This is a genomic window from Dolomitihabitans soli (assembly GCF_022213955.1).
GTDB classification, from domain to species: domain Bacteria; phylum Actinomycetota; class Actinomycetes; order Streptosporangiales; family Streptosporangiaceae; genus Streptosporangium_A; species Streptosporangium_A soli.
On the sequence record NZ_JAKNTW010000043.1, the window covers coordinates 1 to 56,585 of the forward strand.

The following is a 56,585-nucleotide window of genomic DNA, read 5'->3' on the forward strand; positions in this document are numbered from 1 at the left end:
GGCATGCGGGGGCGATCGTGTCGGGTTCGGCTGGTACGGCGCAGGCGAAGAAGGAGGCGTTGGAGAAGGTCGGGGTCCGGGTGGGGAAGACGCCCAGCGAGACCGCCCGCCTCATGCGCGAGGTCATCCGGGAGAGGCGATGAGATTCGACGTCAACCTCTCCATCCTGTTCACGGAGTCGCCCCTGCTCGAACGCCCCGCCGCGGCGGCCGCCGCCGGGTTCGACGCGGTGGAGCTGTGGTGGCCGTTCGCCGAGCCGTCGCCGCCCGACCGCGAGCTGGACGCCCTGCGACGGGCGATCGACGAGGCGGGCGTCCGCCTGGTGGGGCTCAACTTCGACGCGGGCGACATGGCGGCCGGCGACCGCGGCCTGCTGTCCCGACCCGACGGGGTCGCCAGATTCCGGGAGAACATCGACGTCGCCGTGGGTTTCGCCGGTTCCCTCGGCTGCCAGGTGCTCAACGCGCTCTACGGCAACGCCGTACCCGATCGGGAGGCGCAGCGGGACCTCGCGCTGGAGAGCCTCGCCCAGGCGGCGGAGGCGGCCGGGCGGATCGGCGCGACCGTGGTGGTGGAGGCGCTCAACGCCTACGAGAGCCCCGACTACCCGATCACCTCCTCGGCGACGGCGTTCGAGCTGATCGACCAGGTGGCGGCCCCCAACGTCGCCTTCCTCGCCGACTTCTACCACCTGTACCGCATGGGGGAGGACCTGCCCGCGCTCATCGAACGGCACAGCCACCGGTTCGGTCACGTGCAGATCGCCGACGTCCCGGGCCGCGGCCGGCCGGGCACCGGCGAGATCCCCTACGACGACGTGCTCGCCCGCCTGGCGTCCGCCGGATACCAGGGCCATGTCGGGCTGGAGTACAAACCCGCGGGCCCGAGCGCGGAGAGCTTCTTCGGCTGGTTGCCCGCCCTCAAGGACCGGCTCAAGGAGGACAGCGCGTGAACACCGTCGGATTCATCGGACTCGGCATCATGGGCGGCCCGATGGCCGCCAACCTCGTGCGGGCCGGCTACTCGGTCACCGGATACGACCTCGCGCCGGGCGGCGTGGAACGGCTCCGCGAAGCGGGCGGCAACGCGGGCGGAGGTGTCGCCGAGATCGTCCGCGAGGCCGATGTGCTGATCACCATGCTGCCCGACTCGCCGCAGGTCGAAGAGGTCGTCCTGACCCCCGGCGGGGTGCTGGAGCACGCCAAGCCGGGACTGCTCTACATCGACATGAGCACCATCAGGCCCGACACCTCCCGCCGCGTCGCGCAGGCCGGCGCCGCGCTCGGCGTCCGGGTGCTCGACGCCCCGGTCAGCGGCGGCGAGAAGGGCGCGATCGACGGCACGCTGTCCATCATGGTGGGCGGCGCGGCCGACGACTTCGCCGCCGCGCGCCAGGTCCTGGAGGTCCTCGGCACCACCATCGTGCACGTCGGGCCCTCGGGAGCCGGGCAGACCGTCAAGGCCGCCAACCAGCTCGTGGTGGGCGGGATCTACGCCCTGGTCGCCGAGGCGATCGTGTTGCTGGAAGCCTCCGAGGTCGATCCGCGCAAGGGGCTCGACGTGCTGGCGGGCGGTCTGGCGGGCAGCCGGATCCTCGATCTCAAACGGGAGACGATGATCAAACGGGAGTTCCGGCCGGGCTTCCGCGTCGACCTGCACCACAAGGACATGGGCATCGCCCTCGCCGCGGCCCGCGAGGCGGGGGTCGCCCTGCCGGTGACCGGCCTGATCGCCCAGCTCATCGCGGCGGCCAGGGCCCAGGGCCACGGCTCGCTCGACCATTCGGCGCTGCTCAAGGTGATCGAGAGGATCAACCGGTGAACCGAATCCCCTGCATGGAAGCCGTCGCCGAGGTCCTCGCCTCCGAAGGGGTCGACACGGTCTTCGGGATCCCCGGCGCGGCGATCCTGCCGCTCTACGCCGCCCTGCTGAAGAGCCCGATCAAGCACATCACCGTCCGCCACGAGGAGGGCGGCACCCACGCCGCCGACGGCTGGGCCAGAGCGACGGGCAACGTCGGGGTGTGCATCGGCACGTCGGGCCCGGCGGGCACCAACATGATCACCGGCCTCTACACCGCGATGGCCGACTCGATCCCGATGATCTGCATCACCGGGCAGGCCCCCCGGGACAAGCTCCACCAGGAGGCGTTCCAGGCGGTCGACATCGTGGAGATCGCCAAGCCGGTCACCAAGTGGGCGGTGCAGCTCAAGGAACCCGCGCAGGCGCCGTGGGTGTTCCGGGAGGCGTTCCGGATCGCCAGGTCGGGCAGGCCGGGGCCGGTGCTCATCGACCTCCCGCTCGACGTGCAGCGCGGGACCTGCCTCTACGACCCCGCGATCGACGGTCCGCTGCCCGTCGAGGTGCCGGAACCACGACTGCCGGCCGTACGCGCGGCGATGGACCTCCTGCTGGCCGCGTCGCGGCCGCTCATCCTCGCGGGCGGCGGCGTGATCATCGCCGATGCCGAGCGGCAGTTGCGCGAGCTGGCCGAGCACCTTCAGGTGCCGGTGCAGGTGACGCTGATGGGCAAGGGCGCCTTCCCCGAGGACCATCCCCTGTTCGCCGGGATGGCCGGGCTGCAGACGCAGACGCGCTGGGGCAACGCCGCGTTCCTGGAGAGCGACCTGGTCCTGGCGGTGGGCGCCCGGTTCGGCGACCGGCACACCGGAGACCTGGAGACCTACCGCCGGGGCCGTAAGTTCGTGCACGTCGACATCGAGCCCACCCAGATCGGCAAGGTCTTCGAGCCCGATCTCGGGGTGGTCGGCCACGCCCGGCCCGTCCTGGAGGCGCTCACCACCGAGGCCCGGGAGCGGACCAAGCCGCGGAAGACGGGCCAGTGGCCCCGGCGGGTCGGCGAGCTGCGCCGTACCCTGCTCAGGCGGGACGACTTCACCGAAGTGCCGATCAAGCCGCCCAGGGTCTACCGGGAGCTCAACGAGTTCTACGGTCCCGACACCACGTTCGTCACCGCGATCGGCCTCTACCAGATCTGGTCGGGACAGTTCCAGCGCACCTTCCTGCCCCGTCGGTACCTCGTGTGCGGCCAGGCCGGGCCGCTCGGCTGGGAGGTGCCGGCGGCGATGGGCGTCAAGTGCGCCTTCCCCGAACGGCAGGTCGTGGTGGTCGTCGGCGACTACTCCTTCCAGTTCCTGATGGAGGAGGTCGCCGTCGCGGCCCAGTACAACGTGCCGTTCGTGATCGTCATGGTCAACAACGAGTACCTCGGGCTGATCCGGCAGGCCGAGATCCCCTACGACATGAACTACGCCGTCGACCTCCACTACGGCGAGGGCGGGGTCGACCACGTGAAGGTCATGGAGGCCTTCGGCTGCCCGGCCCGCCGGGTCGAGAAGCCCGCCGACATCCACGACGCCCTGGCCTGGGCCACGGCGGAGTCGGAACGGCAGCGTCTGCCGGTCCTCGTGGAGGTCATGGTCGAGCGCGAGGCGAACGCCGCGATGGGTCCCTCGCTCGACGCCGTCAAGGAGTTCGAGCCCCTGCCCGAGCTGGTCTCGACCTTCGACTGGTCCGACTGAGGGAGACGCCCCATGTCCTTGATCCTCAAGCCTGGTACGGCATGGCACGACGCCTACGCGGCCTGCGTGTCCGCCGTTCCCGAGGCCTTCCACGACGACCGGGTGCTCAACCACTGGGGCGGCCTCTGGCAGCGTGACGGCCGCCCGGCGCCCGACGTCTCACCCGTGGACGGCACGGCCATCGCCGGTCCGCCCCGGCTCGACCGTTCGACGGCGGCGCGGGCCGTACGAGGGAGTGTGGACGAGCATCGTGAGTGGCGGCATCTGCCGCTCGCGACGCGCAAGGCCCGGGTGCGGGCCGTGCTCGACGCGCTCACGGAGCACCGCGACCTGCTGTCGCTGCTGCTCGTCTGGGAGATCGGCAAGCCGTGGCGGCTGGCCACCGCCGACGTCGACCGGTGCGTCGAGGGCGTGCGGTGGTACGTCGAGGAGATCGACCGGATGGTGGCCGGGCGGACCCCGCTGCCCGGACCGGTGAGCAACATCGCGAGCTGGAACTATCCGATGAGCGTGCTGATGCACGCGATGCTGGTGCAGACCCTCGCGGGCAACGCGGTGATCGCCAAGTCGCCCACCGACGGCGGGGTCGCCTGCCTCACTCTGGCCTGCGCGCTGGCCACCAGGGAAGGGCTGCCGATCACGCTGGTGAGCGGGGGCGGAGCGGAGTTGTCGCCGGCCCTGGTGCGCGGCAGCGAGCTGGGATGCGTGTCCTTCGTGGGCGGGCGGGACACCGGCGCGCAGATCGCGGTCTCCCTGGCCGACCTCGGGCGGGCGCACATCCTGGAGCAGGAGGGGCTCAACTGCTGGGGCGTGTGGGAGTACGACGACTGGGGGCTGCTCGAACGCCAGATCCGGGCGACCTTCGACTACGCCAAGCAGCGGTGCACGGCTTATCCGCGGTTCGTCGTGCAGCGGGAGCTCTTCCACGACTTCCTCGCGGCCTACCTGCCGGCGATCTCCTCGGTGCGGTTCGGTCATCCGCTCGCGGTCGAGGCGCCCGATGACCCGCTTCCCGAACTCGACTTCGGCCCGCTGATCAACGATGCCAAGGCCAAGGAACTGGCCGACCAGGTCGACGGTGCGATAGCGGCCGGCGGTGTGCCGCTCTACCGGGGCTCGCCGACCGACGGAAGGTTCCTCCCAGATCAGGATATTTCCGCTTATTTCGCTCCGGTCGCGATCCTCGCGCCACCCCGGGCGTCGCCGCTGTTCCACGCCGAGCCCTTCGGCCCCGTCGACACGATCGTCGTGGTCGACACCGAGGCGGAGCTGCTCGCGGCGATGAACGCCAGCAACGGGGCCCTCGTCGCCACGATCTCCTGTGGCGAGGAGGCGACCGCCCGCCGGCTGGCCGGCGAGGTCCGCGCGTTCAAGGTGGGGATCAACCGGCCGCGCTCCAGGGGAGACAAGGAGGAGTTGTTCGGCGGCCTCGGCTCGTCGTGGCACGGCGCGTTCGTGGGAGGCGAGCTGCTCGTCCGCGCCGTCACCCAGGGACCGGGCGACGAGAGACTGCCCGGAAACTTTCCGGGCTACATCCTGCAACCTTGACTCAACCTGGGTAGATACCTGGTGTGCGTGTCGTAACGATCTCCGCGACCTATGGCACGGCCGGGAACGTCATCGGCCCGGCCGTCGCCGAGATGCTCGGCGTGCCCTTCGTCGACCGGGCGATCCCCGGCACGGTGGCCGAGGAACTCGGCTGCACGCTCGAAGAGGCCCTGGTCCACGACGACCGCGCCGAGCACGGCATCGGGCGGCTGCTGTCGGGCGCGATGCGGCTGCCGACGGTCACCTTCGGCGGCGTGGACACCTATCTTCCGGGGGCGATGCCGACGCCCCCGGAGGAGTTCGTCGCGCACACCGAGCGTGTGATCAAGCTCACCGCACGGGCCCGCGGCGGCGTGATCCTCGGACGCGGCGGCGCGCTGGTCCTCGCCGACCACCCCGGCGCGCTGCACGTACGGCTGGACGCCCCCCTCGCGCGCCGGATCAGGCAGACGGCGGCCTTCTTCGACCTGTCGGAGCGCGAGGCCCGGCGGATCGTCGAGGACAACGACCGCGCCCGCACCGCCTACGTCCGGCACTTCTACCGGGTGGACCCCGCCGATTCGACGATGTATCACCTGGTCATCGACAGCACGCTGATCCCGGTGCCGGCCTGCGTGGAGCTGATCGCCTCGGCGGCGGAGTCGATCGCCTGAGCGATGTCGGGTCAAGGAGCCCCGAAGAAGTGGCACGATGGAGAGGCCCTACCCAGGTCAGGCGCAGAGGAGCGGATTGACGTGGCCACCGTGCCCAGTGTGTCTTACTCCATCACCGTGCGGCTGGAGGTCCCGGCAGGCGGCAAGGCCGTCAGCCAGCTGACCCACGCCGTCGAGTCGGCCGGCGGTGTGGTCACCGCGCTCGACGTCACCACCGGCGGCCATGAGACGCTGCGCATCGACGTCACCTGCGCCGCCCGTGACACCGACCATGCCCAGGCCATCGTCGACCAACTCGACGCCGTCGAGGGCGTCGTCATTCACAAGGTCAGCGACCGCACCTTCCTCATGCACCTCGGCGGCAAGATCGAGATGCAGTCGAAGGTCCCGCTGCGCAACCGCGACGAGCTGTCCATGGCCTACACGCCGGGCGTGGCGCGCGTCTCGATGGCGATCGCCCGCAACCCGGAAGACGCCCGCCGTCTGACGATCAAGCGGAACAGCGTGGCCGTGGTCACCGACGGCTCCGCGGTGCTGGGGCTGGGCAACATCGGCCCCGCGGCCGCGCTGCCGGTCATGGAGGGCAAGGCCGCCCTGTTCAAGCGGTTCGCCGGGATCGACGCCTGGCCCATCTGCCTCGACACCCAGGACGTCGACGAGATCGTGCGCACCGTCCAGGTGATCGCCCCCGGCTTCGGCGGCATCAACCTGGAGGACATCTCGGCCCCCCGTTGCTTCGAGGTGGAGCGCCGGCTCCGCGAGTTGCTCGACATCCCGGTCTTCCACGACGACCAGCACGGCACCGCGATCTGCGTGCTCGCCGCGCTCACCAACGCGCTGCGCGTGGTGGGCAAGGAGCTGCCGCGCGTCCGCATCGCGATGGCGGGCGCGGGCGCGGCCGGTACGGCGGTGCTGCGCCTGCTGCTCGCGGCCGGTGCGCGTGAGGTGGTGGTCTGCGACTACCTCGGCGCGGTGCACCGCGGCCGTGACGACCTCGACGACTCGCTGCGCTGGATCGCCGACCACACCAACACGGAGGGCTACTCGGGCGACCTGAGGGGCGCCGTCAAGGGAGCCGACGTCTTCATCGGCGTCTCGGCTCCCGGCATCCTGACCGGCGACGACGTGGCCACGATGGCCGAGGGCGCGGTCGTCTTCGCGCTGGCCAACCCAGAGCCCGAGGTCTCGCCCGACGACGCCCGCGAGCACGCCACGGTCGTGGCGACCGGCCGGTCCGACTATCCCAACCAGATCAACAACGTGCTGGCCTTCCCCGGTGTCTTCCGCGGTCTCCTCGACGCCCAGGCGGGCGGCGTGACCCAGGAGATGCTGCTGGCCGCCGCCGGCGCGCTGTCGTCCGTCGTCACCGACGAGGAACTCGGCCCCAACTACATCATCCCGAGCGTCTTCCACCCCGACGTGGCCGGCGCGGTCTCCGCGGCGGTCCGCGAGTCGGCGGGCGGGCGTCCGCGTGGCATGACCGAGGCGTAAGGCGCGGGTGCGCCGGGGTGCGGTCGAAGGGCGCGGCAAGGGCCCGGCTCGGTGGTCACCGGTGGTCACCGCACTAGTTCGGGTCGTCGGGGTAGCGCCGCTCGCCGTACCCGGTTCGGTTGATTTTGATCGGGCCGTCGGGTGAGCGGCGCGGCCAGACCGTGCCCAGCCACCACAGCACACCGCCGGTCACGATGAATCCGACCGCGGTGGCGAGCTGGGCGTGCCAGCCCTGGCCCGCGGGAGCGCACCCGGCAGTGCCCGGGGGGCATTCGGTGGTGGCCCAGGCGGCGGTGGGCAGGGTCAGCAACAGGGTGGCCATGGCCGGCAGCCAGATCATCCACCGCATTTCGACCTCCCCCGTCCGCTACTCAGCGTGTCCATCACATCATAGTGAGTAACATTCCACGGCGACGCAAAGGTCGAGGCGCGAGATTCCCCGTTCACCCCTCATCATGGAGGGTATGGCGGAGGCGATCTACGTCGGCGGGCTGTTGGTGGCGACGCCACGACTCGACGACCCCAACTTCCGGCGTAGCGTGGTGCTGATCCTTGAGCATGATCAGGGCGGCGGCACCCTCGGCGTCGTGCTGAACCGGCCGAGTGACATCTCCGTCACCCACGTGCTGCCCACCTGGGACGCTCTGGTCAGCGGTCCCTCCGTGCTGTTCCAGGGCGGGCCCGTGCAGACGGACAGCGCGCTGGCGCTCGCGGCGGTGCCGAGCGGTGAGGAGCCGCTCGGCTGGCGGCGGCTGCACGCGGCCATCCCGGCGGTGTCCCGGCTGGGGACCGTCGACCTGGACGCGCCACCCGAGATCCTGGCCGGCGAGATCGCGGCGATGCGGATCTTCGCGGGCTACGCCGGCTGGACGTCCGGGCAGTTGGAAGCGGAGATCGCCGAGGGCGCGTGGTACGTCGTGGACGCCGAGCAGGGCGACACCTTCTTCGACGATCCGGGCTCGCTCTGGCGGGCGGTGCTCCGCAGGCAGCGCGGCGAACTGGCGTTCGTCGCGACCTGTCCCGACGACCCGACGCTCAACTGACGTCCCAGCCGATCGTGCAGGTCGGGTGGCGCCATCGGTTGATACCGCACGGACGACACCCGGCGGGAGTCGTCCGTGTCGAGGGCTGCCGGGGGTGGGCATAAACTCGTGGGGTGAGCACGAAGATCCTTCCCGAGGGCGACGTTCGGCAGGAACTCTCGCAAGACGGGGACCACGAGCGCTTCTCCCACTACGCCGACCGCGACAAGATCACCGAGAGCATGGTGACCGGCACTCCGATCCGTGCCCTCTGCGGCAAGATCTGGGTTCCCAGCCGGGATCCCAAGAAGTATCCGGTCTGCCCTGAGTGCAAGGAGATCTACGAGGGTCTCCCCAAGGGTGGAGAACCCGACAAATCCGAATAGTCCCCCGCGGGGTCTCCTGGCGCGATGTCAGGGGATGTCGGTGGTCGCGAGTGTTGTTCGCGGGTGATCGGGTCCGTTAGGGCTACGGTCGTGATGTCGCCGCGGTGCGGCGTCCGTCCAGCACATGCGACAACTCGGGGGAGTGCATGGTCCGGCGCGCGATGGCCGTCATGGCGGCATGCCTGTTCACGCTCGGTACCGCCGCCCTGCAGGGGCCCGGCGCGGCGACGCGGCCGACGGCCGTGCGAAAGATCCCGCCCGACTGCGCCCAGGCAGACGCGCGCTCCGTCGTACACCGTCATCCTGGGAGCGTGCATCACCCCCACCGGGGGGCCGCGCGTGACGGGCGTCCGGTCGCGGACGCCGGTCCTGTGGTGGGCCGGGGCGTGGAGCCGTACGCGCCCGGTCCCGACGAGGTGGCCCGGATTCTGGCCGATCCACCGTCGCGCCCCGGGGCGGCAGGCGGGCACACGCTGCGGTACGGCGCGCGGACGGTCACGGTGGGCACCTGGGTGCACGTGATCGCGGACGGCGTGCGGCGGGTCACGCGCCAGGCCATCACCGACCAGATCGACACCCTGAACGCGGCATACGGCGGGCGGTACGGCGGGGCCGACACGAAGGTGCGGTTCAGGCTCGACGGGATCACGGTCACCGAGGAGCCGTTGTGGTTCCGTGACCCGCTGGGCCATGAGGCGCTGATGAAGCGCAAGCTGCGCAAGGGCGGGGCGACCACCCTCAACCTCTACCTCGCGCAGCTCAACGAGCTCGTGCTCGGCTACGCGACGTACCCCTTCTGGTACCGCGACAACCCGATACTCGACGGCGTGATCATCGACTGGCGCACCCTGCCCGGCGGCACGTTGCGCTACTTCGACCGGGGGTTCACCGGGGTCCACGAGATCGGTCACTGGCTGGGCCTGGTGCACACCTTCGAGAACGGCTGCGCGCTGCCCGGCGACGGGGTCGCCGACACGCCTCCCCAGGCCGAACCCACCGAGGGCTGCCCGGTGCGCAAGGACACCTGCCTGGGCGGCGGATCCGATCCCATCCACAACTTCATGGACTACGCGCACGACCGGTGCATGTCGGAGTTCACGCCCGGACAGGCAGCACGGATGCGGACGTCGTGGACGGCCTATCGAGAGGGCATTTCGGGCACTACCCTTGACAGGTGACAGCACCGACAGCAGTTGACGCTACATACAAACCCCCTCGGATCTTCGGCCCCGGCTATCGGACCGCAACGCTGGGAATCCTCCTCGTTGTCACGCTGATCGCGTTCGAGGGCATGTCCATCAGCACGGTGATGCCCGCCGTGTCCGCCGACCTGAACGCCATCGACCTGTACGGCTGGAGTTTCTCCGCGTTCCTGATGGCCGGTCTGTTCATGAACGTGGTCGCCGGATTATGGGCGGACCGTAAAGGGCATGCCGTTCCGTTCCTGCTCGGTGTGACGCTGTTCGTCATCGGCATGGCGCTGGCGGGGGCGGCGGGCGGCAAGGAGATGTTCATCGCGGCCAGGGCCGTGCAGGGCATCGGCGGCGGAGCCGTCATCGTCGCCATCTACGTGATGATCGCGCGGGTCTACCCACCCGATGTCCGGCCCAGGATCTTCGCCGTGCTGTCGGCCGCATGGGTGGTCCCCGCGCTGGTCGGCCCGGCGATCGCCGGGATCATCTCCGACACCGCCGGCTGGCGGTGGGTCTTCTACGGGATCATCCCCCTGGTGATCCCGGCACTCGTCATGCTGCTCCCCGCGCTGCGCGCCCCCGGGTCGAACGAGAAGGCGACCGCCGGGGACGCGGGCCGGCGGTCCCGGCCGGTGCTCATGACCCTCGCCGCCGCCGCCACCGCCTGCGGGGCCGGGGTGCTGCAGTACGGCGTGGACACCCTGCACACGGCCCTCGCCCTCGGCCTGGCCTGCTCCGTCGCGGGCCTGGTCGTGCTCGGCGTCGGGCTGCCGCTGCTGCTGCCCGCCGGCACGCTGCGCCTGGGCCGGGGGCTGCCCACCACGATCCTGATGCGCGGGGTGCTGTCCGGCGCGTTCTTCGGCGTGAACGCCTACATCCCGCTCGTGCTCAACGAGGTGCACGGGTACGACCTGACGACCGCGGGAGTGGCGCTCACCACCGGTGCGCTCGGCTGGTCGCTGGGCTCGTACCTGCAGAGCCGGGGCACCCTCGACCACACCCGCCTGATCCGGTGGGGTGTGTACGGGGTCGCGGCCGGTATCGCGCTCTCCGTGCTCATGGTGATCCCGCCGTTCCCCGGTTGGATCGCGATCCCCGCCTGGACGGTCGCCGGACTCGGCATGGGAGTCGGCATCACCAGCGTCAACGTCACCGCCATGCGGCAGTCGCCGAACGAGCAGCAGGGCGCCAACTCCGCCGCGTTGCAGGTCATGGACACCCTCGGCAGCTCCCTCATGATCGGATTCGGCGGCGCGCTGATCAACGTGATCGGCCACGACGACATCGCGACCGGCTTCACGCTGATCGTCGCGCTGATGGCCGTCATCAGCGTCTTCGGAGTGCTCATCGCCGGGAGGAGCAGAGACTGAATCGCGTCTCATCCGTCCCACCGGCACCATTGATCACGGATTGCCTGAGCCGCTCATCTGAGCGTGGTAGGAACAGGAAGGCCGCAGCCGGTGGGAGGAGGCGCCGTGGACGAACGACCGCACGAACCGCAGCCGTTCGGGGAGCGGGTCTGGCCGCCGGAGCGGGAGGAGGCGGCGGAGCCGCTGCCGCCGTCGGCTCGGTGGTACGGCGCGCCGGCGCCCCCGGTACGGCGGCGGATGCCCCGCTGGGCGGGCCGGGCGGTCATCGTCTGCGTGGCACTCGTCGCCGGCGCCGCCCTGATCGCGGGAACGGTCGTGGTCGTGCTGCGCACGGTGGCCCCCGAGTCGCCGGCGACGGTGATCGTCGACGCGCTGGCCGGGGTGCGCTACCCGCTGCCCCCGGGATGGCAGGAGGGCGCCCTGGCGCCGGTCACGGCCTTCACCTCGATCGCCTCGAAGGCGGCCGCCCCGGACGTCCCGAACGGCGGGCAGGCCCTGGTGATGGTCAGGCCGGGCCCGGCGATCGGCGCGCGCTCCCTGCGCGAGGTCACCCTCGAACTGACCGACCTCTACTCCCGGCTGCTGCTCCACGGCGACGCGGTGGACATCGTGGACGACCTCTCCGCCTCCGTCGGAGGCTTCCCCGCCCACCGTCGCTCGCTCCGCGCGGAGTACGAGGACGTCGTGAACCGGCCGGCCTACCTGCGGGTGGTCGTGCTCGACCGGGGCGAACGGACGGTCGTCGTGGTGGCCCTCGCCCAGCCGGACGACCCCGTGGCCCGGCGCGGCATCGACGCCATCGTGAGCGGGGTGCGCGCCTAGCACGAAGGGGCGGGCTTGGCCAGCATGTCCGCCTGACGGCACGTCCTGTCGGTGACGGCGATTACCCTGGTGTGATTGTGAGGGAGCGAACCAGAAGACACGGCAGCGACACGGGTGCACCGACGAGGCTTAAGACGAGGTGGGTTGCGTGAGCACCTTCGCCGCATCGAATCTTTCCCCCTCCTATCCCGACCGGGCGGCCTGGGGCACCGCCCCCAAGCTCCGCGCCTGGCAGCAGGACGCGCTGGAGCTCTACTTCCGGACCGAGCCGCGTGACTTCCTCACGGTGGCGACCCCGGGGGCGGGCAAGACCACCTACGCGTTGCGCATCGCCAGCGAACTGCTGTCGCGGGGTGTCATCAAGGCGGTGACGATCGTCACACCCACCGAGCACCTCAAACGGCAGTGGGCCGACGCGGCGAGCAAGGTCGGCATCGGCATCGACCCGGAGTTCAAGAACAGCCAGGGGGCCACCTCCCGCGACTACACCGGCGTGGCGATCACCTACGCGCAGGTGGCCATGCACCCGGCGCTGCACCGGGCGCGCACCGAGGGCCGGAAGACCCTGGTCATCTTCGACGAGGTGCACCACGCGGGCGACGCCAAGTCCTGGGGCGACGGCGTGAAAGAGGCGTTCGAACCCGCCGCCAGACGCCTCGCGCTGACCGGCACCCCGTTCCGGTCCGACGACAACCCCATCCCCTTCGTCGACTACGTCGAAGACGGCGACGGCGCCCTGCGCAGCGTCTCCGACTACTCCTACGGTTACGGCCCCGCGCTCGCCGACGGCGTCGTACGGCCGGTCATCTTCCTCGCCTACTCCGGCGAGATGAAGTGGCGCACCCGCGCGGGCGACGAGATCACCGCCGCGTTCGGCACGCCGCTGACCAAGGACCAGCTCTCCCAGGCCTGGCGAGCCGCGCTCGACCCGAAGGGCGACTGGATCCGCCAGGTCCTGCACGCCGCCGACCGCCGCCTGACCGAGGTACGGCGAGGCGTGCCCGACGCGGGCGGCCTGGTGATCGCGACCGATCACGAGACCGCGCGCGCCTACGCCAAGCACATCAGGGCCATCACCGGCGAGGGCGCGACGGTCGTGCTCTCCGACGACCCCGACGCCTCCAAGAAGATCAAGGCGTTCGGCCTCTCCGAGGACCGCTGGCTGATCGCGGTCCGGATGGTCTCGGAAGGAGTCGACATCCCGCGCCTCTGCGTGGGCGTCTACGCGACCTCCATCTCCACGCCGCTGTTCTTCGCCCAGGCCATCGGGCGCTTCGTCCGGGCCCGCAGACGCGGCGAGATGGCCTCGGTCTTCCTGCCCTCGGTGCCCACGCTGATGGGGCTGGCCGGGGAGATGGAGGCCGAGCGTGACCACGTGCTCGGCCGTAAGCAGGTCGAGGACGGGCTCGACGACTTCCTGCTCCAGGAGGCCAACCAGCGTAAGGACAACCCTGACGTCCTCGGCGACGAGTTGCCGTTCGAGACCGTCGAGGCGTCGGCGTCCTTCGACCGGGTGCTGTTCGACGGCGGCGAGTTCGGCACCGCCGCGGCCCTCGGCTCCCCCGAGGAGGAGGACTTCATCGGGCTGCCCGGTCTGCTGGAGCCCGACCAGGTCCGCACACTGCTGAGCAAGCGGCAGGCCGACCAGCAGGCCGCCAGGCGCAAGACGCCCGAGCCGGCCGCCGAACCCGCGCTCGCCCCGCACGAGCAGATCCCCGCGTTGCGCAAGGAGCTCAACGGTCTCGTCGGCGCCTGGAACCACCGCACCGGCCAGCCCCATGGCGTGATCCACGCCGAACTGCGCCGGGCCTGCGGCGGCCCGGCCATCGCCCAGGCGTCGGCCGAGCAGATCCGCGAGCGCATCGTGCAGATCCGCAAGTGGGCGACCCAGCGCACCCGCTGACCGTCCGCCGGTTCAACCGCTGCCGCCGTGTCCTGGCCCTCTCCCGCCTGGCGAACCGGGTGGAGTGAGAGGACCGGGCCCGCCGTCGCGTGAGCGTGACCGTGCGGCAGGCCGGGCCGGTGTTCGCGGTGCGGTGCGCCGGCGAGGCCGGTGCGGCGTCAGCGGCGTGGGATGCGGACGCGTGTCCTGCCGTCCAGTACCTGGTAGCGGCCGGGTGGGAGCGCCAGACGAAGGGTCACCGAGGCGACGCCCCGCTTGTCGACGCCGACCGGCAGGGTCACCGAGTTGGGCGGCTCGGTGACCAGGTCGCCTTCCTGCAGCCACAGGGTGAGCCGGTGGTCCTTACGCCGCCAGGTCACCGTGGCCGTGTCGCATTCTCCAGGCGTCGCCGGCCACCACACCGTCACGGCCCGCAGGCCGCGCCGCGCGTGTGCCAGCCGTACCCCCTCCGGGATCGGGCGGCTGCTCGCGCAACGGTGGGTGACGGGCTGGACCGCTCTGCCCGCCGCCGGTCCTGAGGCGGCCGAGTTGAGCTCGACGTGGCGCATCGAGTGGTTGAGACCCACCGTGGCGACTTCGAGCAACGCCAGCGTCAACACGCTGGTGATCCGCAGGAGGGGACGGCCGCGAAAGAGCAGCAGCAGGCAACAGGGTGCGATCAACAACCAGGCCACGCCAAGGACGAGTGCCTCCACGACGGATCACCACCATGCTGTATGAGTTCTGTGACTCTCCGTGTTAGTTCTCCCATCTCGGCCGCGTAGGCGCCTTGGGCATCTCCTGACTTCTTTGTGATCGACTGTGTACTCTCCGTTGTGCCTGCTGTTCGTGGGCGACCCTCAAAGGAGCGGCCAGCCAATGTTGTCTTCGGTGATCCGGGCCGAGGTCCAGGTGTACCTTGAGCCCGTGCTCTCGGAAATCCTCGTCGATCTCGACACCTTCCAGTCAGAGACCTTCAAGCGCTTCGACGCGACCGATCGTCGGTTCGACGCCTTCCAGACGGAGGTGTATGAGCGGTTCGATGCGATCGACAAGCGCTTCGACGCGAGCGATCGTCGGTTCGACGCCTTCCAGGCGGAGGTCTACGAGCGGTTCGATGCGATCGACAAGCGCTTCGACGCGAGCGATCGTCGGTTCGACGCCTTCCAGGCAGAGGTGTATGAGCGGTTTGATGCCAGCGATCGTCGGTTCGACGCCTTCCAGGCGGAGGTCTACGAGCGATTCGATGCGATCGACGAGCGGTTCGATGCGATCGACAAGCGGTTCGAGGCGGTGGAGGAGCGGATAGACCGGCTCGAAGTGCGGATGGATCGGCTCGAAGTGCGGATGGATCGGCTGGAGGTCCGGATGGAGCGGCTGGAGCAGCGGTTCGATTCGCTGGACGCCAAGCTGGATCTGGTGCTCAAGCACCTGGTGGTCAAGGGGAGCGGATGATCGGAGTGCCGCTCAGCTGAACCCCGGCGCCGTCGAGCTCGGCCAGGGCGGCTTCGGTGGTGATCCTGGCGACACCCGCCGTGAGGCCGAGCAGCACCCGTACGGCGAAGCCGTTCTCGGCCGCGTCGACGGCGGTCGCGCGGACACAGTGGTCGGTGGCGATCCCGACCACCTCGATGGCGCGCACGCCGTGCGCGGAGAGCCACTCGGCCATCGGGACGCCCGTGTCGGAGACCCCCTCGAACCCGCTGTAGGCGGCGGAGTGGGCGCCCTTGCTGAAGACCTCCTCGATCTTGGCGGTGTCGAGGGCGGGGTGGAAGTCGGCCCCGGGGGTGCCCGCGACGCAGTGGGGCGGCCAGGTGGAGACGTAGTCGGGGTCGGCGGAGAAGTGGCCGCCGGGGTCGATGTGATGGTCGCGGCTCGCCACCACGTGGTCGTAACCGTGGGTGGCCAGATGGCGCGAGATGGCGTCGGCCACGTCGGCGCCGCCGCCGACGCCGAGACTGCCGCCCTCGCAGAAGTCGTTCTGGACGTCCACGATGATCAAGGCCGTGCTCATGGTTCGATCCTAAGCGCCGCCGAAGACCGTGGGGATGGCGGCGTAGCCGCGAGAGAGATGGTGGGCGTCGGGCGGGAGCTCGGCGAGGCCCGCCACGCGGCGCTTCCTGGCGGTGTCCAGCGGTTCCCTGCCGACGACCTGTCCGTCCCTGATCAGTTCGGTGAGCAGCGGCCGGTGGGTGACTCCTGGTCCGCCTTCGCCGTTGGCGTGCAGACGGGTGGCGGCGCGCACGGCGTCGGGGCCGGCGGAGACGACGAGTTCGGCGACGGCGCGCCCGTCGGTGTCCAGGCGGCGGAAGGACTCCTTGCGGCCGCCGCGGCTCGGCTTGCCCACCGAACGCTTGGCCACCGGCTGAAGCACGCCGCCGGCGTCCTGCCTGGCCACGAGCTTGTAGACGAGGGCGGCCGTGGGCACCCCGGACCCGGTCACGAGGGAGGTGCCCACCCCGTAGCCGTCGACGGGAGCCGCCGCCAGGGCCGCGATCGAGTACTCGTCGAGGTCGCCGGTGACCAGGATCCGGGTGTCGTGCGCGCCGAGGGAGTCGAGGAGTGCGCGGACCTCCACGGCGGCGATCGCGAGGTCGCCCGAGTCGATCCTGACGGCTCCCAGCCCGGGCCCGGCCAGTTCCACGGCGGTGCGCACCGCCGTGGCCACGTCGTAGGTGTCGACGAGCAGGGTGGTGCCGCGGCCGAGCGAGTCGAGCTGGGCCGCGAACGCCTCGGGCTCGCCGTCGTGCACCAGGGTGAAGGCGTGGGCGCTGGTGCCCGCGGTCGGCACGCCGTACAGGTGTCTGGCCATGAGGTTGGAGCTGGCGGTGAAGCCGCCGAGGTAGGCGGCGCGGGCGGCGGCGACGGCGGCCATCTCGTGGGTGCGGCGCGAGCCCATCTCGATGATCGGGCGCGAGCCCGCGGCGTCGGTCATCCGGGTGGCGGTGGCGGCGATGGCGCAGTCATGGTTGAGGATGGAGAGCACCACGGTCTCCAGCAGCACGCCCTCGGCGAAGGGGGCCTCCACGACCATGATGGGGGAGCCGGGGAAGAAGCAGTCGCCCTCGCGGTAGCCGTACACGTCGCCGGAGAACCGGTAGCCGGCGAGGTAGTCGAGGGTCGCCTCGTCCACGATCCGCTGTTCGCGGAGGAAGTCGAGCTCCGGCGGGCGGAACCTGAACCGCTCGATGGCGTCGAGCACTCTGTCCACACCCGCGACCACGCCGTACCGCCGTCCGCCGGGCAGATGGCGGGCGAAGACCTCGAAGACGACACGCCGGGCGGCGGCCCCGCTGCGCAGGGCGGCCTGGAGCATCGTCAGCTCATAGTGATCAGTCAGCAACGCGCTGCTCATGGGCATCTCCACGAGTCGAAGACTACGGCCGAGGTAGGGCAGACTGGGGGATGTGCCTAGCACTGCTCCAATCCAGGTCGAGCGTCCGGCGACGGACGTTCGCCCCGATCTGCCATGGCTGACGATCGTCTGGAACGACCCGGTCAACCTCATGTCATACGTGACGTACGTCTTCCAGACGGTGTTCGGATATTCGAGGGAGAAGGCCGAGAAACTGATGATGGACGTGCACCACAAGGGGAAGGCGGTGGTGTCGAACGGCGCGCGTGAGGAGATGGAGCGCGATGTCCAGATCCTCCACTCCTATGGCCTGTGGGCGACCGTCCAGCGGGATTCGGCATGAGCACGGGGTTCGCCTCGGCGCGCGACGGTGGTGTGGTGGCCGAGTTCGACCCGGCCGAGGTGTCGATCCTGCGTTCGCTGGTGGAGATGCTGCTGGGCATCGTCGAGCCGGGCGAGACGGGCGACGACCCGCTGGAGCGCGCGCTGGGCATCGGCTCGGGCACCTCGCGGCTGCCCGCCGATCCGGTGCTGGCCCGGCTGTTCCCCTCGGCGTACGAGGACGAGGAGCAGGCCACGGAGTTCCGCCGCTACACCGAGGCCAGCCTGCGCGACGCCAAGCGGGCCGACGCGCAGACCATGCTGGACACCGCTGACTCGGGACGGGTCGAGCTGTCCCCCGAGCAGGCGCAGGCGTGGATGCGCTCGCTGAACGACGTACGGCTGGCGCTGGGCACCCGGCTGGAGGTCACCGAGGAGATCCACGATGAGATCGCCGAGATGTCGGAGGACGACCCCCGCTACCCGGCCTTCGTGACCTACGACTGGTTGACCTACCTCCAGGACACCCTCGTCAGGGCTCTTTGGTAGCTTCCAGGCATGCTGACGATCGCGCGTGACCTGGTAGACAAAATGGTCGCCCACGCCCGGGCCGATCACCCCGACGAGGCGTGCGGCGTGATCGCCGGGCCGGTGGGATCCGACCGCCCCGAGCGGTTCATCGCGATGGAGAACGCCGAGCGCTCCCCGACGTTCTACCGCTTCGACTCGATGGAGCAACTGCGGGTCTGGCGTGAGATGGACGACCGTGACGAGGAGCCGGTGGTGATCTACCACTCGCACACGGCGACCGAGGCGTATCCCTCGCGCACCGACATCGGCTACGCCGCCGAGCCGAACGCCCACTACGTGCTCGTCTCGACCAAGGAGGCGGATGACGTGGAGTTCCGTTCGTACCGCATTCTCGACGGGGTGGTCACAGAGGAAGAGGTCACGGTCATTCAGTAAGCTGACACTGTGCCGACTTTCGACCGGAATGCGGGTCCCGCGAGTGCCTTCGGCCAGCGTGGCCGCGACGGGTCGGTGGCTGCCCCCGTGCAGAGTTTCCTCTTCGCCCACACTCCCTGGGTCATCGTCTACGACTGTCCCGGCCACTGAGCCAGGAACACTCCCGCACCCGGCCGTGTTGCCACCGGACGGGTGCCCCGACGACGTACTGATCAAGGAGATCGATCGCGATGGCCATCGAAGTTCGTATTCCGACCATCCTGCGGACCTACACCGACGGAGCCAAGGCCGTGGAGGGTCAGGGTGGCACGCTTGCGCAGCTGATCGGCGATCTGGAGGCGCGTCACCCGGGCCTGAAGGAGCGCCTGGTCGACAAGGGAGCGCTGCGCAGGTTCGTCAACGTCTACCTCAACGACGAGGACGTCCGCTTCCTCGGCGGGCTGGAGACCCCGGTCGCCGACGGCGACACGGTGACCGTGCTGCCCGCCGTGGCCGGTGGCTGACCCTGCTCCCCGTCCCGGAGCGCCGATCACGCTCCGGGACCCGTCCCGTGACGAGGCGACATGCGTTTTGACTCTCTGATCGACTCCGTGGGGGGCACTCCGCTGGTCGGCCTGCCCCGCCTTTCCCCCGCGGACGACGTGCGGATCTGGGCCAAGCTGGAAGACCGCAACCCCACCGGTTCGATCAAGGACAGGCCCGCCCTGTGGATGGTCGAGCAGGCGGAGAAGGACGGCCTGCTCGCACCCGGCTGCACGATCCTGGAGCCGACCTCGGGCAACACCGGCATCTCGCTGGCGATGGCGGCCCGGCTCAAGGGCTACAAGCTGATCTGCGTGATGCCGGAGAACACCTCCGACGAACGCCGGCAACTGCTGCGCATGTGGGGCGCGGAGGTCATCTCCTCGCCGGCGGCGGGCGGCTCCAACGAGGCCGTCCGGGTGGCCAAGGGCCTGGCGGCCGAGCATCCCGACTGGGTGATGCTCTACCAGTACGGCAACCCGGCCAACTGGCGCTCCCACTACGAGTCCACCGGCCCGGAGATCCTTGCGGACCTGCCCACGATCACCCATTTCGTCGCGGGTCTCGGCACCACGGGCACCCTGATGGGAGTGGGGCGCTTCCTGCGCGAGCACGTCGCCGGGGTCCAGATCGTCGCGGCCGAGCCGCGTTACGGCGAGCTGGTGTACGGCCTGCGCAACGTGGACGAGGGTTTCATCCCCGAGTTGTACGACCCGACGGTGCTGACCACCAGGTTCTCCGTGGGCTCGGCCGACGCGCTGAAGCGGACCCGCGAACTGCTCGCCGCCGAGGGCATCTTCGCGGGCGTCTCCACGGGGGCGGCGCTGCACGCGGCGCTCGGGGTGGCGGCCAAGGCGGTCAAGGCGGGCAGCCGGGCGGACGTGGTCTTCGTGGTCGCGGACGGCGGCTGGAAGTATCTCTCCACCGGCGCCTACGAGGGCACGCTGGACGAGGCGGAGGAACGCCTCGAAGGCCAGCTCTGGGCCTAGCGGTCGCCGACCGAGGAGGCCCGGAAAAGCGGGAACCCCCGCCACCTGGCCGGTGGCGGGGGGTTCTCGTTCCGCTGATCAGTTGAACAGGACGCGCAGCGAGAAGCTGGCCTCGGCGCCCGCCTGCTTGCCGCTGAAACCGACGGCACGGAGCGCCTGAAGGTTCTGCCGGTTCTCGCCCTGCACACTCTGCAGGTAGAGCTTCTCCGCCTTGTCGAGGTCGACGAAGAGCGCGAAAGTGGACGAGTCGGCGTCGGGGACGGCGGTCTGGAAGGTCTCGCTCTCGCCGAGCGTGCCGGCCTCGGACAGCTGCTGGGCGTACTCCTGGCTGCTGGCGACCGCGAGGACGCCGTCGCCCGCGACCTTGCCGAGCTGCGGGGCGCCCGTGCCCTGCGAGGCGAGCAGCTTCTCGATCTTGCCCAGCACCTCCTGGCCCTTGGCGGGGTCGGTGACGATGCGGGCGCCGATCTTCGGCGTGGACCCGGTGAGGCCGTTCTCGTCCACGGCGACCGTGAGGTTCTCGCCGAGGAGGGTGACCACGTCCTGCGGGATGCTCAGCCCGGACTGCTGGGCGCCGGTGATGAACTGCTGGATCGTGGGGTCGCTGCCCGACATCTTGTTGATCTGGGCCCACTGCTTGGAGAACATCTCGCCGAGCCCCGAGATCGACAGGGCGCCGATGGTCGAGGCGGGCAGGTCGGCGATCCTGGCGGCCGCCGGGTCGCCCGCGTTCAGCGCCTGGGCGCCGCGTGCGAGGCCGGCCAGTTCGACGTAGCTGCCGTCGAAGCGGAGGGCGCCGGCGAAGCGCAGGCCGGCGAGCTGCTTGAGGGCCTCGGGGTCCTGTCCGGCGGTCATCGCCGGGGCAAGCTTGGTGATCTTGTCCAGGTCGCCCCAGAAGGAGAGCACACCCTGCTCGCCGACCGAGTCGATGTCACCGGTGAAGTCGGGGTTCTCGGCGAGCGTCGGCCCCTGGGCGTACTTGTCGGCCTCGGCCTGCGTCTGGGAGATCAGCGCGTAGTCGTCGCGGAAGGCGATGCCGAGCTTCTCCTGGCCCATGAGCTTGGCGAGACCGGCGCGGGCCTGCTCCTGGTCGGTCACCTGGACCGCGGCCACGAAGCCCGGCTCGTCGGCGCCCTGCGCCGGGGGAAGGGCGGCGAAGCCGAGACGCGAGCCGAGCCACGGCTCGACGTCCTTGGCGAAGTCGATCTCGCCCACCGCGCCCTGCTTCTTGAGCGAGTCGAACAGCGCCTTGCGCGGGTCGTCGCCGGCGAAGGCGTCCTTGGTGGCCTGGAACTTCCTGGCGATGGTGAACAGCGCGACCTTCTGGTTGGCCGCGGGGTCGAGGTCGACGCGCAGGTAACCGATGGCGGCGGCCGGCAGCACCTCGTGCGGCTGGGCGCCGGCGCCGCTCAGCAGGCTGGCCGCGTAGACGCCGCCGCCGCCGATCAGCGCGACGATGAGGGCGGCGATGCCGGCGATGATCCAGCTGCGCTTGCCCTTGCCGCCGCCGGACTGGGCGGGGGCGGAGCCCATCATCTCGGGGCCGGTCGACCAGGACGGCTGCTGCTGGCCGTAGGGCTGCTGGCCGTACTGCTGGCCGTGCTGGTCCTGGCCCTGGTCGTAGCTTCTGGTCTGCTCGTAGCCGCCGGGCTGCTGCTGGCCGTAGCCGGACTGGCCGGTGGGCTGCGCGCCGTAGGGCTGCTGCTGGCCGTACTGGGGCTGCTGGGGCTGCTGGCCGTACTGGGGCTGCTGACCGTAGCCCTGCTGGCCGTACTGCTGGCCGGTGGGCTGGGAGCCGTACGGCTGCTGCTGGGGCTGCTGGGGCTGCTGACCGTAGCCCTGCTGGCCGGTCTGTGGCGGGTAAGGCTGCTGGTGGGAAGGTCGATAGGCGATGGTCCGCTGTGGGTCCTGGTCACCAGGTGAAGGGGGACCTGGGGGATTGTTGGCAGACATACTCACTCACATTGTGGATTCTTTGGGTTGTACAGAAGTTAGTGCACGTTGGTAGCGGTTGACTTGCATCGAACTAACTACGGGATACACGCGTCTAACGTCGGATACGGCGCTTTCGGTGTTTGACGTGGGGTGCCGCCGCTCACCTGGGAGAGCGGCACGGTAAAGTACTCCCACTAGAATTTAGTTCGGTCAATGAGGGGCGCGGATGACCAAGTTCGACGAGGCGACGCAGGCCATCCGGGTGGACGAGACCACCTATGACGTGTGCCTGGACGACGGATACGGCATCGGCGGCCCGCTGAACGGCGGCTATCTCACGGCGGTGATCCTGCGCGCCGCCGTGGACGCCTCGCCGCACGAGCACCCCGTCTCCACCAGCACCCAGTTCCTGCGTTCCCCGGCCCCGGGACCGGCCAAAGTCCTCCTGGAACCCCTCAAGGCGGGCCGTACCACCGCCGTGACCAGGGCCACCCTCGTGCGTGACGACGTCGCCTACCTCGACACGCTGATCACCACCGCGACCCTCGGCGACGTCGCGCCCGACTGGACCGGGGAGCCGCCCGCGGCCATGCCCCCGCTCGACGACTGCCGGTCGCTCCCCGCGCCCAAGCCCGAGTCGAACATGACGCTCAACGCGCGGATGGATCTCCGCTTCGATCCCCCCACGATCGGCTGGCTGAACGGCGAACCGACCGGCCGCCCCGAGTCGCGCGCCTACTTCCGGCTCGCCGAGCCCCAGGATCCCGATCCGTACGTCCTCGCCCTGGCCGTCGACTGCCTCCCGCCGGTCGTCTTCTCCGCGGGCGCCCGCGGCTGGGCCCCGACCGTCGAGCTCACCTGGCACCTGCGCGCCCTGCCCGCCCCCGGCTGGCTCACCCTCTACGGCAGCGGACGGCTCATCGGCGACGGCTGGTTCGACGAGGACGTCGAGGTGTGGGACTCGACCGGCCGCCTCGTCGCCCAATGCCGCCAGCTCGCCCGGCTCGGCAGGGGCTGACCGGAGACGCGCCGCGCAGTGTGAGGATTATTACGCTGATCGGCCCGCGGACGTCGCCTAACCTTGGGAACCGTGTCCGGAGAGAGCATTGGGATCTTCGATAGCGGGGTCGGCGGGCTGACGGTCGCCCGGGCGATCATCGATCAGCTGCCACATGAGTCGATCTTCTACGTGGCCGACGACGCCCGCCAGCCGTACGGGCCGCGGCGGATCGCGGAGGTTCGCTCGTTCGCGCTGGAGGTGCTGGACCACCTCGTCGAGCACGATGTGAAGATGCTGGTCATCGCGTGCAACAGCGCCAGCGCCGCCGTATTGCGGGATGCCAGGGAACGCTACGACGTCCCCGTCGTCGAGGTGATCCAGCCCGCCGCCCGGCGTGCCGTACGGGCCACGCGCAACGGGCGGGTCGGGGTGATCGCGACGCACGCCACCATCGAGTCGATGGCGTACGACGACGCGTTCGCGGCCGCGCCGCACGTGCGGCTGACGGGCGTCGCGGCGCCCCGGCTGGTGGAGTTCGTCGAGCGCGGCGAGACGATGAGCGAGGAGCTCATCGACGTCGTCAGGGCCTATCTGCGGCCGGTGCTCGACGCCGGCTGCGACACGCTGATCCTCGGGTGCACCCACTATCCGCTGCTGACGGGCGCGATCTCCTACGTGGTGGGCGACGCGGTGACACTCGTGTCCAGCGCGGAGGAGACGGCGAAGGACGTCTACCGCATCCTGCACGACCGGGGGCTGGCCGGCGACGGCGTCGAGCCCAGGCACCGGTTCAGGGCGACCGGTGACGCCGCGCTGTTCGGCCGGCTGGGGCGCAGGTTCCTCGGTCCGGAGATCGGGGCGGTCGAGCTCGCCGAGCTCGTCGTCACGGGGGATGTTTCGGGAAACGGAGTGCGCCACGCTCCGGATAGGAGACCGCCGCCATGAAGCTGACCGTCATCGGATGCTCGGGAAGCTTTCCGGGTCCGGACAGCCCGTCGTCCTGTTATCTGCTGGAGGCCGAGGGATTCCGGTTGCTGCTCGATTTCGGCAGCGGCGCCCTCGGCGCCCTGCAACGCCACATCGGCCTCTACGACGTGGACGCGATCTGCCTGTCGCACCTGCACGCCGACCACTGCCTCGACATGTGCCCCTACCACGTGGTGCGCACCTACTCCCCGGACGGCCCGCTCCCCACCATCCCCGTGCACGCCCCGAAGGACGCCCCCGGGCGCCTCGCCGCCGCGTACGGCATGCCGCAGGAACGCGGTCTAGAGGGCTCCTTCGACTTCGTGCGGCTGACGTCCGGCGTGCGGGAGATCGGCCCGTTCGAGGTGACCGCCGCGCTGATGAACCATCCGGTGGAGACCTATGGCTTCCGGGTGTCGCACGCCGGTCGCTCGATCGCCTACTCGGCGGACACGGGCGAGTCGGCCGAACTGGTGAGGCTGGCCGAGGGCGCGGACGTGCTGCTGTGCGAGGCGTCCTTCCTCGACGGGCCCGACCTGCCCGCCGATCTGCACCTGACGGGCCGCCAGGCGGCCGAGCACGCCGCCGCGGCGGGCGTGGACACGCTGGTGCTCACCCACCTGGTCCCGTGGTTCGACCCGGCGCAGATCCTCCGCGACGCGCGGCGCGGCGGGTTCGGCGGCCGCATCGAGCTGGCACGTGCCGGAGCCGCATATCCCCTAGGCTGAACCGTATGGCTCGCGCAGACGGACGTACCCCGGACCAGCTTCGGCCGGTCACCATCACCCGCAACTGGCTGGCCCACGCCGAGGGTTCGGTGCTGGTCGAGTTCGGCGGCACCAAGGTCCTCTGCGCCGCCTCGGTGCAGGACAGCGTGCCCAGGTGGCGCCGGGGGAGCGGGCTCGGCTGGATCACGGCCGAATACTCCATGCTTCCCCGCGCGACCAACACCCGCTCCGACCGCGAGTCGATCAAGGGCAAGATCGGCGGCCGGACCCACGAGATCTCCCGCCTGATCGGCCGCTCCCTGCGCGCCTGCGTCGACTACAAGGCGCTCGGCGAGAATTCCGTGATCCTCGACTGCGACGTGCTCCAGGCCGACGGCGGCACCAGGACCGCGGCCATCACCGGCGCCTATGTCGCGCTCGCCGACGCGGTGGCGTGGATGCGCAAGCGCCGCATGTGCCCCGGCGACCCGCTGGTCGGCTCGGTGGCCGCGGTGTCGGTCGGGGTCGTCGGCGCCGCGCCGATGCTCGACCTCTGCTACACCGAGGACGTCGCCGCCGAGACCGACATGAACGTGGTCATGACCGGTGCGGGCGACTTCGTCGAGGTGCAGGGCACCGCCGAGGGCACGCCGTTCGACCGGGCGCTGCTCGACCGGCTGCTCGACCTCGCGGCCGGCGGCTGCGTCGACCTCACCGAGATCCAGCGGAAGGCACTGGCGTGACCAGGCTCGTCCTCGCCACCCGCAACCCGGGCAAGCTCGCCGAGCTGCGGCGCATCCTGGCCGAGGCCGCGCCGGCCGTCGAGCTGGTCAGCCTGCTGGAGTTCCCCGAGATCGGCGAGGTCGCCGAGACCGGTCTCACCTTCGAGGCGAACGCGCTGCTCAAGGCGCACGCGATCGCCCAGGCCACCGGGCTGCCCGCGGTCGCCGACGACTCCGGTCTCTGCGTCGACGCGCTGAACGGCATGCCGGGCGTCCTGTCCGCGCGCTGGGCGGGCACACACGGCGACGACCTGGCCAATCTCAATCTGCTGCTCGCCCAGATCTCCGACGTGCCTCCGCCGGCCAGGGGCGCGCACTTCGCCTGCGCCGCCGCGCTGGCCCTGCCCGCGGGCGAGGAGGTCGTCGTCCAGGGCACGCTGCCCGGTGCGGTCATCGACAAGCCGCGCGGCGTCAACGGGTTCGGCTACGATCCGATCTTCGTGCCCGAGGGCGAGACCCGCACGACCGCGGAGCTGTCCGCGCAGGAGAAGGACGCGATCAGCCACCGCGGCCGGGCCTTCCGCGCGCTGGCTCCGGCCGTCGCCGAACTTCTGTAACCATCGCGTAAGATCCACCTGGCTCGCGAGGGCGTAGCGTCTGTCTCGTGGAGAACTACGAGGGACGCCCTTCCGTCCCGTCCTGGGCCGTGGCACTGGCAGGCTTCGTCTCGGGCGCGGTAGCGCTGGGCGTCGCCCAGCTCGGCGCCGGAGTGATCAACGACGCGGCGTTCCCCGTGGTCGCGGTGGGGAACGCGATGGTCGACGTCTCGCCCCCGCCGCTGAAGGACTTCGCGATCCGCACCTTCGGTGAGAACGACAAGGTCGTGGTGATCGCGGGCCTGTTCGTCGTGCTGGCCCTCGTCTCCGCGGCCTTCGGGCTCCTCGCCCGCCGCAGACTCTGGTACGGCATGGCCGGGCTGGGCGCCTTCGGCGTGGTCGGCCTGCTGGCCGTGCTCACCCGGCCGGGGGCGAGCGCCCTCGACGTCCTCCCCACGCTGCTCGGCGTGGCGGCGGGCGCGTGGACCCTGTCCCTCCTGATGCGCAGGATGCTGGTCGTGGCGGCGCCGGTCGAGTCCGACTCCGCGGAGCCTGCTCCTGCGGAATCCGGCTCCCCTGATTCCCTGTCCACGGAGCCCGGGGACGCCTCCGTCGTGGAGCCCGTCGTGGAGCCCGAGCGGCCGGTCGTGATGCGGGCCGGGCGGGAGCCGCGGACGTTCGACCGGCGGGCGCTGCTCGTCGGCGCCACGGGCGGCCTGGTGGCCGCGGGCCTCGGCGGGGTGGCCGGCCGGGTGCTGGCGGGCCGCAAACAGGTCGACGCCGCCCGGATGAGCATGGCGCTCCCACGGCCCGCGGTGCCCGCCCAGCCGCTGCCCGCCGGGGCCGACCTGCGGATCAAGGGCCTGTCGCCGTTCGTGACGCCGAACGCCGACTTCTATCGGGTGGACACCGCGTTCATCCTGCCGCAGGTCGACCCGGAGACCTGGAAGCTGAAGATCCACGGGATGGTCGACAAGCCGCTCGAGATCTCCTTCGCCGAGCTGGTCAAACGCCCGATGCACGAAGCCGACATCACCCTGACCTGTGTCTCCAACGAGGTCGGCGGGCCGTATGCCGGGAACGCCCGCTGGCTCGGGGTGCGCATGGCCGACGTGCTGCGCGAGGCGGGCGTGCAGCCGGGCGCCGACATGCTGCTCAGCACCTCGGCGGACGGCTGGACCTGCGGTACCCCCCTCGACGTCGTGATGGACGGCCGCGAGGCGCTGTTCGCGATCGCGATGAACGGCGAGACGCTGTCGGTGGAGCACGGCTTCCCGGTGCGGCAGGTCGTGCCGGGACTGTACGGCTACGTCTCGGCGACCAAATGGGTGGTCGACATCAAGGTCACCAGGTTCGACAAGGACGTCGCCTACTGGACCCCCAAGGGCTGGTCCGCGAAGGGGCCGATCAAGACGCAGTCGCGCATCGACGTCCCCAGTGCGGGCGCCTCGGTCCCCGCCGGCCGGACGATCGTCGCCGGGGTTGCCTGGGCGCAGCACCGCGGGATCGACGCCGTGGAAGTACGCGTCGACCAGGGCGGGTGGACGGTGGCCCGGCTGGCCGCCGTGCCGAACATCGACACCTGGCGGCAGTGGTCCGCCGAGGTCGACCTGCCGGCGGGCGCGCACACGATCGAGGTCCGGGCCACGGACGCGGCCGGCGACACCCAGACCGCCTCGCTCGCCCCGCCCGCGCCCGACGGCGCCACCGGGTACCACTCGATCACGATTGACGCCGCCTGACCGCTATGCTGCGGCCTGTTCCTTGAGGGGAGGCCCGCAGTGATCGGTCGGGGACTGGCGGCGGTCCTGCTGGCGCTGATCGTCATGAGCGCCATGCCGGCGGCATGGGCGAGCGCGCCGGCGGCGGGGGCGAGCGCGCCGGTGTCAGGGGTGAGCGCGCCGGAGAAGTGCACGCCGCAGCGGGGGTCGACCACGGTCCGTGAGTCGTGGGCGCAGCGGCGGCTCGACTTCAGCCGGGTGTGGCCGCTGACCAAGGGCGCGGGCGTGTCCGTCGCGGTCATCGACAGCGGTGTGGACGCGCGGCATCCGCAGCTCAGGGTCGCCAAGGAGATCGACCTGACCAACACGGGGAAGCGTGACTGCGTCGGCCACGGGACCGCCGTGGCGGGGATCATCGCGGGCGGCCACTTCAAGGACATCCCGTTCCTCGGGGTCGCCCCGGAGGCACGGCTCATCTCGATCAAGCAGAGCAACGAGGAGCAGGGCGACGTGGGCGTGCTCGCCCGGGCGATCGTGGAGGCCACCAAGCAGGGCGCCAAAGTGATCAACGTCTCGGTGCAGGCGTCCAACCACTCCGATCTGAAGGCGGCCGTGGAGTACGCCCTGGCCAGCGACGTGGTGGTCGTCGCGGCGGCGGGGAACGTGCGCAAGGAGGACGGCACTCCCGCCCCCGCCTTTCCCGCCGCCTACCCGGGCGTGCTCTCCGTCGGCTCCGCCGCGCCCGACGGCAAGCGGGCCGACTCCTCCAACGCCACCACTCCCGTGTCCGTTCTCGCCCCCGGTCAAGGCATCACCAGCACCTGGACCGGCATGACCTATCGCGAGGACCTCGACGGCACCAGCTTCGCCGCGCCGTACGTGACGGGGGTGGTCGCGCTGGTGCGGGCCCGCTACCCCGAGCTGAACAACGTGCGCGTACGGCGGCGCATCGAGCTGACCAGCGACGGCGGCAGGGGAGCGGGCACCGGCGCCGGCATGATCAATCCGCTGCTCGCGGTGACCGCGCTGCTGCCCTCGGAGATCGTGGCGGTGGCGCCGCCGGTGCCCGAGCCGCTGCCCGCGGGGGCCGTCAGCAAGGCCGAGGCCGGCGACGAGCGGGTGGTCAACGCTTCGGCCATGATCGCGATTGGTGCGATCAGCGCCGCCGGTTTGGTGGCGGTGGGCGGGGTGGTGATCCCGATGGGACGGCGCAGAGGGTGGCGGCCGGGACGGCGAGTTGTCCAACGGCCAACGAACATTGACTAAACCACTGATGCGGAAGTGGCGTTTTTGGTTAGATGGTGATAGATCATGTTTTTTTGGGTGTAAGGCGTTGGAAGGGGTGCGATGGGGGACAATAGCCCGTTGCAGCCGGGTGACCCGGAGCAGGTCGAGGACTACGAGATCCTCGGGCGTGTCGGCGAGGGTTCACGAGGTGTCGTCTATCTGGGCCGGCGGTCCGCTGACGAGCCGATCCGGGCGATCAAGCTGCTGGAGTCCCGGCCGGGCGCGGGCACCGCGGCCGGGGAACGGCTCGTCCGCCGCATCAGCCTGGCGAAACGGGTCTCCACGTCCTACGCCGCCAGGCTGCTCTCGGCCGGCTGGACGGAGGATCGGCCCCATCTCATCCGCGAGTACGTGGAAGGCCGCTCACTGCACCAGGTCGTGGCGGAGGACGGCCCGCTGACCGGTGACGCGCTCGAACGGGTCGCCGTGGGCACGCTCACCGCGCTGACCTCCATCCGGCTGGCCGGGATCGCCCACCGCGGCTTCACCCCGCACAACGTGCTGCTCGGCGTCGACGGCCCCCGGGTCTGCGACATCGGCATCGACCCCGAGACGGGCGCGCCCGGCATCGAGCACGGTTACCGTTCGCCCGAGCAGGTCAGGGGCGAGCCCTCCGGCCCGTCCACCGACGTGTTCTCCTGGGCCGCCACGATGGTCTACGCGGCCACCGGCCTGAGCCCGTTCGGCGGCGACGCCGAGGAGATCCTGCAGGGCAGGCCGCAACTCGGCGAGACCCCGCAGCCGTTGCGCCGGATCGTCGTCGCCTGCCTGGCCAGGGAGATCGCCCAGCGCCCCACCGCGCAGATGGCGATGCTCCAGCTCCTCGCCGGCGGCACGGCGGACAAGCTCGTCGCCTCCTCCTCTCCCGCCCCCCACAAGACCACCGCCGGTCCCGTCCCGCCCGAGGGCGCGGAGCAGCCCTCCGCGGTCACCGTGGTCGGTCCCGTCTCGTCCGAGGGCGCGCAGCAGCCGTCCGCGGTCGGCGCCGTCGGGCCCGAGGCCGCTCGTCCCGGGCCCGAAACGGGTTCCGGTGAAGCCGCCGATCCCGCGCCCGGTGCCGGTTCTGTTCCCGCTGGTCCTGTTCCCGCCGGGGCCGTGCGCCCGGGAGCGGGTTCCGTCGAGGTTCCCGCTCAGGGACCTGTTCCCGCCGAGGCCGCGAACGCCGTGAACGCCGCGTCCGGGGTGGGTGCCGGCGAGGTTCCCGCTCCGGGACCTGGTCCTGTTCGTGCCGAGGCCGCTGACCCCGGTCCTGGGGTGGGTGCCGGCCCGGGACCCCGCGCCGAGGGCGTTCCGGGGGTGCCCGAGCTGGGCCCCGTGGGTCACGACCCGGTGACCATGCCGCTGAACACCCACCCCGGCATGCCGATGTACGGCCCGCCGCCGCCCCCGCTGGGCGGACCTCAGGGGCCGCCGCAGGGACCCCCGATGTACCAGGGGCCGCCCGGGCCGCCGCCGCAGGGATGGTCTCCGCAGCTGGGGCCGCCCCCGCCGCACGGGCTTCCGCAGGGCCCGCCCCCGGACGGATCGGCCTGGTCCGGGCCGGGAGAGCCCATCAAGCCGCAGGTGTGGACCGTACCGGCGATCCCCAGTCAGACGCCGCCCGCAGGACCCGCCCAGCAGAAGCCGCAGGGCCCGCAGCAGGGGCAGTTCCGGCAGCAGGGCTTCGCGCAGCCGCACGCCCCGTCCGCGCCCCGCAAGCAGGGCGGGAGCTTCCCCGTCGGGCTGGCCGCAGGCGTGGGCGTCGTCATCCTGCTCTCGGGCGTGGGGCTGTGGGCGGCCGGCAACTACGTCACGATGCAGCCCGTCTCCCAGGTCGCGGCCCAGAACCCCATCCCGGTGCCGTCCGCCACCGACCCCATCCCCGTTCCCGGTGTCACGGAGTCGCCGCAGCCGCAGGTCACCGTGCCGTGGGCGACGGCGTCGGGCCCCGAGGAGGCGGACGTCCGCCCGCTCGAACTGCCCACCGAGTCGCCCGATGGGCCGGTGATCCCGACGGTCACCGCCGTGCCCACCCCGCCGCCGCTGCCGCCCGTCCAGAACACGCAGCCCGCCCAGCCGACGCGTACGGCCCAGCCCACGCGTAAGCCGAGCACCCAGCCGACCCGTACCCAGCAGCCTCGTACCCAGCAGCCCAAGCCGACGCAGAAGGAGACGCAGGAGCCGAAGGAGACGCAGCCGCCGAAGGAGACGCAGCCGACCAAGGAGCCGGAGCCGACCAAGGAGCCGGCACCCGAGCCGACCCGGTCGCAGCCCAGGAGCGCCCCGACGACCAAGCCGCCCGCGCCCGCGTCGAACCCCTACACGCCGCAGCAGGTGTGCAACTCGGGCGGTCATGGTTCGGGCTTCTACATCCAGCGGTCGAGCCCCTTCAGCGGCGGGCAGACCTACCAGCTCTACAGCGCGAGCTCCGGCTACAACTGCGTGGTCACCATGAAGACCGGCGACCTCAGCAAGAAGACCAACCTGCATGCCAGCGTGGAGGCGCAGGGCGGTGGGCAGGACAGCGACAGCGGCTCCTACCAGTACTACGCCGGGCCGGCCATGGTCTCGGCCAAGGGCAAGTGCGTGAAGTACTCCGGTGGCGGCGCCGGTGGCAGCACCGGCGGCGACTGGGCCAACTGCGGCTGAGCCGGTCGCCGTTAGAGACGGGCTGACGCGGGAAGTAAGGTCGCCGGGAGAGAGGGCGGCGACGGAGGGGAGCGATCATGGCGGGGGCGCACGAGCGGGTCACGCCGACGGGAGACCCGGAGCTGGACAGGATGTTGTCGGCTCTGGGCGAGCAGACGGCGAGGTTCGAGAAGGTCGGCCGTGACCTCGCGGAGACGCGTGGCACCGGTGAGGCGGCGGGCGGGCAGGTGGTCGTCGAGGTCTGCGCCGACGGGTCGCTGAAGGACCTGCGCATCGACCCCCGCGCCATGCGCCTGGGTTCGGCGGCGCTGGCTGAGGCGATCCTGGGGGCGGCCAGAGCGGCTCAGCAGGACGTGGCGGGCCGGGCCAACCAGCTCATGGAACCGCTGGTCGGCGAGGCCCTGTGGGATGTGCCGCCCGAGCAGTGACAGCCGCCCCGCCGGCCGGGACGTACGTCGGCCCGTGCCGAAGGGGCGGCGGCGTCGTACCCGTACGCCGGGTTTGCTGAGGGCACGTGGTCGGGCCGCGGGCCGGAGGTTCCGGTGGCGGGGCGTGGTGGTCGGGCCGAGGAGCGGCCGGGCGGGGCGTGGTGGTCGGGCCGAGGGCCGAGGGCCGAGGAGTGGCCGGGCGGTGAGGTCCGCCGGTGGGACGGGTCAGATCGAGGGGCGGGTCGTGCGGGAGCCGTGCGCGATGAGTTTGCTGATCATCTGTTCCCAGGTCGGCAGCGGATCGCCCGCCATGCCCTGCTGGAGGTTGTCCACGACGGTGTAGGTGGTCGAGCCCGCCATCCTGGACAGGAAGTCGCCGAAGCGGTTGACGGGGAAGAGCCGGCCTGCCGGTCCCAGCTTGGTGAGGTCCCAGACCCCATCGAAGGCCATGTTGGCGGCGAAGCCCCGCAGGAACTGCACGGAGTTCTCGCCGGTGCCGGTGACGTCGTTGCCCGTCAGGTCCCTCCGCACCCCTGAGGCGGAGTAGACGCCCCACTGCAGGATCTGCTGGCCGCCCGCGTAGCCGATGCTGTCGAGCGTGTAGTAGAAGGACTTCTGCAGAATCTTCTCGACCTGCATCCGGAAGATCCTCTTCGCGACCCAGGCCCGCTGCTTGAAGAACCTGTCCATGATCTGCTTCTGTACGGCGGCGCTGATCCCCGCGGTGGCCCACCCCCACGCGATGGTGAACATGATGTTCACCCACGCCTGTATGGCCAGCACGATCAGCACGTGCCTGATCGTCTCGATGGTCTCCGCGTAGGTCCGGCACGCCTCGGCGACCCGGCGGCAGTGGGCGGACACCGTGCCCGGGTACGGGGCGAAGGTGCCGGTCCACATCTTCCTGAACGCCTCGACCCCCGGCCCTGCGTTCTTCGTCCAGACCCGGGAGGCGGCGCCGTCGGCGCCCACAAGACTCTGGTCGATCTTCTGGGCGAGCCCGTCCCAGATGTCGGCCGCCCGGCGAAGCTTGTCCGGATCACCCTCCGGCCACTGTACGGCGAGCATCGCGGTGACGAACGTCCCGGCCGCCGTACCGCCACCGACCATGGCCGACCGCACGGGGTGGGCCTTGATGAAGGAGGTGGCGCGGCTCATCCGACCTGGGCCTGGGTCTCCACGCCGGGCACGCCGCCCCGCACCGCGCCCACCATGCCGACGACCGTGGCCCAGTTGGCTCCCTGGAGGTTGGCTCCCATGATCGCGATGTTCTCGCCGATCTCAAGGTAGGCGCCGCCGATGGACTGGACGTGCTTCTCGGCCTCCGCCGTGGCCGCGCGGTAGCCGTTGGTGCCGTCGGCGCCCTGGTAGAAGGTCTGCCCGTCCTCGTCGGCGCCCCAGAAGGCGCCGAGCGCGGTCAGTTCCTCGATCGCGCCCGAGAGCGCCTCCATGAGGGTGGTGTGCTCCCCGTGGAACTCGCCCTCGCGCCGCACCATGCCCGCTGGGCTCACGTCGAGGGGCAGTCTCATCGGGGCGGGGTCGTGTGGCCTGGCCATGTTGGCCTCCTCTGCGAATCCGATGATCCGGAGAGTAGGCAGCCGCTGCTACCGCCGTGTTAACAGCCGGTTCAGATCAGTAACCCACGTAGCCCGTGCCGTTCTTGTAACCGACCACCCCCGGAATGTTGGAGACCGATCCGTAGCGGTCGATGGCGTAGCGCACCCCGGCGAGGATGTTGTCCACCGGGTTGTAGATGTCTCCGTGCCCGGGGAGCGCCCACCGGTTGAACGTCGGGTCGATGGTCTGCATCAGGCCCTTGGAGGGGATGCCGGCCTCGGCGTTGGAGTCCCAGTTGTTGATCGCGTTCGGGTTCCCGTTCGACTCGTGCCGGATGGCCAGCCAGATGTCGTCCGGGTCCATGTCGTCCGCCGAGTACCCCTTGGCCTCCAGGATCTTGATCGCCTCCGCGATCCAGGCGGCGACCTGGTCGTCGGGTGCGCGTACCCCGCCGGTCGGCGGCGGGCCGCTGGAGCCGTACCCCGCCCCGCCCCCGTTGGCCCCGCCCCCGTTGGTGGGGGGCGCCGCGGTGCCGCCCTCCGCGGGCGGGACCGGGATCCACTCGAAGGGCTTGCCGGAGCCGGGCAGGAAGGACTGGTCGCCGGCGATGGGGATGGCGCTGAAACGCTGGGGCATCTCGCCGACGCGCTTGGCGATGGCCGTCTGGGCGTTGCTCACGGCCAGTTCCACGGCCGGCAGGTGTTCCTTGGCCTGGCCGACCGCGTCCTTGACGAGGTTGGCGAGACCGGGCCGCAGCTCTTCCTCGGTGGCGCCGGGATTGGCGTTCCGGTGGCCGTCAGCCGCGGAGATCAGGGTGACGCAGATGCCGCGGATGGCCGTCTTCGCCGTCTCCAGCGCGCCCGCGGCGGTTTCGAGCGACGTCGCGCAGTCGGCCAGGGCGCCCGAGAGGGCGTCGCTCGCCTTGCCGTACTTGCCCATGTAGGTGACGAACGCGTCGGCGGAGGCGCCGTTCCACGCGGTGTCCACGCCGCGCACCGACGCGCCGACGTAGCCGAGGTGCTCGACGGCCGAGCCGGCGGTCGTGCGCCAGCGGGTGGCGATGCCGCGGATCGTCTCGGGTTCGCCGCTGACCTTCTCCAGCACGGCCAGCAGGTCGCTGCCGCCTGGTAACGCGCCGATCGTGACACTGTCGTCCGAGGCTTCGTCGGAGGCGCTCATATCCGCACGTCCTCGACCGAGCGGATGTTGCCGTACACCGTGTCCAGGGCGCGTTCGACGCCGCCCAGCTTGCTGCCGGCCGCCGTGAGCTCGTCGTCGATGGCGTCCTCGATGCCGTTGACGGCGGTGGCGAGCGTGGCGGAGCTGTCCAGCTTGCCGAAGAGGGAGGAGGCGACGTCCGCGTGCGGGTAGTCGTCGGCCAGCCCGCTGAGGTTTCCCCCACGGGTGCTGACGGAGCTGCGCAGCCGGTTGAGGGCTTCCAGGCTGAAGTCGAGGGTGCTCATCTCTCATCTCCGGTGGGTGTCTCGGATTCGGTCTGCGCCGGCAGATGCGCGGTCTGCACCAGGCGCGAGCCGTACCTCCTGTCGGTGAAATAGCCTCGTCCCGGCGGCAGCGGATGCGGCCGGACGCCGAACAGGACGCCCTCGTCCTTGTGGCCCGACAGGATGACCGCCGGGGACGCCATGTCCTTGAGCCGTTGCATCACCGGGTCGAACAGCGCGCGTCCCGCCCCGCCCATCGCCCGGGCGAGCACGACGTGCAGGCCGATGTCGCGGGCCTGCGGCAGCAGGTCGAGCAGCGGGGCGAGCGGGTTGGAGCCGGTGGAGACCAGGTCGTAGTCGTCGACGATGACGTAGATGTCGGAGCCCTTCCACCAGCTTCGCGACCTGAGCTGCTCGGGCGTGAGGTCGCCGGGCGGGAGCCGCTGGATGAGCGACTGGCACAACTCCTTGATGAAGTCACCGGCGGCGGTGCTGGACGCGGCGTAGCCGATGCGGTGCTCGGTGTAGGCCGCGTCCAGCAGGGCCCGCCGGTAGTCGATGACGACCAGCCGCGCCTCCTGCGGCGTGTGCCTGGCCACGACGGACTCCGCCACCAGCCGGAGCAGGTTGGACTTGCCGCTCTCGTTGTCGCCGATGACGACCAGGTGCGGGTCGGCGTCGAAGTCGGCGGTCACCGGGGAGAGCGTGGCCTCGTCGATCCCGATCGGGATGCGCGTGCCGGTCTGCTCGGGCCCCGGGAGGGTCTCCGCGGGCAGTACGGCCGGCAGCAGCCGTACGCGGGGGGCGAGCGGCCCCTGCCATGCCTCGGCGACTCCGTCGACCATGCTCCTGACCCCCACCGACAGGTCGTCGGCCTGGTGCAGGCCGTCGATGCGGGGCAGCGCGCCGAGGAAGTGCAGGCCGTCCCTGGTCAGGCCGCGGCCGGGGAACCCCTCGGGGACGGCGCTCGCGGCCTTCCTGTTGACCTCCGACTCGTAGGTGTCGCCGAGGCGCAGCTCCAGCCGGGAGCCGAACAGGTCGCGGATCGCCGCGCGGAACTCCGACCACTTGTTGGTGGCGGCGATGACGTGGATGCCGTAGCCGAGCCCGCGCGCCGCGAGATCGGTGATGGTGGGCTCCAACGTCTCGAAGTCCTGGCGGATGGTCAGCCACCCGTCGACGATCAGGAAGACGTCGCCGAAGTCGTCCCCGGCGATGGTCCCGTCGGCGACCTGGCGGCGGTAGGTGGCGATGGAGTCGATGCCGCGTTCGGCGAACTCCCGCTCGCGTTGCTGCAGCAGGCCCGACACCTCGGCGACGGTGCGGCGCACGCGGTCGCTGTCGAGCCGGTTGGCCACGCCGCCCACGTGCGGCATGCCCTCCAGCGAGACCAGCGAGCCGCCGCCGAAGTCCAGGCAGTAGAACTGAACCTCGCGGGGGGTGTGGGTCAGGGCGAGCCCGGAGATCAGCGTGCGCAGCAGGGTGCTCTTCCCGCTCTGCGGCGAGCCGACCAGGCCGAGGTGGCCCGCCGCGCCGGACAGGTCGACCCAGAGCGGGTCCCTGCGCTGGTCGAAAGGCCGGTCCACGATGCCGAGCACGGCGTGCAGCCGTCCTCTGCCGTCCCAGCTCGCGGTGGTCAGGCCGTGCTTCGGGCTGATGCTCAGCGGCGGGAGCAGGGCGTTCAGCGGCGGCGACTCGGCGAGGGGCGGCAGCCAGATCCGGTGCGCGGGGGGTCCCTGGCCGTCGAGCTGGCGGACCACGAGATCGAGCAGGTTGTCCCTGCTGGACTCGATGGGCGCGGGCTCCTCCTGCTCGGAGGGCGGGGTCAGGTCGGGCACCAGGGCGGGGCTGTACGCCACGATCTGCCGTTGTTCCGACGGGCCGCGGCGCTCGGGGCGTTGCTCGTGCGTGTAGGAGCCGGAGACGTAGGCCGCCTTGAACCTGGTCATTCCCGTGGTGTCGAACTTGAGGTAGCCGTTGCCGGGGGCGGAGGGCAGCTCGTAGGCGTCGGTGACGCCGAGCACGACCCGGCTCTCCATCGCCGAGAAGGTGCGCAGGCCGATCCGGTAGGACAGGTGGGTGTCGAGCCCGCGCAGCCGGCCCTCCTCCAGACGCTGGGAGGCCAGCAGCAGGTGCACGCCCAGCGAACGGCCCAGCCGCCCGATCATCACGAACAGTTCGATGAACTCGGGCTTGGCCGACAGCAGCTCGCTGAACTCGTCGAGGACCACGAACAGGGTGGGCATCGGGGCCAGCGACGCGCCCTGTTCCCTGGCCCGCTCGTAGTCGCGCAGCGAGGCGTAGTTGCCCGAGGACCGCAGGAGTTCCTGGCGCCGCACCATCTCGCCGTGCAGCGCGGCGTACATGCGGTCGACCAGCGGGAGCTCGTCCTCCAGGTTGGTGATCACCGCGGAGACGTGCGGGAGCGAGTCGAGGCCGAGGAAGGTCGCGCCGCCCTTGAAGTCGACGAGCACCAGGTTCAGGATCTCCGACGAGTGGGTGAGCGCCAGGCCGAGGACCAGGGTGCGCAGCAGTTCGCTCTTGCCCGATCCGGTGGCGCCGATGATCAGCCCGTGCGGTCCCATGCCGCCCTGCGCCGACTCCTTGATGTCCAGTTCCACCATGCGGCCGTCGGCGCCGAGCCCGATCGGCACCCGCAGCCGGTTGCGCGGCGCCCGTGAGCGCCACAGCGCCTGGGTGTCCAGTTTGCGGGGGTCGCCGACGCCGATCAGGTCGGTGAGGGTGGTGTTCGCGGCGAGCACGTCCTGGGTGTCGCCGCCCTTGGAGGTGGAGGCGCGCAGCGGCGCCAACTGCCTGGCCAGCCCTTCGGCCTTCGGGAAGGAGAGCCGGTCCGGACGGCCGAGCGTGGTCGCGAGCTCCTTGCCCGCGTGGTCCATCTTGATCCGGCTGAAGGACTCATCGCTCACCCGGAGCCGCAGCGTCACCTGCTCGTCGGCCGGGGTCGCCGTCCCGGTGAGGTCGATGACCGTGACCCCCTCGATCGCGTCGGCGCCGAGCTGCGAGTCCTGCGGCACGTGCCCGCCATCGATGATCACCACGTGGTACGGCATGGCCTCGGCCGACGCGCCCGGCTTGAAGCGCGCCCGGTCCTTCAGCTCGCCGCCGAGCAGTTTGTCCAGATCGCTTAGGTTGTCGGACATGAGCCTGACCGGCCCGGCCGCGTCGGTCTGCTCCGGGTGCAGGGCGTGCGGCAGCCACTTCACCCAGTCCCAGTGCGCCATCCACTCCTTGCTCGCGCACACGGCCACCCGCATGTCGTCGGGGGAGTGGAAGACGGTGAGCTGCCCGATCATCGCCCGGACCAGGTCGCGAACCGCGGCCGGGTCACCGGACGGCAGGATCCGCGCGAACGAGTGCAGGGCGATGGCGATCGGCAACTCGTCCACCGTGGAGTGGGCCCGGACGAAGCGCCGCAACGCCCCGGCCGCCATCGCGTCGAGGTCCTCCACGGGCTTGGAGTCGGGCGGAACCAGCTGTACGGCGAGCCGCTGGGTGCCGGTGCCGACCCTGACCGTGCCGAAGTCGTCGTCCCTGGCTCGCCGTTCCCACAGGCGCGGGCCGAGGGCGAGGCACCACAGGGAGTCGGGTTCCGGGCCGCTCCAGCGCAGCGCCTCCCGCTGGCCGCGGGCGGCTCGCCGTACCTTTTTCCTGATCTGGGAGAGGTAGCGGAAGTAGTCGCGCCGCAGGCCGTTCAGGCGTTGCTTGCGTTCGCCGGAGGTACGGCCGAGCTGGCCCAGCGTCATGCCGATCATGGAGAAGGCGAACATGCCGCTGGCGACGTACATGATCGGGTTGGCGTTGCCGCCGGCGGTGAACATCAGGCCCATGGCGGCGCCGCCCGCCACCATCGGCAGATAGGTGAGCACCTGCATGAAGCCGGCCGGGCTGGGTTCGGGCACTTCCGGGGGTGACTCCAGCAGGATTTCGCCACGCGGCGGCGCCGGAGGGGGGCGGCGCTCCGGACGCCGGACCACGACTATGCCCACTTCACTCCACATGTCCGCTAATCAGGGTTATGTCCCGTCCCGACACACCGTATCGAAACGCGCCGGCTCGACTGGTGAACACTACGGAAACGATCTAGACATTTCGGTTGGGATAGTGCGAGTCTTCCGCGCATGCATATTCTCGCTGCTCTCTCCCTCGGCGTGTCGTCACTCGCCGGAGCAGGTCTCGCCGGCACCGGTGAAGCCGCCGCCGCGGCGCCGGCCTTCCAGATGCCGTTCCCCTGCAACCAGACCTGGACCGGCACCACCTCGAGCTCCGCGCACCGGACCAACTGGGAGATCGACTTCAACCGGGGCGGCTCGCCCAACGGCGACCTGGGCGACACGGTCGTCGCCGCCGCCGCGGGCACGGTCGTGATGTCGGAGCACCGAGGCAGCAAGGACGGCTTCGGCAACGTCATCAAGATCAGGCACTCGGGCGGGCTCGACACCGTCTACGCGCACCTCAACAGCCGCAGCGTGGGCGCCGGCGCCACCGTACGGCAGGGGCAGACGATCGGCACGGTCGGCAGGACCACCAAGCCGTCGCGTAAGGGCATGATCGCGCACCTGCACTACGAGGTCCGGGCCTCCACCGGTTCCTGGCCGGGCAACGTCCGGCCCGCCACGTTCGCGGGCCGGCGGTTCGGCTACCCGTCCGGCTCCGCCACCTCCAAGAACTGCGGTGGCGGCACCCCCCCGGTCACGAACCCCACCCCCACCCCCAAGCCCAACCCCAACGTCAATCCGCACACTCCGGAGAAGGTCTGCGGCTCCGGCTACAAGCGGATCGACTCCGCCTCCCTCAGCGGGGCGGGCACCGTCTACCTCCTCTACAGCGCCGCGGCGGGCAAGAACTGCGTGGCCACCATGAAGGCCACCTCGATCGGCAAGGCGTCGCCCGTGAGCGCCTACCTGCAGGTGCAGGGGAAGGCCCAAGCCGGCGACTCGGGTAACTTCAGTTACTACGCCGGGCCGGTCCGCGCGTCCGCCGTCAAGGTCTGCGTCAAATGGGGCGGGTCGATCGGTTCCGCGAAGTACGACAGCCCGCTCGAACACTGCGACTGACCCCTGCGACTGAGGACATGACCTGATGACCCTGGTGCCCGCGACGACCTCGTTGCCTCCGGTGTCGCCGTTGGCGGGGATCGCCCCGTCACGCGTCACGATCGTGACACCGACCAAGAGGGTCGATCTGGCGCTGCCCTCCGACCTTCCGCTGGCCCACCTGCTGCCCAACCTGCTCGCCGCGGCGGGCGAGGCAGGCCGGGATCCCGGGGGCGCCTCCTCCGGATGGGTGCTGCAACGGGTCGGCGGGCCGGCGCTGGACGCGGGCGCCAGCCTGGCCGCGCTCGAGGTGCGCGACGGGGAGATCCTCTACCTGCTGCCACGCGCCTCCGAGTTGCCCGAGGCCGTCTTCGACGACGTCGCGGACACCATCGCGACCGGCATCAAGGAACGATCGGGGCGCTGGCAGCCGCGGCACACCCGCACGGCGGGACTGACGGCGGCGGTCGCGCTCCTGGTCGCGGGCGCGGTCGCGCTGGTCCTCGGCGGGCCGCCGTGGACCCTGCCGGGCGCGGCGGCCGGTGTGTTCGCGCTCCTGGCCGTGGCGGGCGGGGCCGCGCTGTCCCGGGCGGCCGGCGACTCGGGCGCGGGCGCCGCGATCGGGTACGCGGCCCTGCCGTACGCGTTCCTCGCGGGGTTGTTCACGCCGGCCAGGCCGGTCGGCGTGCTGGCGTTCGGCGCGCCCAACCTGCTGGCCGCGTGCGCGGTCACGGCCATGGTCGCCACGGTCGCCGGGTGGGCCGTCGCCGACGGGCTGCCCAACTTCTTCGGGGTCACGCTCGCCGCCATGGTGGGCGCCGCGGGGTCGGCCTCGGTGATGTTCCTCGACGCGTCCGCGGCCGGCGCCGCCGCGGTGGCCGTGGGCGTCGTGCTGGCGTGCACGCCGCTGATCCCCACGCTGTCCTTCCGGCTCGCCCGGTTGCCGCTGCCCTCGATGCCGGCCAACGCGGAGGAACTCAGGAGCGACAACCAGGAACTCGACGGGCCCGAGGTCAAACGACGCGCCGTGGTGGCCGAGCGGTTCGCCACCGGTCTCATCGCCGGGATCGCGCTGGTGGCGGTGGTGGCGGTGGTCCTGCTGATCGGCGCGCCCGGCTGGACGAGCGGCGCGTCGGTGCTGGTGGTGGCCGTCGCGCTGCTGCTGCGGGCGCGTGTCTTCAACGGGATCGGGCAGCGTGTCTTCCTGCTGGGCGCCGGGCTGATCGGGCTGATCGTGTTCGCGGTCTCGCTGGCGGCGACCGGCCAGATCGCGGCCCTGCTCACCGTGCTCGGCCTGCTGTGGGCGGTGGCGCTGGCGGCGGGCATGGGGTTGTACCTGCCCGAGCACAAGCCCACCCCGTTCTGGGGGAGGGCCGGCGACGTGCTCGACTTCGTGCTCATCATGGCTATGTTCCCGCTGGCCCTCGGCGTGCTCGACGTCTACGCCTGGGTACGCGGCCTGAGCGGCTGACGGCATGTGACGTCTGAGCGGATGACGCCTGGTTTACGCCTGGGCGGAGGCCGGTGTGTGACGTCTGAGCCGGGGCCGGTTCACATGCGGTGACGGCGGGTCAGGTCGTCGAGCGACTCGGTGAACGAGTCGTTGATCTCCGCGAACTGCTCGCGGATCCTGGCGGGGTCGAGCGACGGGGTCTCGCCGCCCATGACCGTGGCCAGCAACTCCTCGTTCCGCTTCGCCGCGTCCTCCTGGGCCGTCCGCACGGCCTCGGTCACGGCCTCGGCGATGCCGGCGCTGTCCATCCGCATGATGCGGGGCTCCAGCGAGATCTCCTTGATCCTCCCGGTGCCGTCGACGACCGCGCGGGCCAGACCGCCGGCGCCCTCACCCTCGCCGGTCACGGTGTCGAGTTCGGCAAAGACGCCGCTCAGGCGGTCGATGGCGGCCTCGCCCTCGCGGGCCATCCGCTCCAGGTCCTCGATCTGGAAGTTACCGGGATCGAAGTCGTGCAAGGTCACTCCCCGAGATCATGGTTTGTACGGCTCCGGCTTTTCCTGCTTGGGCGCCACCCACTCGAACCCCGTGTGCGGGGGCAGCGTGTTCGGCCGGCTCGGCTCCTGGTAGGTCGGCAGGTCCTTGGTGTCGATCCGCGCCTTGGTGAAGTCGACCGCCGCGTCGCCGGTGGGGGCGAGGTGGTACAGCTGGATCATCGCCTTGCCGCCGAGGAGCAGGGAGGTGCCCGCGACGATCCCCGTGACGGCCTTGGCGAGCATGCCGGTGGTCACGGCGATCAGCGTCGCGCCCCACTGGCCCAGCATCTGCAGCAGGAGGTATCCCTTGGGGGCGAACGGCGTGGCCAGCATCCCCAGCGCGATGGCGACTCCCGACAGCAGGACCGTCAGGATCTCCCCGACCGTCACCCAGTAGGTCCGGAAGGCGGAACCGATGTCGTCGACGATGCTCGCGATGGTCTTCACATAACCACGCAGACTCTCCACCGCCTGCTGGAAGCGCTCGACCGCGTCGCTGAAGGCGTCCCGGTCGTCGGCGATCCAGCCCTCCTTGTTCTTCGTGGCCAGGTTGTTCAGCAACGCCTTCACCGTGTTGTCCAGGCGGGAGTGGATCCCCTCCCAGTTGTTGTAGATGTCTGACATGCCGGGCACGTTGGCGACCGCCGTTGAGGCGACCGCGACGCCCGCGAGCAGCGGATGGGAGACGCCCGCCACCCGCTGCAGCCCGGCTAGGACCGTTCTGGCCTGGAGGGCGGCCTTCTGCCGGAAGAGGTTGGCGCTGAGCACGCCGGGATCGATGGCCATCACTTGTAGACGACCAGGGACGACTGGTCCTCGGCGGTGCGCCAGTTGGACCTGGCCGTGTCGAGCATCTTGATCCAGGAGTCCAGCACCGTGATGGCCTCCTCGAACTTGTCCTCCACGTCGTCCTGCACGGCGCTGTACCGGATTCCGATCGCCAGCTCGCCGAGGACGCCCCAGCCGGGGGTGCTCAGGACGGTGGTGTCGATCATATTGGCGACGGCCTGCACCGCGGGGATGACGTCGAGCTCGATCTCCTGCTGGATCCCGGCGATCGCCTTGGATGTGACGTACTTCTCCTGGGTCACGCCGCCTCCGTGCTCGCTACTGCCTTCGCGTTATCTCCTACCAGTCCAGACGGCCCGTGAGACGGCTCTCCCGGTGTTGTTCACCGACACCTTGATCAGTGTTCACCTCCGGTGCTCCTATGCTGTCGCGGGACGAGACGGAGGTGCCGTGCAAACTCGGCGTGATCTCTACCAGGCGCATCGGCTGATGATGCAGCGCCTCGGGATGGCCCTGGCCCAAGGCGAACCCGATGTTCCCGAGCCCCTCATGCGCCGGCACAACGTGGCGATGTTCTGCGGCCTTCTGGTCGCCGTCCTGGTCGCGGCCGTCTTCGGCATCATCGGCCTGCTCAATCCGGGCGGGTCGACCGGGCTGACCGAGCCGGGCACGCTGATCGTCGAGGAGGAGACCGGCGCGACCTACGTCTACAGCGCCGCCGAGGCCAAGCTGCTCCCGGTCGCCAACTACGCCTCCGCGCGTTTGCTCCTCGACAGCGCCGAGGTCAAGGTGCGCACGGTGTCGTCGGCTTCGCTGGCCGGCCTCAACCGGGGAGAGCTGGTCGGCATCCCCGGCGCCCCCACCTCTCTGCCCGCCCCCGACAAGCTCGTCCGCGCCCCCTGGTCCGCCTGTGTGGTCGAGGACAAGGCGGGCAAGCCGTACGTCTCCCTGATCGGCGGGAGCGACGTCGGCGGCAGCCGGGTCGGCGATGAGCGGGCGATGGTGCTCGACGACGGGCAGCAGACGTGGGTGATCTGGGCCGACCGGAGGATGCGGCTGCCCGCGGCGCGGGTGCGTGCCGTCACGGGCGCGCAGCAGCCGAGGAAGGTGCCGGCGACCTGGCTCAACGCGCTGCCGATCGGCTCCGACTTCGTCCCGCCGGCGATCTCCGACCGAGGGCGGAAGGTGCGCGGCCCCGACGGGCGGCAGCGTGGCGTCGGCCAGATCGTGACGGTGCCCGCGCTGGCCGGCGCCGAGGCCAGGTGGTACGTGCTGATGCAGGACGGGCTCGCCCCGATCTCGCACACCCAGGCCACCCTGCTGCTGCAGGACCCCGCGAGCAAGTCGGCGTACGGCAAGGCCGCGGTCCTCCCGGTGGAGATCGACGCGGCGACCGCGAACGCGGCGGCGCAGTCGCGTACCCGGCTGGGCAGCGGCGGTCTGCCCGGCACCATGCCGAAGATCGTCTCGCCCGCCCCCACCGAGCCGCTGTGCGCCGTCTACGCCGACACCCAGAAGGGTTCGACGCAGGCGAAGCTCACGGTCGGGTCCCGGCAGCCGATCCCGGCCCCCAAGCGGGCGGGCGGCGACCAGGACCACTTCGACCAGGTGCTGTTCCCGCCGGGCGGCGCGGCCCTGGTGGGCCTGCTGCCGGGAGACGGGCAGCTCGGCGCGGTCGGCCCCTACTCACTGATCACCGACCAGGGCAGGAAGTTCGCCGTCACGGCCCCCGAACTGCTGGGGAAACTGGGTTTCGGCGCCGAGCACGTCGCGCCGCTGCCGGCCCATCTGCTGCGCCTGGTCCCGGAGGGGCCCGCCCTCGATCCGGTGGCTGCTCGCACCCCCGTACAGGTGCGTCCTTGACAGAGTTATCGGCGATACCTCAGGTTGTTACTGACACGACATGTAACAGTTGTGCACAATAAGGTCAAAGATCCTAATGTGGCGGTATCTAACCCTTAGGGAGGGTGGCCTGAATGGTTCGGACCAATGCGGAGCACGCAAACCTGCGGGATGCCGGCGACAAGACCGACATCGCCGCGGGCACGATCACCAATATCAAGAACAAGCTCGAAGCGCACACCGCCGAGCTGCGCGCCGGCTGGGACGGTGACTCCGCCCGATCCTTCGAGAGCGTCTTCGGCATCTGGCGCACCGAGATGGGCAACATCATCAACGAGCTGGTGGTCCTGTCGAGCAAGCTCGGGCAGATCGAGAAGCGTTACGTGAACACGCACGCCGACCAAGCCGCCCAGACCAACCGCCTGACCGCGCAGATCAACCACTGAAGGGGAGGTCATCATGAGTGGTGGAGACATCGACCGCACACTGGTCGACTTCGGGCAGATGGACCGCTCGGCCGGAGACTTCGCCTTCCAGTGGAAGGCCCTGGAGAGCACACTCCAGACGCTGGAGGAGGAGCTCGACAAGCTTCTCGCCGGCTGGGAAGGCGACGCCCGCGACGCCTACCTCCAGGCCCGCGTCAAGTGGGACGCCTCGTCGGGCCGGATGGCCGCGGTGCTCCAGCAGCTCGGCGGAACCATCGAGATCGGCCGCGAGAACTTCACCAAGGCCGAGCAGGCCAACGTCAACATGTTCGACGGCAGATAACCATGGCGGAGCACAATCCAGGTGAGTACGGCCCGCCGTCGTGGCCGGTGGCCCAGGACGCCAACGGCTTCGACGTCAAACGGGGCAAGCTCAAGACCATCGCCACCTCCCTGGAAGAGGACCTGGTGCCGGTCAAAGGCGTCGGCAGCGGCTCCGTCATGCACATGGAGCAGTACTGCAACGTGAGCGCGGAGCACGTCGGGCAGTGGGATGCGGCGCAGGACCTCCACAAGGTCCTCGCAGACGGCTATACGGCGATCCACACCGGCTACGCCGAGTTCGTGACGCGCTGTGAGGGCGTCATCGCCGCCGTGCGGGCCGGGGCCGGAGGGTACGACCAAGGCGAGATCAGCAACGGCGGCAAAGAGCAGGCCTGAACATCGTTTGCGCCTGGTGACGGTAGGAGGTGGACGTGGGCGAGTTGGTGCCCAGCGACTTGTCGCTCAAGCGGATCAAGCGAGGGGTCGTCCCCCACGGGGACAGCGGCAGCTACAACAGCATCGACCAGATCAAGAAGTGGCTCTCCGAGACCAGCCCCGCCGAGCTCGACTCCGCCGCGGAGAGTTACCTGAGGGCGGGTCAGTTGCTCAGTGGCGAGGAAGGGCTGGCCCTGCGACTGCATTCCGTCGCCGTCGCGCTCTCCGAGAACTGGGCGGGTGACGCGGCCAAGCGCAACATCGAAGCCCTGCGGCAGTTGCACGGTACGGCGATGCAGATAGGCAGGCAGGCGGGCGTCATCGGCAACGTGCTCAAGGATTACGCCCAGCTCCTGCGGGAGAACAACGGCGGCTCCCTGGACAACGGGCTCGGCGGAGCCACCTGGGACAACGGCATGTGGGGCTGGGCCGGTGGCGGTGGCTGGACCTGGGACTCGGAGAACGAGCAGGCGGCCAAGTATCTGCAGAAGATCAACGGCCACATCGTCACCCTGTACCACAGACTGCCCGACGAACTGGTCACCGAGTTCCCCAAGGTCACCCCCGGCGGCAAACCCGATCTCACCAACTCCAACCTGCCCACCGGAGGCGACATCCCGCAGGGCGGCCCGACAGGCGGGGTGGGGGGCGGCGGTGATCCGTTCGGCGGGGCCGGCGGCCTGCCGGATCCGCGCCTGAACAACTCCGGCCTGCCCGACCCCAAGGGCCTGCCCGATCCCAAGGGCCTGCCCGATCCGACCGGTATCGGCGACCCGCCCGGACTGGGGAACTCCGGCCAGAGCGGTACTGATCAGGCCAGTACCCCCGACCTCAGCGGAAACGGGCCAGGCGGCAACAGCCAGTTGCCGAACCCCAACCTCAACGACTCCAGCAGCCCTCAGGGCACCGGGCTGAACTCTCCGAACTCGACGATGCCGGACCCGAAGCTGGGCGACTCCCGCTCGACCGATCTCGCCGGATACGATCCTTCGACGCTGAGCAACCCGAACCTCGGCAATACCGGCTACAACGGCTCGACCGGGACCGGGCTGGGACCCACGGGCAACGGGTTCGGCTCCACGGGCACCGGAGGGGGCACGGCGGGCTACGGCGCGGGCGCCGGAGGTCTGGGCGGCGCCAACGGGCTCGGAACGCGCGCGGCAGGCGGCGCGCCCGGAATGGGCGGCATGCCGTTCATGCCGATGGGCGGCGCGGGCGGCGGTGAGGGCGGTGGGGAGCGTGAGCGCTCCACCTGGCTCTCCGAGGACGAGGATGTCTGGGGCGGCGACGGAGAAGTCGCTCCGTCGGTCATCACCTGACGCGGACGGGGAGGATCTGGCAAACTTCGCCTCCTCCCCGTACCCGTCCCCCTACCATCGGCGTTCTGTGCGGTGAAGGAGGGACGTGCGTGTTCCATGATCCGGTCTCTGCCGGGCGGCGGGCTCCATGGAGCCTGCCTGAGGGCGGTTACAACCCCGTCGTCACCGCCGACGGGCGCCGATGGCGCGACTACGAGCTGGCCGCCGAGGCCGCCGTCTTCGAACCCGGCCAGGAGCCGGGCACGGAGCCGGCCAGGGCCGACTGGTTCGACAGTGCGAACCGCCCGCCGCCGCTGGCCGGCGCCAGGCCGTACGGCGAGCCGGGCGGTCTCGCCAGGCCGGACCCGCAGACTCAGCACGACATCGACCGGGCCGTGCCCGAGGCGCAGGAGGGCGGGCCCAGGAGGTTCCCCGATCCGCGGGGGACCTGGATCCGGCTGATCAACGGGGAGGGCCCCGTCGATGATCCGTTCCGTGCGACCAACGCGCTCGACTGCGCCCTGGCGGTGCTGTCCACCTGGCACGGGGAGCCCGCGGTGGCGGCTCCCCGGCAGCCCGAGTACGACGCGGCGGGCCGTCCGCTGCTCACCGGTGAGACGGCGGGGGTGGCCAGGGCGGAGCAGTGGCTGGGCTACCGGTTCGAGTATGTCGGCCAGGGGCGGCGGGCGTACACGCCGATCGCTCAGCGGCTGCTCGCGGGTGGTCACGGCGCGGCGGCGGTGCTGGTGACGCGGTGGCCGGGCGGCGGCTCGCACGCCTGGAACGCGGTCAACTCCTGCGGCGAGGTGATCTGGATCGACGCCCAGCGGGGGCACATGGCGGTCGAGCCGCCCTACGACACGGTCACCGGGGTGTTCTGCGTGGCCATCGACCGGGAGGGGCGTCGCCGGTGAACCTGGAGCAGGCGCGGGCGATCGCCGAGGAGTATTTCAACGGGGTCCGCCCGCTGGACGACGCCCACGAGGTCTCGGTTTACAGCTTCAAAGACGGATATGTCGCCTGGGCCAAGGAGGACGAGCCCGACGATCCCAGCGTGCTGCCCACCGTCGTGGGCGGCGGCTGCGTGGTGATCGACGCCGCCACCGGCGAGATCATGATCCGCCCCCTGCTGAGCCCGGAGACCGTCGCCGACCAGTGGCCGGGCCGCCGTCCCCGATAGACGGTGTCCCCGATAGACGGTGTCCGTGATTGACGGCTTCCGCGATGGACGGCACAGTCACCTCGCGCGGGCCCACCACCACCCCCGGACACGGGTGGCCGCAACTCGCCGTGGGCCCGCGCAAGGCTGATCAGCCCGATGCCAGCGAGCCGACGATCGACGCCCTGGCGGCACGGCGGGCGGGCAGCAGCGCGGCCACCACCCCGGCCAGGCCGGACAGCACGACGAACGACGACACCTGCTGGACCGGGAGGTCGAACAGCGGATCGGCCACCATGGTCTGAATCGCGGCCCAGCCGAACACGACGCCCAGCGTCACACCGACCAGTGCCCCGATGAGTCCCAGTACCAGAGCCTCCACAGTCAGCATTCTACGAAGCTGGGGACGCGTCAGGCCCAAAGCCCGCAGCAACGCCGACTCCCTGGTGCGTTCATGGACGGAAAGGGACAACGTGTTGGCGATGCCCAGCAGCGAGATGAGGATCGCCAGCCCGAGCAGCCCGGCCAGGACCATCAGCTGGCTGTCCATGGCCTGGTCGAACTCGCTCCTGAGCTCCGTCGAGCTCAGCAGCCGCACCGTCGGATACGCCTGCCCGGCCGCCTCGACGGCGACGCGCGCCCGGTCGGCGGCGACGCCGTCCGCCACGTTGACCATGATCTGCGCGTCACCCACCTCGCCGAAGTACTCCTCGAAGGCCGGTACGGGCACCAGCAGCGGCGGGATCCGTGAGGCGGAGCCGTCATAGACCGCCACCAGCCTGAGCGCGACCGTGCCTCCCTTCGGGGTGGTCAGCGCCACCTGGTCGCCCGGCTTGACCGCCCGCTCCTCGGCGAGACGGTCGGCCATCGCCACCGAGCCCGCGGTGAAACCGCGCATCGACCCGGACACGGTCGTGACGTCGAACGGGCCCTCGAAGGCGCCGGCGTCGACGCGGTCCTCGCCGAGCCTGGCCTCGGCGCCGCGGATCTGCACCACGGAGGCCAGCTCCGGTCTCGATCGGAGCTCCGCCGCGATGGAGTGCGGCATCGTCGAGTCGCCCTCCTGGGTGGCGAGCACGAAGTCGACGGGGAACTGCTCGTCGAGCTGGCTGCCGTACGTCATCCTGATGCTGCCGGTGAGCACCGACAGCAGCGTCATCAGCGTCACGCCGATGGTCAGGGCGATCGTGGTCGTCGCCGCCCGCTTCGGATTGCGCCGCGAGTTGGCCACGGCGAGCCGGCCCGGCACCCCGAACAGCCTGGCGGGCAGCCAGCCGGCGAAGGCGCTCAGCGGCCTGACGATCATCGGCCCCAGCACCACCACCGCGAGGAACGTGAGACAGCCGCCGCCCATCACGACCAGCAACGCCACCTCGCCCGGATCCATCACGAGGCCGGCCACCGTCGCGCCGAGGCCGCCGAGCAGGAAGAGACCGGCGAAGATCGCGCGAACCATCCCCGTCCGGAACGTGTGCTCCTCCACCTGGGTCCGCAGCGCCGCGATCGGCGCCACCCGGGTGGCCGTGCGGGCGGGCAGCAGCGCCGCGGCCATCGTCACGAGCAGGCCGAGGACCAGCCCGATGACGATCGTCCTGGGCGCCAGTGCGGCGGTTCCGGTCGGCAGGGAGACGTCCATCGCGTCGAGTACGGCGAGGGCTCCCGCGCCGAGGCCCAGCCCGACCAGCAGGCCGAGCGCCGAGGAGATCAGGCCGACCACCGCCGATTCGAGCACGATCGAGCCGAAGATCTGCCGCTTCGTGGCTCCGATGCAGCGCAGCAGCGCCATCTCCCTGGCCCGCTGCGCGACGAGGATGGTGAAGGTGTTGTAGATGACCAGCGCCGCGACCAACATCGCGACCAGGCCGAACAGCAGCAGGCCCACGGTGAGCAGCCGGCTGTTGGCGCCGTTGGCCGCGGCGAGGTCGGCGGCGAGCTGTTCACCTGTCCTGACCTCGTATCCCTTGCCGAGCGCCGCGGCGACCGCATCCCTGAGCCGGTCCGGGGCGACGCCGTCGGCGGCGAGCACGTCCAGCTCGACGAAACCCTTCTCGCCCGTCATCTCCCGCGCGGTCTCCGGGTCGAACCCGACCGCTCCGGTGTAGGCGAGCTGCTGGTCCACACCCACGTCGAACAGGCCGACCAGGGCGAAGGAACGCGTCTTCCGCGCGCTGTCGAGCACCGAGATCGTGTCGCCGACCGCGAAGCCGCGGATCCTGGCGGTGTTCTCGTCGAGTACGGCCTGCCCGGTGCGGGGGGCCGTGCCGCTGGTGATGGTGCTGCGGTTCAGCTTGCCCTGGTGGATGGAGACGCCGGTGGTCGGGAGGTCGCCCACCGTCTTGCCGTCCTTGCCGACGAGCGCCGCCGTACCCCTGACGAGTCCTTCGGCGGCGGCCACGCCGGGCACCGCGCGGACCTTCGCCAGGTGGGCGGGGGAGACCGTCGGACGCTCTTCGCCCTTGCCGCCGTCGCCGGGTGTGACCGCGACGTCGACCCTGTCCGCGTCGGCCGAGAAGGAACGGCTGAACCCGGCCTCGATGGTGTCGGTGAGCACGAACGTGCCCGCGATGAAGCCGACGCCCAGCGCGATCGCCACCGAGGTGAGCAGGAGACGCAGTTTGTGCGCCAGCAGCCCGGCCAGAGTCGTCCTCAGCACCTCAGGCCTCCAACGTCAGCAGCGTGTCGAGCACGGACTGTGGGGTCGGCTGGGACAGCTCGCTCACCAGCAGCCCGTCGTGCAGGAAGACGACCCGATCGGCGTACGACGCGGCCAGCGGGTCGTGGGTGACCATCACGATGGTCTGGCCCAGTTCGCGCACCGAGGTGCGCAGGAAGGCCAGCACCTCGGCGCCGCTGCGGGAGTCGAGGTTGCCGGTCGGCTCGTCGGCGAAGATCACCTGAGGCTTGCTGATGAGCGCCCTGGCCACCGCGACCCGCTGCTGCTGACCGCCCGACAGCTCGGCCGGCTTGTGCCTGAGCCGGTCGCCCAGGCCGACGGTGTCGATGACCCTGTCGAACAGGACCTGGTCGGCCTGCCGTCCGGCGATCTCCAGGGGGAGCCGGATGTTCTGCTCCGCGGTGAGGGTGGGCAGCAGGTTGAACGCCTGGAAGACGAACCCGATCCGCTCCCGGCGCAGCATCGTGAGCTGCTTGTCGCCCAGGCCGGTGAGCTCCACGTCGCCGATGTGCACCGAGCCGCCGGAGACGGTGTCGAGCCCCGCCAGGCAGTGCATCAGCGTCGACTTGCCCGAGCCGGAGGGCCCCATGATCGCGGTGAACGCCTCGGTGGCGAACGTCACGTCGACCCCGCGCAGGGCGTGCACGGCCGCGTCCCCCTCGCCGTAGACCTTGGTCAGTCCTCTGGCGACCACGGCGTCCGGTGCCGCTCTGCGGACTTCGGTAAGGGTCACGGCTGCTCTCCTCGGTGGTGCGTCGACTGGTGAGAGCAACGCTATGACCGGGGACGACGTGATTCATGGGCCTCCGGAACGGGCTTGTGGTGCGGCCCGGAGAGGATACGGAAGGGGCAGGTGCGACTTCCGCGGTAGCCGACGGTCAGCCTTTCGGCCGATCCGTGGGAACCACCAGCCCCGACTCGTACGCGAACACGACCACCTGCGCGCGGTCGCGCAGTGACAGCTTGGCCAGCACCCGCCCGAGATGCGTCTTCACCGTCGCCTCCGCCAGCGTCAGCCGCGCGGCGACCTCGGTATTCGACAGGCCCCGCGCCACCAGCACCAGCACCTCCCGCTCCCGGGCGGTGAGCAACGCCAGCCGGCCCTCCTGCCGCTCCCGCCCGTCCGGCAGATGTACGGCGAAGCGGTCCAGCAGGCGGCGGGTCGTGCTCGGGGCCACCACCGAGTCGCCGGAGTGCACCGACCGGATCGCGCTGACCAGGTCGGCCGGCGGCACATCCTTCAGCAGGAACCCCGACGCGCCGGCCCGCAACGCGGTGAAGGCGTACTCGTCGAGGTCGAACGTGGTCAGGATGAGCACCCTCGGCCCGTCCGGCCGGGCGCGGATCGCGCGGGTGGCCTCCACCCCGTCCATCAGCGGCATCCGGATGTCCATCAGCACGACGTCGACGGGGATCCGGCCGGCCAGCTCGACGGCTTCGGCCCCGTCGCCGGCCTCGGCCACCACCTCGATGTCCGGCTGCGCGCCCAGCACCATCCGGAACCCGGCGCGCAGCAACCGCTGGTCATCGACGAGCATGACGCGTATCACCGCTCGATCCTCTCCGCCGGCATGTGCGGTCACGCGGCCCTGGTGACGTCCGAGCGGGGAACGGGCAGCCGGGCGGACACCTGGAATCCGCCGCCGTTCCGGGGCCCCGCGTCCAGCTGCCCGCCGTACATCGCCACCCGCTCGCGCATGCCCACCAGCCCGTGACCCTGGCCGGCGCGCGACGCCGACGCGCCCCTGCCGTCGTCCACCACGCGCAGCGTGATCTCGGCCGGGCCGAGGACCAGCTCCACCGACGCCCGTGCCACCGGCCCGCCGTGCTTGAGGGTGTTGGTGAGCGCCTCCTGCACGATGCGGTAGACGGTGAGCTGTTCTCCCTCGGGGACGGCCCCCGCCGTACCGGTGATCTTCAGGCCCACGGGCAGCCCCGACCCCCGGATCTGTTCGACGAGCTCCTCGATCTGAGCCAGGCCCGGTTGCGGCGCGTACTCCTCCGTGGCGGTGTCGTCCTGCCGCAACACTCCGACCAGCCGGCGCATCTCGGCCAGCGCCTGCCGCCCCGTCGCCGAGATCGTCCGTACGGCGGCGCGGGCCTGGGCGGGATCGGTGTCCATGGCGTAGCCCGCCCCGTCGGCCTGGACGATGATCACGCTGACGTTGTGCGCCACCACGTCGTGCAGCTCGCGGGCGATCCGGGCCCGTTCGGTGGCCGCGGCGATCTTGGCCTGCTGGTCGCGTTCCCGCTCGGCCCGGTCGGCGCGCTCCTCCAGCTCCTCCAGGTAACGGCGCCGGGTGTTGGCGTAGATCCCGGTCACCCAGACGGCGACCACGAACATCGAGCCGCTGGCGAAGGATCCCGGGGACAGGGTCTGCCAGTGGGACATGACCAGGACCAGGCCCAGCTCCGCCACCAGCCCGGCGGCGACCGCCCAGCGCAGCCGGCAGCCGGCGGCCACGGCGTACATCGCGATGAGCACGGAGACGTTCGCCGTGGCGGGGTCCAGCCCCGCCAGCCACTGGCCGAAGCTGACCAGCGAGACCACCGCGAACACCTCGCGCGGCCGCTCCCGCCGCCACACCAGCGGCGCGATCAGCAGCGTGGAGAGGACCAGGTAGCCCCAGACGCTCGGCGCCCCCTCCCCGGACGTGTAGGAGGCGATGCCGAGCAGGCAGAACAGGGCGATCGGGGACACCCACAGGACGTCCACGATCACGCGATGGCGCTCGCCCCAGGCGCGCAGGCTCCCGAACACATGCCAACCCTATGTATCCGCCGGGCGCCCGCCTTCCGTCTGGAGGCTGAGTTCGGGATACGACTCAGGTCGCAGGTGTCACCCTGTTTACGCGGTCCTTACACCTCGTAGAACACCATGGTGATCGGGAGCGCTCCTTCCGAGGGGCGGGTAAAGGGAGATCTGTGGCCGACGGATCGTAACGATGCCGGGTCGCGCGGCGAAGAGGACGCGTCGCGCGGCCCAATCTCTCCGAGGGCGGCCGCTAGAGCGCGAGATGCGTACGAAGAGCGGCTAGTGCTACCAGAGGGCACGTTGCGGTCCGTGCCGGCTGCGGTCCTGTCTTCAGGGTCCGGTTCGCCGGCTGGCGAATGGTGGGGCCGATGGGATTCGAACCCACACTGTCATGATCCTAAGTCATGCGTCTCCTGCCGTTGGACTACGGCCCCGCCTTTCCTCGCCCAGCAGGGGCGGAGGAACAGGAATTCGTATTCAGTTGTCGGGCCGGACCTCGTTGGCGCGTTCGACGCCGATCGGGCATTCAGATCTTACAGGCTGGGTCCCCCTGTGACATCCCGGTTATCGTTGTCGCAGGTCCGCGAGGTCTGGCCGGGTCGCGGGGAGGCGACGCCACGTCTGCAGGGGAATCGCCGGCACTTATTCGTTTATGAATGCGAGGCGATTCAGGAAAGGCCGAGTTTCTTCTTGAGGGCCGCCACGTGGCCGGTGGCCTTCACGTTGTAGAGGGCCTTGTCGATTTTCCCGTCGGCGTCGATGACGAAGGTCGAGCGGATGACGCCGGTGACCTTCTTGCCGTAGAGGGACTTCTCGCCGTAGGCGCCGTACGCCTTGTGGACCTCCAGCTCGGGGTCCGACAGCAGCGGGAAGGTCAGCGCGTCGCGCTCGACGAACTTGGCGAGCTTGGCGGGCTTGTCCTTCGAGACGCCGAGCACCACGTAGTCGGCGTCGGCCAGCTCGCCCAGGTTGTCGCGGAAGTCGCACGCCTGCTTGGTGCAGCCGGGGGTCATCGCGGCCGGGTAGAAGTAGAGGATGACCCGCTTGCCGCGGTAGGCGTCGAGCGACACGTCGGCGCCGTCGGCGTCGGGCAGGGTGAAATCCGGTGCGGCGTCGCCTGGCTCAAGCCTGCTGTCGTCAGCCACGGGTCCTCCTTCATGGGCCGGGGCGTGCCCGTCGTCGGCTCGCCCGGCGGCCTCGCTGGCACGGCAATGGGTTCCCGGATCAACTTACCGGCCTGCCCAGCGTGCCGTGCGCCCGTCACACCTGACAGACTGATCGACGTCAGGGGCGACGAGAGGAGAGCCATGGCGGACACCGATCCCGATGAGCTGGAGCGCCGGATCGAGAGCACCCGCGCCGATCTCGCGCGCACGGTCGACGCCATCGCCGACAGGGTGAGCCCCAAGCGGGTCGTCCAGCGCGGCGTCGCCAGGGCCAAGGCGAACGCCGAGCACCTGGTGGCCATGGTCGGCGACAAAGTCGGCGACCTGGTCGAGGACGTGAGCGGGGACAGGCCCGGCGCCGGGGTGGACGGACCGGGCACGGCCGCGTTCGGGGCGCAGCCCGACGACCTGTGGGAGGAACGCGACCCGATGCGCGATCTCGCGCCGGTCCTGATCGGCGTGGGCGCGGTCCTGGTGGTCGGCGCGGCGGTCCTGCTGTGGCGCCGGCGTCGCAGGTGAGTACCGGTCCCGCCACTGAGTAAGGGGCTACTCATGTGCGGGGCCTTCCGATCCTTGAGCATCACTGGTGGGTGCGAAAAGGAGAGGAAAGCGAATGAATCGGACGATCCGCACAACGCTTGGGTTCGTGGTCGCGGGGGCGCTCACGCTGACCATGGCCCCGGCGGCACTCGCCGCGCCGACCACGGCTCCGGCGAGCGCGGGTGCGACAGCACAGGGGGCCGCCGACTTCGAGGACACCTGGGGTCGCTACTACTCACGTAACCGCCTGGCCTATGCCAGAGGGGATCTCGCGGTGGACGGGGACGAGGACGGCAACACCGTGGAGGTGTCGGGGCGAATCCACGACCGCGACTTCCGATCCGCCTCGCGGGGCGGTAAATGCGGTTATGTCATCTTCGAGGGTGTCTTCCTCGACGAGGACGAGGACGACTGGAGCCGGATCAAGCGCTACAAGCACTGTGGTTCCGGCGGCTCGCGCTACTTCGAGTGGGACGAGGACGACGTCGTCCAGCTACGCGTGAAGGTCTGCCAGACCAATCCCCGAGCCTGGCGCACCAGCGACTGCGGCCGCTGGCGTGAGCTGGACCTCGGCTTCTGAGCGAGCGGTCACCGAAACGTACGGCCCTCGCCCTGGTGGGCGGGGTGAGGGCCGTAGGCGTGGGTTCGGCCGAGGGGATGGTCGCGGGAATGTGCGGTCCTCGCCCTGATGGGGGCCGTAGGCGTGGCTTCGGCCGGGAGCGGTCACCGGAACGTGCGGTCCTCGCCCTGGCGGGGGCCGTAGGCGTGGGTTCGGCCGGGGCTTCGGGGGTGGTCACAGGAACGTGCGGCCCTCGCCTCGATAGGTGGGGGCCGTTCGCACGATCTCCTCGCCCTCGATCAGGTGGAAGGTCTCGAACCGTTCGCTGAGCTCGCCCGCCTTGGCGTGCCGGAACCACACGCGGTCGCCCAGGCACAGGTCGTCGGCGGCGAGCCCGCGCAGCGGAGTCTGGACCTCGCCCGCGCCCTCCTCGGGGTCGTAGGTCAGCCCGGCGGGCAGGTAGGGCTGCGGGAGGCGGGACGGGCCGGGGGAGCCCGACGCCGGGTAGCCGCCGCCGAGCACGGT

The 56,585-nt window shown here is 70.7% G+C and carries 58 protein-coding genes, 1 tRNA gene and 1 pseudogene (1 of these 60 running past the window's edge); 40 read left to right on the top strand and 20 right to left on the bottom strand.

All coding sequences use genetic code 11. The features are described 5' to 3' along the window. The 7 genes and pseudogenes from MBA17_RS45395 to MBA17_RS45425 form a co-directional block, all read left to right on the top strand. Nucleotides 1–143: pseudogene (locus tag MBA17_RS45395) on the top strand (succinate--CoA ligase subunit alpha); the annotation flags it as partial. After that, nucleotides 140–952: a hydroxypyruvate isomerase family protein gene (locus tag MBA17_RS45400; protein WP_238504811.1), complete on the top strand. Its 813-nt coding sequence runs from the start codon at nt 140–142 to the stop codon at nt 950–952. The pseudogene MBA17_RS45395 and the gene MBA17_RS45400, both read left to right, overlap by 4 nt. Next, entirely contained in the window at nt 949–1,821 is an 873-nt protein-coding gene (locus tag MBA17_RS45405; protein WP_455432977.1) for a 2-hydroxy-3-oxopropionate reductase, read from the top strand. Before MBA17_RS45400 ends, MBA17_RS45405 begins: the two co-directional genes overlap by 4 nt. Beyond that, on the top strand, nt 1,818–3,542 hold the full coding sequence (gcl, locus tag MBA17_RS45410) for a glyoxylate carboligase (protein WP_238504812.1): 1,725 nt from the start codon (nt 1,818–1,820) through the stop codon (nt 3,540–3,542). The genes MBA17_RS45405 and gcl overlap by 4 nt, the downstream gene beginning before the upstream one ends. 12 nt (nt 3,543–3,554) lie before the next feature. Beyond that, nucleotides 3,555–5,090 carry an aldehyde dehydrogenase family protein gene (locus MBA17_RS45415; protein ID WP_238504813.1) on the top strand — a complete coding sequence of 512 codons (1,536 nt, stop codon included), beginning with the start codon at nt 3,555–3,557 and terminating at the stop codon, nt 5,088–5,090. 23 nt (nt 5,091–5,113) lie between these two features. After that, nucleotides 5,114–5,743, top strand: a complete 630-nt coding sequence (locus tag MBA17_RS45420) for a cytidylate kinase-like family protein (RefSeq protein WP_238504814.1) — start codon at nt 5,114–5,116, stop codon at nt 5,741–5,743. A gap of 81 nt (nt 5,744–5,824) precedes the next feature. Continuing rightward, the gene (locus MBA17_RS45425) at nt 5,825–7,234 is read left to right on the top strand and encodes an NAD-dependent malic enzyme (RefSeq protein ID WP_238504815.1); all 1,410 of its coding nucleotides are present in this window, start codon (nt 5,825–5,827) and stop codon (nt 7,232–7,234) included. Nucleotides 7,235–7,307: 73 nt separating this feature from the next. Here MBA17_RS45425 and MBA17_RS45430 read toward each other — a convergent pair whose 3' ends face one another. Continuing rightward, the gene (locus tag MBA17_RS45430) at nt 7,308–7,583 is read right to left on the bottom strand and encodes a hypothetical protein (protein WP_238504816.1); all 276 of its coding nucleotides are present in this window, start codon (nt 7,581–7,583) and stop codon (nt 7,308–7,310) included. A gap of 115 nt (nt 7,584–7,698) precedes the next feature. On the opposite strand from MBA17_RS45430, the gene MBA17_RS45435 reads away from it, so the two are divergent. From MBA17_RS45435 to MBA17_RS45460, 6 genes are all read left to right on the top strand, one after another. Then, entirely contained in the window at nt 7,699–8,277 is a 579-nt protein-coding gene (locus tag MBA17_RS45435) for a YqgE/AlgH family protein (RefSeq protein ID WP_238504817.1), read from the top strand. Between the two features lie 113 nt (nt 8,278–8,390). Then, nucleotides 8,391–8,642, top strand: a complete 252-nt coding sequence (locus MBA17_RS45440) for a DUF3039 domain-containing protein (protein ID WP_238504818.1) — start codon at nt 8,391–8,393, stop codon at nt 8,640–8,642. 146 nt (nt 8,643–8,788) lie between these two features. Continuing rightward, nucleotides 8,789–9,820: a zinc metalloprotease gene (locus tag MBA17_RS45445; RefSeq protein WP_238504819.1), complete on the top strand. Its 1,032-nt coding sequence runs from the start codon at nt 8,789–8,791 to the stop codon at nt 9,818–9,820. Further along, nucleotides 9,817–11,205 carry an MFS transporter gene (locus MBA17_RS45450; RefSeq protein ID WP_455432978.1) on the top strand — a complete coding sequence of 463 codons (1,389 nt, stop codon included), beginning with the start codon at nt 9,817–9,819 and terminating at the stop codon, nt 11,203–11,205. The genes MBA17_RS45445 and MBA17_RS45450 overlap by 4 nt, the downstream gene beginning before the upstream one ends. 105 nt (nt 11,206–11,310) lie before the next feature. Then, on the top strand, nt 11,311–12,027 hold the full coding sequence (locus MBA17_RS45455; RefSeq protein ID WP_238504821.1) for a hypothetical protein: 717 nt from the start codon (nt 11,311–11,313) through the stop codon (nt 12,025–12,027). Between the two features lie 148 nt (nt 12,028–12,175). After that, nucleotides 12,176–13,930 carry a DEAD/DEAH box helicase gene (locus tag MBA17_RS45460; protein WP_238504822.1) on the top strand — a complete coding sequence of 585 codons (1,755 nt, stop codon included), beginning with the start codon at nt 12,176–12,178 and terminating at the stop codon, nt 13,928–13,930. Nucleotides 13,931–14,088: 158 nt separating this feature from the next. Here MBA17_RS45460 and MBA17_RS45465 read toward each other — a convergent pair whose 3' ends face one another. Then, complete coding sequence (locus tag MBA17_RS45465; RefSeq protein ID WP_238504823.1) at nt 14,089–14,625, bottom strand: hypothetical protein; 537 nt, start codon at nt 14,623–14,625, stop codon at nt 14,089–14,091. A gap of 163 nt (nt 14,626–14,788) precedes the next feature. On the opposite strand from MBA17_RS45465, the gene MBA17_RS45470 reads away from it, so the two are divergent. Next, a complete protein-coding gene (locus tag MBA17_RS45470) occupies nt 14,789–15,364 on the top strand; it encodes a coiled-coil domain-containing protein (protein WP_238504824.1) in 576 nt (191 codons plus the stop codon). Here the strand turns inward: MBA17_RS45470 and MBA17_RS45475 are convergent. Then, nucleotides 15,348–15,923: an isochorismatase family protein gene (locus MBA17_RS45475; RefSeq protein ID WP_238504825.1), complete on the bottom strand. Its 576-nt coding sequence runs from the start codon at nt 15,921–15,923 to the stop codon at nt 15,348–15,350. The two genes, MBA17_RS45470 and MBA17_RS45475, sit on opposite strands and share 17 nt — an antisense overlap. Nucleotides 15,924–15,932: 9 nt before the next feature. Then, nucleotides 15,933–17,270 (bottom strand): nicotinate phosphoribosyltransferase, encoded by a 1,338-nt coding sequence (locus MBA17_RS45480; protein WP_238504980.1) that lies wholly within the window; start codon nt 17,268–17,270, stop codon nt 15,933–15,935. 46 nt (nt 17,271–17,316) lie between these two features. Here MBA17_RS45480 and clpS point away from each other — a divergent pair, with 46 nt between their 5' ends. The 5 genes from clpS to MBA17_RS45505 all read left to right on the top strand — a co-directional run bounded on the left by clpS (nt 17,317) and on the right by MBA17_RS45505 (nt 20,062). Continuing rightward, nucleotides 17,317–17,607, top strand: coding sequence for an ATP-dependent Clp protease adapter ClpS (gene clpS, locus MBA17_RS45485; RefSeq protein WP_238504826.1), 291 nt, complete (start codon nt 17,317–17,319; stop codon nt 17,605–17,607). Further along, a complete protein-coding gene (locus MBA17_RS45490; protein WP_238504827.1) occupies nt 17,604–18,134 on the top strand; it encodes a DUF2017 domain-containing protein in 531 nt (176 codons plus the stop codon). The genes clpS and MBA17_RS45490 overlap by 4 nt, the downstream gene beginning before the upstream one ends. A 9-nt stretch (nt 18,135–18,143) precedes the next feature. Continuing rightward, nucleotides 18,144–18,551 (top strand): M67 family metallopeptidase, encoded by a 408-nt coding sequence (locus tag MBA17_RS45495; RefSeq protein ID WP_238504828.1) that lies wholly within the window; start codon nt 18,144–18,146, stop codon nt 18,549–18,551. 230 nt (nt 18,552–18,781) lie between these two features. Beyond that, complete coding sequence (locus MBA17_RS45500; protein ID WP_238504829.1) at nt 18,782–19,054, top strand: MoaD/ThiS family protein; 273 nt, start codon at nt 18,782–18,784, stop codon at nt 19,052–19,054. Between the two features lie 60 nt (nt 19,055–19,114). After that, complete coding sequence (locus tag MBA17_RS45505; RefSeq protein WP_238504830.1) at nt 19,115–20,062, top strand: PLP-dependent cysteine synthase family protein; 948 nt, start codon at nt 19,115–19,117, stop codon at nt 20,060–20,062. A gap of 78 nt (nt 20,063–20,140) precedes the next feature. Here MBA17_RS45505 and MBA17_RS45510 read toward each other — a convergent pair whose 3' ends face one another. Beyond that, nucleotides 20,141–21,598, bottom strand: coding sequence for a DUF3352 domain-containing protein (locus MBA17_RS45510; RefSeq protein WP_238504982.1), 1,458 nt, complete (start codon nt 21,596–21,598; stop codon nt 20,141–20,143). Between the two features lie 63 nt (nt 21,599–21,661). Here MBA17_RS45510 and MBA17_RS45515 point away from each other — a divergent pair, with 63 nt between their 5' ends. From MBA17_RS45515 to MBA17_RS45560, 10 genes are all read left to right on the top strand, one after another. Beyond that, nucleotides 21,662–21,985, top strand: a complete 324-nt coding sequence (locus MBA17_RS45515; RefSeq protein WP_238504988.1) for a hypothetical protein — start codon at nt 21,662–21,664, stop codon at nt 21,983–21,985. 238 nt (nt 21,986–22,223) lie between these two features. Then, entirely contained in the window at nt 22,224–23,015 is a 792-nt protein-coding gene (locus MBA17_RS45520; protein WP_238504831.1) for a thioesterase family protein, read from the top strand. A gap of 72 nt (nt 23,016–23,087) precedes the next feature. Next, nucleotides 23,088–23,942, top strand: coding sequence for a glutamate racemase (murI, locus tag MBA17_RS45525; RefSeq protein WP_238504832.1), 855 nt, complete (start codon nt 23,088–23,090; stop codon nt 23,940–23,942). Next, a complete protein-coding gene (locus tag MBA17_RS45530) occupies nt 23,939–24,691 on the top strand; it encodes an MBL fold metallo-hydrolase (protein ID WP_238504833.1) in 753 nt (250 codons plus the stop codon). Before murI ends, MBA17_RS45530 begins: the two co-directional genes overlap by 4 nt. Nucleotides 24,692–24,696: 5 nt before the next feature. Next, nucleotides 24,697–25,413, top strand: a complete 717-nt coding sequence (gene rph / locus MBA17_RS45535) for a ribonuclease PH (RefSeq protein WP_238504834.1) — start codon at nt 24,697–24,699, stop codon at nt 25,411–25,413. Beyond that, nucleotides 25,410–26,009, top strand: coding sequence for an RdgB/HAM1 family non-canonical purine NTP pyrophosphatase (gene rdgB / locus MBA17_RS45540; RefSeq protein WP_238504835.1), 600 nt, complete (start codon nt 25,410–25,412; stop codon nt 26,007–26,009). Before rph ends, rdgB begins: the two co-directional genes overlap by 4 nt. Nucleotides 26,010–26,056: 47 nt before the next feature. Beyond that, the gene (locus MBA17_RS45545; protein WP_238504836.1) at nt 26,057–27,730 is read left to right on the top strand and encodes a molybdopterin-dependent oxidoreductase; all 1,674 of its coding nucleotides are present in this window, start codon (nt 26,057–26,059) and stop codon (nt 27,728–27,730) included. Between the two features lie 39 nt (nt 27,731–27,769). Further along, nucleotides 27,770–28,975: a S8 family serine peptidase gene (locus MBA17_RS45550; protein WP_238504837.1), complete on the top strand. Its 1,206-nt coding sequence runs from the start codon at nt 27,770–27,772 to the stop codon at nt 28,973–28,975. An 81-nt stretch (nt 28,976–29,056) separates the two neighbouring features. Beyond that, complete coding sequence (locus tag MBA17_RS45555; RefSeq protein WP_238504838.1) at nt 29,057–31,624, top strand: serine/threonine protein kinase; 2,568 nt, start codon at nt 29,057–29,059, stop codon at nt 31,622–31,624. A gap of 77 nt (nt 31,625–31,701) precedes the next feature. Then, nucleotides 31,702–32,052, top strand: coding sequence for a YbaB/EbfC family nucleoid-associated protein (locus tag MBA17_RS45560; protein WP_238504839.1), 351 nt, complete (start codon nt 31,702–31,704; stop codon nt 32,050–32,052). A 225-nt stretch (nt 32,053–32,277) separates the two neighbouring features. On the opposite strand, the gene MBA17_RS45565 is transcribed toward MBA17_RS45560, so the two are convergent. The 5 genes from MBA17_RS45565 to eccCa all read right to left on the bottom strand — a co-directional run bounded on the left by MBA17_RS45565 (nt 32,278) and on the right by eccCa (nt 39,058). Continuing rightward, nucleotides 32,278–33,210 carry a WXG100-like domain-containing protein gene (locus MBA17_RS45565; RefSeq protein ID WP_238504840.1) on the bottom strand — a complete coding sequence of 311 codons (933 nt, stop codon included), beginning with the start codon at nt 33,208–33,210 and terminating at the stop codon, nt 32,278–32,280. Further along, entirely contained in the window at nt 33,207–33,608 is a 402-nt protein-coding gene (locus MBA17_RS45570; protein WP_238504841.1) for a hypothetical protein, read from the bottom strand. Before MBA17_RS45570 ends, MBA17_RS45565 begins: the two co-directional genes overlap by 4 nt. A gap of 76 nt (nt 33,609–33,684) precedes the next feature. Next, entirely contained in the window at nt 33,685–34,788 is a 1,104-nt protein-coding gene (locus MBA17_RS45575) for a transglycosylase SLT domain-containing protein (RefSeq protein ID WP_238504842.1), read from the bottom strand. Then, nucleotides 34,785–35,072 carry a hypothetical protein gene (locus MBA17_RS45580; RefSeq protein WP_238504843.1) on the bottom strand — a complete coding sequence of 96 codons (288 nt, stop codon included), beginning with the start codon at nt 35,070–35,072 and terminating at the stop codon, nt 34,785–34,787. Before MBA17_RS45580 ends, MBA17_RS45575 begins: the two co-directional genes overlap by 4 nt. Next, nucleotides 35,069–39,058 (bottom strand): type VII secretion protein EccCa, encoded by a 3,990-nt coding sequence (eccCa, locus tag MBA17_RS45585; protein WP_238504844.1) that lies wholly within the window; start codon nt 39,056–39,058, stop codon nt 35,069–35,071. Before eccCa ends, MBA17_RS45580 begins: the two co-directional genes overlap by 4 nt. Before the next feature lie 132 nt (nt 39,059–39,190). On the opposite strand from eccCa, the gene MBA17_RS45590 reads away from it, so the two are divergent. Further along, entirely contained in the window at nt 39,191–40,126 is a 936-nt protein-coding gene (locus MBA17_RS45590) for a M23 family metallopeptidase (RefSeq protein ID WP_238504845.1), read from the top strand. A gap of 25 nt (nt 40,127–40,151) precedes the next feature. Next, complete coding sequence (gene eccD / locus MBA17_RS45595) at nt 40,152–41,576, top strand: type VII secretion integral membrane protein EccD (protein WP_238504846.1); 1,425 nt, start codon at nt 40,152–40,154, stop codon at nt 41,574–41,576. 80 nt (nt 41,577–41,656) lie between these two features. Here the strand turns inward: eccD and MBA17_RS45600 are convergent, their stop codons facing one another. The 3 genes from MBA17_RS45600 to MBA17_RS45610 are packed head-to-tail and all read right to left on the bottom strand — an operon-like array spanning nt 41,657 to nt 43,185. Then, nucleotides 41,657–42,082, bottom strand: coding sequence for a YbaB/EbfC family nucleoid-associated protein (locus MBA17_RS45600; RefSeq protein WP_238504847.1), 426 nt, complete (start codon nt 42,080–42,082; stop codon nt 41,657–41,659). 9 nt (nt 42,083–42,091) lie between these two features. After that, nucleotides 42,092–42,880, bottom strand: coding sequence for a hypothetical protein (locus MBA17_RS45605; protein ID WP_238504849.1), 789 nt, complete (start codon nt 42,878–42,880; stop codon nt 42,092–42,094). Then, entirely contained in the window at nt 42,880–43,185 is a 306-nt protein-coding gene (locus MBA17_RS45610; RefSeq protein WP_238504860.1) for a hypothetical protein, read from the bottom strand. Before MBA17_RS45610 ends, MBA17_RS45605 begins: the two co-directional genes overlap by 1 nt. Nucleotides 43,186–43,333: 148 nt before the next feature. On the opposite strand from MBA17_RS45610, the gene eccB reads away from it, so the two are divergent. From eccB to MBA17_RS45645, 7 genes are all read left to right on the top strand, one after another. Beyond that, nucleotides 43,334–44,746 (top strand): type VII secretion protein EccB, encoded by a 1,413-nt coding sequence (eccB, locus tag MBA17_RS45615; protein ID WP_238504865.1) that lies wholly within the window; start codon nt 43,334–43,336, stop codon nt 44,744–44,746. Between the two features lie 113 nt (nt 44,747–44,859). Further along, a complete protein-coding gene (locus tag MBA17_RS45620) occupies nt 44,860–45,171 on the top strand; it encodes a WXG100 family type VII secretion target (RefSeq protein ID WP_238504867.1) in 312 nt (103 codons plus the stop codon). Nucleotides 45,172–45,184: 13 nt separating this feature from the next. Then, entirely contained in the window at nt 45,185–45,493 is a 309-nt protein-coding gene (locus tag MBA17_RS45625; protein WP_238504869.1) for a WXG100 family type VII secretion target, read from the top strand. Between the two features lie 2 nt (nt 45,494–45,495). Beyond that, nucleotides 45,496–45,870: a hypothetical protein gene (locus MBA17_RS45630; protein ID WP_238504870.1), complete on the top strand. Its 375-nt coding sequence runs from the start codon at nt 45,496–45,498 to the stop codon at nt 45,868–45,870. Between the two features lie 35 nt (nt 45,871–45,905). After that, the gene (locus MBA17_RS45635; protein WP_238504878.1) at nt 45,906–47,228 is read left to right on the top strand and encodes a WXG100 family type VII secretion target; all 1,323 of its coding nucleotides are present in this window, start codon (nt 45,906–45,908) and stop codon (nt 47,226–47,228) included. An 89-nt stretch (nt 47,229–47,317) separates the two neighbouring features. Continuing rightward, nucleotides 47,318–48,121 carry a toxin glutamine deamidase domain-containing protein gene (locus tag MBA17_RS45640; RefSeq protein ID WP_238504886.1) on the top strand — a complete coding sequence of 268 codons (804 nt, stop codon included), beginning with the start codon at nt 47,318–47,320 and terminating at the stop codon, nt 48,119–48,121. Beyond that, nucleotides 48,118–48,387, top strand: a complete 270-nt coding sequence (locus tag MBA17_RS45645) for a PepSY domain-containing protein (protein ID WP_238504888.1) — start codon at nt 48,118–48,120, stop codon at nt 48,385–48,387. Before MBA17_RS45640 ends, MBA17_RS45645 begins: the two co-directional genes overlap by 4 nt. Before the next feature lie 130 nt (nt 48,388–48,517). On the opposite strand, the gene MBA17_RS45650 is transcribed toward MBA17_RS45645, so the two are convergent. From MBA17_RS45650 to bcp, 6 genes are all read right to left on the bottom strand, one after another. Next, nucleotides 48,518–51,019: an ABC transporter permease gene (locus MBA17_RS45650; RefSeq protein ID WP_238504892.1), complete on the bottom strand. Its 2,502-nt coding sequence runs from the start codon at nt 51,017–51,019 to the stop codon at nt 48,518–48,520. Between the two features lies 1 nt (nt 51,020). Continuing rightward, nucleotides 51,021–51,773, bottom strand: coding sequence for an ABC transporter ATP-binding protein (locus MBA17_RS45655; protein ID WP_238504893.1), 753 nt, complete (start codon nt 51,771–51,773; stop codon nt 51,021–51,023). A 145-nt stretch (nt 51,774–51,918) separates the two neighbouring features. Beyond that, nucleotides 51,919–52,578: a response regulator gene (locus tag MBA17_RS45660; protein ID WP_238504895.1), complete on the bottom strand. Its 660-nt coding sequence runs from the start codon at nt 52,576–52,578 to the stop codon at nt 51,919–51,921. Nucleotides 52,579–52,619: 41 nt separating this feature from the next. Further along, a complete protein-coding gene (locus tag MBA17_RS45665; RefSeq protein ID WP_238504897.1) occupies nt 52,620–53,801 on the bottom strand; it encodes a sensor histidine kinase in 1,182 nt (393 codons plus the stop codon). A 351-nt stretch (nt 53,802–54,152) separates the two neighbouring features. Further along, a tRNA-Leu gene (locus MBA17_RS45670) sits at nt 54,153–54,229 on the bottom strand. Nucleotides 54,230–54,463: 234 nt separating this feature from the next. Continuing rightward, nucleotides 54,464–54,940 carry a thioredoxin-dependent thiol peroxidase gene (bcp, locus tag MBA17_RS45675; RefSeq protein WP_238504904.1) on the bottom strand — a complete coding sequence of 159 codons (477 nt, stop codon included), beginning with the start codon at nt 54,938–54,940 and terminating at the stop codon, nt 54,464–54,466. 162 nt (nt 54,941–55,102) lie between these two features. Here bcp and MBA17_RS45680 point away from each other — a divergent pair, with 162 nt between their 5' ends. Together MBA17_RS45680 and MBA17_RS45685 are read left to right on the top strand one after the other, a co-directional pair. After that, a complete protein-coding gene (locus MBA17_RS45680; protein ID WP_238504906.1) occupies nt 55,103–55,480 on the top strand; it encodes a DUF3618 domain-containing protein in 378 nt (125 codons plus the stop codon). Between the two features lie 94 nt (nt 55,481–55,574). Continuing rightward, entirely contained in the window at nt 55,575–56,081 is a 507-nt protein-coding gene (locus MBA17_RS45685; protein WP_238504907.1) for a hypothetical protein, read from the top strand. A gap of 213 nt (nt 56,082–56,294) precedes the next feature. Here the strand turns inward: MBA17_RS45685 and MBA17_RS45690 are convergent, their stop codons facing one another. Next, nucleotides 56,295–56,585, bottom strand: partial view of an amino acid deaminase/aldolase gene (locus MBA17_RS45690; RefSeq protein ID WP_238504908.1) — the 3' end only. 903 nt of this gene lie beyond the right edge of the window; 291 of the gene's 1,194 nt are visible here — the last part of the coding sequence; the start codon falls outside the window, past its right edge; its stop codon occupies nt 56,295–56,297.

Coding starts and splice junctions, on each gene's coding strand:
- MBA17_RS45400 (WP_238504811.1), top strand. CDS start 140: ATGAGATTCGACGTCAACCTCTCCATCCTGTTCACGGAGTCGCCCCTG.
- MBA17_RS45415 (WP_238504813.1), top strand. CDS start 3,555: ATGTCCTTGATCCTCAAGCCTGGTACGGCATGGCACGACGCCTACGCG.
- MBA17_RS45430 (WP_238504816.1), bottom strand. CDS start 7,583: ATGCGGTGGATGATCTGGCTGCCGGCCATGGCCACCCTGTTGCTGACC.
- MBA17_RS45435 (WP_238504817.1), top strand. CDS start 7,699: ATGGCGGAGGCGATCTACGTCGGCGGGCTGTTGGTGGCGACGCCACGA.
- MBA17_RS45445 (WP_238504819.1), top strand. CDS start 8,789: ATGGTCCGGCGCGCGATGGCCGTCATGGCGGCATGCCTGTTCACGCTC.
- MBA17_RS45470 (WP_238504824.1), top strand. CDS start 14,789: ATGTTGTCTTCGGTGATCCGGGCCGAGGTCCAGGTGTACCTTGAGCCC.
- MBA17_RS45475 (WP_238504825.1), bottom strand. CDS start 15,923: ATGAGCACGGCCTTGATCATCGTGGACGTCCAGAACGACTTCTGCGAG.
- MBA17_RS45480 (WP_238504980.1), bottom strand. CDS start 17,270: ATGCCCATGAGCAGCGCGTTGCTGACTGATCACTATGAGCTGACGATG.
- MBA17_RS45490 (WP_238504827.1), top strand. CDS start 17,604: ATGAGCACGGGGTTCGCCTCGGCGCGCGACGGTGGTGTGGTGGCCGAG.
- MBA17_RS45495 (WP_238504828.1), top strand. CDS start 18,144: ATGCTGACGATCGCGCGTGACCTGGTAGACAAAATGGTCGCCCACGCC.
- MBA17_RS45500 (WP_238504829.1), top strand. CDS start 18,782: ATGGCCATCGAAGTTCGTATTCCGACCATCCTGCGGACCTACACCGAC.
- MBA17_RS45505 (WP_238504830.1), top strand. CDS start 19,115: ATGCGTTTTGACTCTCTGATCGACTCCGTGGGGGGCACTCCGCTGGTC.
- MBA17_RS45510 (WP_238504982.1), bottom strand. CDS start 21,598: ATGATGGGCTCCGCCCCCGCCCAGTCCGGCGGCGGCAAGGGCAAGCGC.
- MBA17_RS45520 (WP_238504831.1), top strand. CDS start 22,224: ATGACCAAGTTCGACGAGGCGACGCAGGCCATCCGGGTGGACGAGACC.
- MBA17_RS45530 (WP_238504833.1), top strand. CDS start 23,939: ATGAAGCTGACCGTCATCGGATGCTCGGGAAGCTTTCCGGGTCCGGAC.
- rph (WP_238504834.1), top strand. CDS start 24,697: ATGGCTCGCGCAGACGGACGTACCCCGGACCAGCTTCGGCCGGTCACC.
- MBA17_RS45555 (WP_238504838.1), top strand. CDS start 29,057: ATGGGGGACAATAGCCCGTTGCAGCCGGGTGACCCGGAGCAGGTCGAG.
- MBA17_RS45560 (WP_238504839.1), top strand. CDS start 31,702: ATGGCGGGGGCGCACGAGCGGGTCACGCCGACGGGAGACCCGGAGCTG.
- MBA17_RS45565 (WP_238504840.1), bottom strand. CDS start 33,210: ATGAGCCGCGCCACCTCCTTCATCAAGGCCCACCCCGTGCGGTCGGCC.
- MBA17_RS45570 (WP_238504841.1), bottom strand. CDS start 33,608: ATGGCCAGGCCACACGACCCCGCCCCGATGAGACTGCCCCTCGACGTG.
- MBA17_RS45575 (WP_238504842.1), bottom strand. CDS start 34,788: ATGAGCGCCTCCGACGAAGCCTCGGACGACAGTGTCACGATCGGCGCG.
- MBA17_RS45580 (WP_238504843.1), bottom strand. CDS start 35,072: ATGAGCACCCTCGACTTCAGCCTGGAAGCCCTCAACCGGCTGCGCAGC.
- MBA17_RS45590 (WP_238504845.1), top strand. CDS start 39,191: ATGCATATTCTCGCTGCTCTCTCCCTCGGCGTGTCGTCACTCGCCGGA.
- eccD (WP_238504846.1), top strand. CDS start 40,152: ATGACCCTGGTGCCCGCGACGACCTCGTTGCCTCCGGTGTCGCCGTTG.
- MBA17_RS45605 (WP_238504849.1), bottom strand. CDS start 42,880: ATGGCCATCGATCCCGGCGTGCTCAGCGCCAACCTCTTCCGGCAGAAG.
- MBA17_RS45620 (WP_238504867.1), top strand. CDS start 44,860: ATGGTTCGGACCAATGCGGAGCACGCAAACCTGCGGGATGCCGGCGAC.
- MBA17_RS45625 (WP_238504869.1), top strand. CDS start 45,185: ATGAGTGGTGGAGACATCGACCGCACACTGGTCGACTTCGGGCAGATG.
- MBA17_RS45630 (WP_238504870.1), top strand. CDS start 45,496: ATGGCGGAGCACAATCCAGGTGAGTACGGCCCGCCGTCGTGGCCGGTG.
- MBA17_RS45660 (WP_238504895.1), bottom strand. CDS start 52,578: ATGCTCGTCGATGACCAGCGGTTGCTGCGCGCCGGGTTCCGGATGGTG.
- MBA17_RS45680 (WP_238504906.1), top strand. CDS start 55,103: ATGGCGGACACCGATCCCGATGAGCTGGAGCGCCGGATCGAGAGCACC.
- MBA17_RS45685 (WP_238504907.1), top strand. CDS start 55,575: ATGAATCGGACGATCCGCACAACGCTTGGGTTCGTGGTCGCGGGGGCG.